This window comes from Streptomyces sp. IBSNAI002 (assembly GCF_052244475.1).
Classification (GTDB): domain Bacteria; phylum Actinomycetota; class Actinomycetes; order Streptomycetales; family Streptomycetaceae; genus Streptomyces.
Genome location: NZ_JBQPXG010000002.1, coordinates 1629081 through 1686751, shown reverse-complemented (window position 1 = coordinate 1686751; position 57671 = coordinate 1629081). Strand labels below are relative to the sequence as shown.

Genomic DNA, 57671 nt, shown 5'->3' with positions numbered 1-57671 from the left:
CAACGTACTGGTCGGCGCCCTCGACACGGACGTGACCAGCGCGCAGATCGCGGCCGAGGTCAAGCTGGAGGTGCTGATCAGCCGGGGCCGGCTGGCGGACGCCCAGCTCGCCGCCGAGCAGGCCCGGTACCGGACCGTGCAGTACGCGGAGACGCTGCGGCGCACGCTGGACGCGACCCGCCGCAACGTGCGCGCGGTGGACTGGCTCCAGTCCGTCCCCGACATGATCGAGGAGGCCCTCGACCACGTCGCCGACCGCTACCGCCACGAGAACGCGATCCTGACCAACATCCGCAAGGCGCGCGACGAGGCCGAGGAGCCCGAGAGCAAGCGGCGGGCCGCCGAGCTCGTCGACATCGTCAAGGACTGCATCCGCCGCCACACCCAGCTCCAGTCCCGGCTGCTGGACGCCGGGCCGCTCTTCCGCGCCGAACAGGACCGCCAGGCCTTCGCCGCCCCCGCGCCGAGCTCCGGCATCGACCTGTACGGGCAGCTGGTGGCCCCGCTGCTGCCGCTCCCGCTGGAACGGGCCCACCGGGTCACGGACGCGTTCTTCGCCTCCGGCGCGGGACTGCGCACCCCGGTCTCGGTACGGGTGGGGGACCTGGTCGAGATCCTGCTCACCCCGCCCGTGGAGCGGGAGCACCTCGGTGCGGAGATGCCCGAACCGGACCTCATCGCGACTCCGGACGACAGCCGTTTCAGCGAGGAGCAGCTCGCCACGGCCATGGTCCTCCTGGACCTGCCGCACGACGCCCCGCGCCGGCTGTCGGGCCTGCTGGCCGAGGCCCGCCGCACCGACCCGGCCCTGCCGTACCTGGTCGCCCTGCTGGCCGTGCACGCGGCGAGCCCGGCCGTCGGCACGGCCTACCGCCAGGGCGAGCAGCGGCTGCTCTTCGCGGTGGACGACGGCACCCAGCTCGAGGACCCCGAGTTCGGCGGAGCCGACCTCATCGTCGGCACCGCACTGCTCGACGCCGCGGGCATGGCCGCCGACCGCGCGGAGGCCTCATGACCACGCTCTCCCGGCCGGTCCGCGGCCCGGTTCAGCCGCCCCCGGCAGCGGGGCGCCCGGCAGCGCGGCGCCGCCGGCCCGCCACCGAGTCCGGTCGGCCCGGTCTGCCCGGTCGGCCCGGGCCCGCCGCGGCACGGTCCGGCCGCATGTCAGGCCCGGCCGGTCGCCGGGCCGAGGCCACCGCACCCCACGCGGACCCCACCCGCACTGCCTGCACCACCCGTACCGCCCGTACTGCCGAGGAGACGCACCCGTGAGCGACCGCCACGCCGAGCCCACCGCGTGGAGCGAGCCCGCGCAGACGGTCCCGGCCGCGCCGGCGCCGGCCGCCGCCCCCGTGACCCCGGCGGACGCCGCCGACGCGGCCCGGCTCGTCGCGTTCGGACTACAGCCGAAACTGCTCCCCGCCCGTGACGCCGAATACGCCGAACTGCTGCGCCGCTACCGCGAGGACCCGGCCTTCGGCCGCCTCGCCGACGCCGTCGCCACCGGACTGGGCCTCGTCGTCCTCGAAGTGTCCCCGCGCGCCGGCATGGCCGTGGCCGCCGGCGAGGACTCCGTCTTCGCCGTCCGCATGGGCGACTACGCCCGCCGCACCGCCGCCGACTCCGCCGACCGCTTCCTGCACGGCCTCGCCCACCTCGCCGTCGCGGCCCTCGCCTTCCCCCGGCCCGAGGACCTCGCCGACGACGGGTACATCGGCCGCGTCACCGTCAACGGCGTCGAGGCGTTCGTCCGCCAGGCCTGCCGCCGCCTCGAAGAGCGTGCCGAGGAGCTCGGCGAGAACACCGACCCCGCCTCCGGCGCCCCCGGGCTGGAGGCCGCCTGGCGCGTCTACTCCCGGCGCAGCGCGACCGGCGCCACCAAGGACGCCCGCCGCCTCGCCGGCTCCACCACCGGCATCATCGGCAAGGCAGCCGCCTTCCTCACCGAGTCCGGCTTCCTCCAGCGCACCGGGGACGATGCCGGAGGCACGTACCGCACCACCCCCCGCTACCAGCTCCAGGTCCGCGACATGGCGGGCAGCGCGGCCATGGCCGAACTGCTGGAACTGGGCGTGGTCCCCGTCAGCGACGGCTCCGCCACCCTGCTGCCTCCCCCCGAGGGCGACGACCTGGAGCTCGCGGCCGACGCCGGCCTGCCGTTCCACGCCTGAGCCACCCGCCCCACGTACCGAGAACGCACCGGGAACACCGGTACACCCAGTACGCCTGGTACACCGAGAAACAACGAGAGTCCGCCGCCATGTACGAGCTGTCCCGGATCCGCCTCTACTCCATCGGGCCCGCCGGTGCGCGCTACGCCGACACCGTGCTCGACCTGCGCGGAGTCGGCGAGCCGGTGCCCCACCCGGCGCCCGCCCAGGCGGAGTTCTTCGAGGACGAGCCCACCGGCCCGCCGCGCCGCCCGGCGCCCGCGGGCGTGCTCTTCCTGGAGAACGGCGGAGGCAAGTCCGTCCTCCTCAAGCTGATCTTCTCGGTCATGCTCCCCGGCCACCGCAACACCCTCGGCGGCGCCAGCTCCGGCGTACTGCGCAAGTTCCTCCTCGCCGACGACTGCGGCCACGTCGCCCTGGAGTGGCAGCACACCCAGACCGGGGAGTGCGTGGTCGTCGGCAAGGTCAGCGAATGGCGCGGCCGCCAGGTGTCCAACGACCCGCGCAAGTTCGCCGAAGCCTGGTACTCCTTCCGCCCCGGCCCCGGCCTGAGCCTCGACAGCCTGCCCGTCGCCGAGGCCACCGCCGTGCGCCCGCCCGTCGAAGGCGCCTCCGGCGCCCAGGGCCGCCGCCGCACGATGAAGGGCTTCCGCGACGCCCTCACCGAGGCGGGCAAGGCCTACCCGCACCTCGAGGTCTCCTTCGAGGAGATCCACGACCGGTGGAACGAACACCTCACCGACCTCGGCCTCGACCCCGAACTCTTCCGCTACCAGCGCGAGATGAACGCCGACGAGGGCGAGGCCGCCGGCCTCTTCGCGGTGAAGAAGGACTCCGACTTCACCGACCTGCTGCTGCGCGCCGTCACCGACACCCGCGACACCGACGGCCTCGCCGACCTCGTCCACGGCTTCGGCAACAAGCTCGGCCGCCGCGGCGAGCTGATGGCCGAACGGGACTTCACCGCGGGCTCGGTGGACCTCCTGGGACGCATCGTCGAAGCCGCCGGCACCCGCTCCCGGCTGCGCGACGTCCACGCGGGCGCCGAACGCCGCACCCGCACCCTCGCCCGCCGCCTGTCCGCCCGTGCCACCGAGGAGCGCGGCCGCGCCGCCGACCTCGCCCAGCGCGTCACCGGCGCCGCCCACGAGGTCACCGCCGCCGAAACGGCCCGCGCCCGCAGCGCGGCCGTCTCCGCCGAACTCGCCTACCGGCACGCCTCGCTGGCCCTGACCGTCGCCGACAAGGCCGCCACCGCCCAGCGCCGCGAACTCCTCGAAGCCCGCACCCTGCACTCCGCGTGGCAGGCCGCCGAGACCGTCCTGCGCCACCGCGCCGCCGCCGACCGCTCCGCCCGGGTCGCCGCCGCGATCCTGGAGGCCGAGCGTGACGCCGCCCCGGCGCTCGCCGCCCGCGCCACCGCCGCCGCCGATCTCGTACGGGCCCTGCACACCGCCGCCGAGCACGGCGAGCGGGTGGCCAACGAGGAGGAGGAGCGCTCCGCGGTCCTCCAGGCCACCGGCGAGTCCGCGCACCGCGACGCCACCGCCGCCGCGACGGCCGCCCAGCGCGCCCGCAGCGAGGCCGAACACCTCCGTTCGCGCCTAGGCGAGGTCCAGCAGGAGACCGCGGAAGCCGTCCGAGCCGGCTGGCTCGACGACTCCGCACCCGACGCCGACCCGGCCCGGGCCGCCCTGGCCGCCACCGACGCAGAGAAGACCGCCGTCGCCGCCTGGGACGAGTCCCGCGAGGCCGCGCGCACCGCCGCCGAAGCCGCCCGCGAGGGCGCCGCCGCGGAATCCCGCGCCGAACTCACCGCCGCCCGCGCCGCGGACGCCGCCGACGGCGCCGAGGCCGCCTACGAGGCCGAACACCGCGCCGCCGCCTCCCTCGCCGGATCCCCGCGCCTGGCCGCCCTCCTGGGCCTCCCCTCGACCGGCTCCGACACCCCTGCGCACGACCAGGGCGGTACGGACGACGCCGGGCCCGGCACCGCCGGACGGCTCACGGCGGAGGACCTCGACCGCAACGCCGAGGACCTCCACGAACTGCTCACCGACGGAGTCGCCGCGGCCGAACGGCAGTTGTTCGAACTGCGCACCGCCGCCGCCGACGACGCCCGCATCCTCGGCGCCCTCGGCGACGGCGGACTGCTGCCACCCGGCCCCGACGTCCTGGCCACCGTCGAGTACCTCGGCGAACACGGCATCCCGGCCCTCCCCGGCTGGCGCTACCTCGCCCAGTCCGTGGACCCCGCCGACCACGCGGCCGTGCTCGCGGCCCGCCCCGAACTGGTCGACGGCGTCGTCATCACCGACCCCGACACCCACGGCCGAGCCCGCGAGGTCCTCTCCGGCGCGGCCCTGCTGCCCCGCTCCACCGTCGCCGTCGGCACCGCGGCCGCCCTGCTGGCCCCGGTGGCCCCCGTGGACGCCGGCTCGGCGGCGGCCGGCATCTTCATCGTGTCGCCGAACCCGGCCATGCACGACGAGCTCGCCGCCGACGAGGAGCGCCAGGCGCTGCGCACCCGCACCACCGCCCGCGACACCGAGATCCGCGAGCTGGCCGGCCGCCTCGCCGGGGACCGCGAACTCGCCGCCCGCCTCGCATCCTGGCGCACCGGCTGCCCGCGCGGCCGCCTCGCCGAGCTCGCGCAGCAGGCCGCGGCCGCCCGTGCCTTCGCCGAGGAGGCCGACGCGGAGCTCGCGGAGACACGTACCGTACGCGCGGAGGCCGACGAGGCCGCCGCCGACGCGGCCCGGGTGCGCGACGAGCGCCAGGACACCGCCCAGCGGGCCCGACGCGTCGCGGACGCCCTGGCCGGCCTCGCCTTCCGGCTGCGCGAACGCGCCGGCTGGCAGGCCAGGCTCCGCGAACTCGCCGACGAGGCCGCCGAGTCCGAGGCCCGCGCCGAGGTCTGCCTGGACCGGGCCCGCGCGGCCGACGAGGACCGGCGCGCCGCCCAGCGCGCCGCCGACGACGCCCGCCGCACCGCTCGCGCCCTGCGCGCCGAGCGCGCCGACATCGCCGGGGCCCCCGAGCCGCTCCCCGAGGACGACGGCGCGCCCAAGGCGCCGCTGCCCGACCTCCGCGAGGCCTACCGCGCCGCGTCCCAGCTGTACGAGAAGGTAGGCGTCGGCGCCGACCTGCGCGCCGAACAGGCCCGCGCCGAGAGCGACGAGAGCGCCGCCCTCGCCGAGCTGGACCGCCTCACCAACAAGGTCCGCACCCGCGCAGCCCAGCTCCTGGAGAGCCCCGACGGCGCCGACGGCCCCTCGCGGCAGGCGGCCGCCGCCCGCGCCGAATCCCTCGTCCAGATGCTGGAGACGCGCGCCTCGACCGCGAGCGAGCAGCTCGGCCGGCTGCGCGGAGAGGCCGAACGCCACGCCCCCGCCGAGGGCGGCGAAGCGCACACCGAACTCCCCGAGGAACTGGTCCCCGGGGACGTGGAGCACGCACAGGCCCTGCTGCGGACGGCCACCGCCCAACTCGCCGCCCACAGCGCCGCCGTCGAGAGCGCCCGCGCCGCCCACGCGGACCTGCTGCGCGCCCACCGGACCGCCGAGGACGGCGCCGGCGGCTTCGACGAGACCGCCGCCCTGCTGCGCGACCTCCTGCGCGACCACACCCACGCCGAGGACGATCAGCCGCCCGCGCCCCACGCGGGGACCCTGGAGGAGGCCCGCCAGTCGGCCACCGAGGCCCGTCGCGCGCTGCGCGGTTGCGCGGCCGACCTGTCGGCCGCCGAAGCCGCGGTGCGGGAGGCGAGCGACGTCCTGGTGCGGCACGCCAACGCCACCCGCTACGAGCAGGTACGCACCCCCGCGCGCCAGCAGATCCGGGAACTGCCCGCCTCCGCCCTGCCCGAGCACGCGGCGGCCTGGGCGGCCGCCTTCGCCCCGCGCCTGCGGGTCCTGACCGACGAGCTGGCGCAGCTGGAGCGCAACCGCGACAGCATCGTCGACCGGCTGCGCGGCCTCGTGGAGTCGGCGCTGGCCACGCTCCGCTCGGCCCAGCGCCTCTCCCAGCTGCCGGAGGGCCTGGGGGAGTGGTCGGGCCAGGAGTTCCTGCGGATCCGCTTCGACGAGCCGGACCAGACCACGCTCACCGAGCGGCTCGGCGAGGTCATCGACGAGGCCACCCGGGCGGCGGTGAAGAAGAACAGCACCGCCTCCTTCGGCGAGGGACGCCGCGACGGCATGTCCCTGCTGCTGCGGGGCGTGCAGGCGGCGCTGGAACCCAAGGGCATCTCCGTGGAGATCCTGAAGCCGGACGCGGTGCTGCGCGCCGAGCGGGTGCCGGTCGGACAGATGGGCGACGTGTTCTCCGGCGGGCAGCTGCTGACCGCCGCGATCGCCCTGTACTGCACGATGGCGGCGCTGCGCAGCAACGACCGCGGCCGTGACAAGCACCGCCACGCGGGCACGCTCTTCCTCGACAACCCGATCGGCCGCGCGAACGCCACCTACCTGCTGGAGCTCCAGCGGGCCGTGTCCGACGCGCTCGGCGTCCAGCTGCTCTACACGACGGGCCTGTTCGACACCACGGCCCTCGCCGAGTTCCCGCTGGTCATCCGGCTGCGCAACGACGCGGACCTGCGCGCGGGTCTGAAGTACATCAGCGTCGAGGAACACCTGCGGCCGGGCCTGCCGCAGCAGTCCCCGGAGCAGGAGACGATCCACGGGGAGATCACGGCGACCCGGATGTTCCGCCGGAGCTGAGCCGGCAGCCTCCCGGCGGCCTCCCCTTGCCAGCGGCCTCCCCCGGCGGTCTCCCCTCCCGGCGCGGTGAACCCCCTCAGCGGCGGCCGAAGGCGGCGAGGGGCCCGTCCTCGCGGGTTATTCGGGCGGGGCCCGCCTTCCGCTCCGCACGGGCGGCCTCGGCGGCCCGGCGCTCCTCGCGGCGTCGGTCGCGCGCCGTGCTGCTCGGCTCCGACACCACCCCGTACCGCTGGTTCCACATCTGCCGGGTGATCCACACGTCCAGCACGCCCCATGTGGCCACGACGGTCGCCGCGATCGCGCCCAGGACCATCGGGAAGGCCAGCCAGGACCCGGTGATCGTGAGGAAGAAGCCGACGGTCGCCTGTATGAGGGTCAAGGACACGATCAGCACCGCCCGCACCGCGGACGCCCGCACCGGATCGGGCATCCGGCGCCGCCGGGCCGGTTCCTCCACCCACAGCCCGCGCCGGCTCCCGCCCTCGCCGCGCCCGCCCGCGCCGTCCTCGTACCTGCTCATGGTCCGCTCACTCCCCACCGCGCGGTCCGCACTGCCTACTCCACACGTCTACCCCGACGTGCCCCCGTGAAGAGAAGACGTACGGCGCCGTCCGGAGATTCCCGCATCGCGGAACGGTCCGCCCGCCCGGTGATCGCGGAACGAATACTTCCAGCCATCCATCCAGGTAAGGGAACTGACGCCCCATCAAGTGTCATGTGCCACATATCGGGCCGCTCCTGACCGGAATTATCGGACAACTCGTGATCTTCGTCCAGAGGCCCGGCCGAAAACGTCCGGACACGCCTTCGAACCCGCTGCGCGGCAGTAGTAGGCTCACGCCGGTTTAAACGACGAACCGCCAACCAACACCGAACAACACCGACGGAACACCGACCCCCCGACATCGGGGATGAGCTGGGGGAGGCTGGGGAGGCCATGCGCTTTCGCGGAAAGTCCATCCGCCGGAAGATCGTCGCGTTGCTCCTTGTGCCGCTCGTATCCCTGACCGCGCTGTGGTCCTTCGCGACGGTCATCACGGGGCGGGAGGCGGTCCAACTCCTCGACGTGGCCTACGTCATCGACAAGGTCGGCTACCCCATCGAGGACGTCGTCCGCGTCATCCAGAAGGAACGGCGCCAGACCCTCGTCGTCGTCGGCGACCCCCGCGCCTCCGCGGCCACCGCCGAACTCGCCAAGCGCCGCGCCGCCACCGACGAAGCCGTCGAGCAGATCACCGCGAACGCCCGCGACCCCGAGGTCATCGACCAGCTGAGCCCCGAGAACGCCCAGCGCCTGCGCTCCATCCTCGGCGCCTTCCACGGAATCAGCGCCCTGCGCCGCTCGGTCGACCAGAACGCCCTCGACCCCAGCCAGGCACTGGACCTGTACAGCCGGCTCGTCGACCCCTGCTACGAGTTCCTGATGAACCTCCACGCGCTGGAGAACGTCGAGATGGACAAGCAGGGCCGCGCCCTCGTCGGCATCACCCGCGCCCGGGAGACCCTCTCCCGCGAGGACGCCGTCATCGCCTCCGCCCTCGCCGCCCGCAACGTCAGTGCCGCCGACATCCGGCACGTCTCCGACTTCGTGGCCAACCGAGGCCTGCTCTACGAGTTCAACCTGGCGATCCTCCCGGACGCCGACCGCCAGCGGTTCGAGCAGTACTGGGGCGGCCCCGACAGCAAGATGCTGCGCGACGCGGAGGAACGGTTCCTCAGCGGCGGCCCGGGCAAGAACCCCCGTGTCACCGCCGCCCAGTGGGACGAGGCCGCGGGCAAGGTCCTCGACGAACTCGCCGTCATGGGCACCGACGCCGGCGACCGCTACCAGAAGCGGGTCGAGCCCGTCGCCATGGAGGTGCTGGTCCAGGCAGCCGTCGCCGGCGTCCTCGGCTTCATCGCCCTCGTCGTCTCCCTGATCCTCTCCGTGCGCATCGGCCGCGACCTGATCCGCGACCTCTCCCGGCTCCGCAAGGAGGCCCACGAGGTCTCCGGCGTCCGCCTCCCCAGCGTGATGCGCCGCCTCGCCGCGGGCGAGCACGTGGACGTGGAGACCGAGGCGCCCCGCCTGGAGTACGAGAAGGACGAGGTCGGCCAGGTCGGCCTGGCCCTCAACACCCTCCAGCGCGCCGCCGTCGAAGCCGCCGTGAAGCAGGCCGAACTCCGCCGCGGCGTCTCCGAGGTCTTCGTCAACCTGGCCCGCCGCAACCAGGTCCTCCTGCACCGCCAGTTGACCCTCCTCGACACCATGGAGCGCCGCACCGAGGACACCGAGGAGCTCGCCGACCTCTTCCGCCTCGACCACATGACCACCCGCATGCGCCGGCACGCCGAAGGCCTGGTGATCCTCTCCGGCGCCGCCCCCTCCCGACAGTGGCGCAAGCCCGTCCAGCTGATGGACGTCGTACGGGCCGCCGTCGCCGAGGTCGAGGACTACGAGCGCATCGAGGTGCGCCGGCTGCCGCGGCTGGGCATCGCCGGCCCCGCCGTCGCCGACATCACCCACCTCGTCGCCGAACTCCTCGAGAACGCCACCGTGTTCTCGCCGCCGCACACCGCGGTCCAGGTGCACGGCGAACGCGTCGCCAACGGCTTCACCCTGGAGATCCACGACCGGGGCCTCGGCATGAACCCGGAGGCGCTCCTCGACGCGAACCTCCGCCTCGCCGAGACCCCCGAGTTCGAACTCTCCGACACCGACCGCCTCGGCCTGTTCGTCGTCAGCCGCCTCGCGCAGCGCCACAGCGTCAAGGTCGTCCTCCAGCCCAGCCCGTACGGAGGCACCACCGCGGTCGTCTTCATCCCGGTGGCCCTGCTGACCGAGGCCCCCGAAACCAGCGGCACGGGCATCCGGCTGGACGACGGCCCGGCGTCCAGGACCGGCGGGCGGACCGCCGCGATCCCCTCCGCCCGGTCCGCGACCGCCGTCGAGCGGGCGGCCCCCGCCGGCACCGGCCGCTCGCTGCCCGTCGCCGAACTGCGCGGCCCGGTCGAGCTGGAGCCCCCGGTCGACGTCCTCGGCCTGGACGCGGTGGACGGACTCGACGCGGACCCGGCCGTCCTGGACGGCGTCGGCGCCCGGCCCGTCATGGCCACGCTCGACGACGAGACCCCGCCGGGCGGCACCCCCCGCAGCGCCCTGCTGGGCCTGCGCCCGGCGGACAAGCCGCACACCGAGCGCCACCGGGACCGCGACCGGCCCACAGGCCCGGTCCGGCTCGACACCCAGCGGGTGGAGGCCCCCCGTCCCGACGGCCCCCGCTCCCCGGGAGCCGTACCGCTGCCGCGCCGGCGCCCCGCCCCGACCCTGGTCGCCGACCACGGCCGCCGCGTCGAGCCCCGCCCGGTGTCCGTCGTCCCGCAGCCCGGCCCCACCCGCGCACCCTCGACCGCCGCCGCACCCGCCGCCGCACCCGCACCCGGTTCGGGAGAGGCGCCGACCGGGGCCGTGCTGCCCCGCCGGGTCCGCCAGGCCAGCCTCGCACCGCAGCTCAAGAGCAACGCTGCCGCGGCCCCCGACAACGCCGCCACCGCCCCCCTTCGGGACCGCGACGCGGAGGACGTACGCACGCGGATGTCCGCACTCCAGCGCGGCTGGACGGCGGGCCGCAACCAGCACGCCCAGCAGCAGTCCGAGACCGCGGCAGGCACCCCCGCCGCCACCGGTCCCGCGAACGAGAACGAAGGGGACGGTCGATGACCGCACCGCAGACCGGCAACGACACCAGGGGCCGCGGCTCCGGCCCGCTCAACTGGCTCCTCGACGAGCTCGTCGACAAGGTCGGCTCCATCCGCAAGGCCGTGGTCCTCTCGGGCGACGGCCTGCCCACCGGCAGCTCCAAAGACCTGACGCGCGAGGACAGCGAGCACCTGGCGGCGGTCGCCTCCGGATTCCACAGCCTCGCCAAGGGAGTCGGCCGCCACTTCGATTCCGGCCGGGTCCGCCAGACCGTCGTCGAGCTCGACGAGGCCTTCCTGTTCGTGATGGCCGCCGGCGACGGCAGCTGCCTGGCCGTGCTCGCCGACGCCGAATCCGACGTCGGCCAGGTCGCGTACGAGATGACCCTGATGGTCAAGCGGGTGGGCGACCACCTGGCCACCGCCCCGCGCACCGGGCTGCCAGCCGGAGGGTGAGACGTACGGCATGAGCGATCCAGGCCAGGACCATCCCGCCCGCACCCCGGCCGGGGAGCCCGACCCGACCACCGACCACGCGCACTGGTTCGACGACGACGCGGGTCCGGTCGTGCGTCCGTACGCGATGACCCGCGGCCGGACCAGCCACGCGGGCCAGCACCGGCTGGACCTGATCGCGCTCGTGGTCGCCGAACCGGCCGCCGAAGACCCGGTCTGGGACATGACCCTGTCACCCGAGCACGCCCACATTCTGGGCATGTGCCGGGACCGGCCGCAGTCGGTCGCCGAACTCGCGGCGGACCTGGACCTCGCGGTCGGCGTCGTCCGCGTCCTGATCGGGGACCTGGCCGACGACCAACTGGTCCACGTGACCCGGCCGGTGCCACCGGCCGAACTGCCCGACGAATCCATTCTGCGTGAGGTGATCGATGGCCTTCGGGCGCTCTAGCCGCACCGGTGCCATGCACGCCGTGTCACCGGTCGAGCCGCTGACCCTGAAGATCCTGGTCGCGGGCGGCTTCGGGGTGGGCAAGACCACCCTGGTCAGTGCGGTAAGCGAGATCAAACCCCTGCGGACCGAGGAACTGCTCTCGGAGCCGGGGGCCCGGATCGACGACACCGGGGGAGTGGAGGGGAAGAGCACCACGACCGTGGCCATGGACTTCGGGCGCATCACCCTGCGCGAGGACCTGGTCCTGTACCTGTTCGGCACCCCCGGCCAGGACCGGTTCTGGTTCCTGTGGGACGAGCTGGCCCAGGGATCGCTCGGCGCGGTGGTCCTCGCGGACACCCGCCGCCTCGCCGACTGCTTCGCCGCCGTCGACTACTTCGAACGCCGCGAGCTCCCCTTCGTCGTCGCCGTCAACTGCTTCGACGGCGCGGACCGGCACCCCGTGGTGACCGTACGGGAGGCCCTCGACCTCGATCCCGGGGTGCCGGTGCTGCTGTGCGACGCGCGGGACCGGGAGTCCGTGAAGGACGTCCTCGTCGGGGTCGTGGAGCATGCCATGTCCGTGGCCCGGGCCCGGCGCCGGAGCCTGACAGCCGGGTCCTGACAGGGAGGCGGCCCGTACCCCCGCCGACTGGGGTACGGGCCGCAGCTCTCATGGGGGGATCCGGAAACCCGGGTGCCGCACGGGACTGTGGAGCGAGTGTGAACCCGCCACAGGGGGCCGTCAAGCGTTCCGACAACACCCGGCTTCCGCGGGCCGTTCAGCGCACCGCGACCACGGCCGATCCGTGGCCGAACAGCCCCTGGTTCGCGGTGATCCCGGCCCTTGCCCCCGGCACCTGCCGCTCCCCGGCCGTCCCGCGCAACTGCCAGGTCAGCTCGCACACCTGGGCGATGGCCTGGGCCGGCACCGCCTCCCCGAACGAGGCCAGCCCGCCGCTGGCGTTGACGGGAATCCGCCCGCCGAGCGACGTGGCCCCCTCCCGCACGAGCTTGGCGCCCTCACCCGCCGCACAGAGCCCGATGTCCTCGTACCACTCCAGCTCCAGGGCCGTTGACAGGTCGTACACCTCGGCCAGCGAGAGGTCGTCCGGGCCGAGCCCCGCCTCCTCGTACGCGGCCCGCGCGATCGAGGCGCGGAAGGAGCCGTCCGCGGGCCGCACGGCCACCGCCGAATCGGTGGCGATGTCCGGCAGGTCCAGCACCGTCCGCGGATAGGTCGGGGTCACCGTCGAGACCGCCCGGATCCGCACCGGGTCGGTGATCCCGCGCGAGCGAGCGAAGTCCATGCTGGTGAGCACCAGGGCCGCGCCTCCGTCGGAAGTGGCGCAGATGTCGAGCAGCCGGAGCGGATCGGCGACGACCGCCGAGGCGGCCACCTCCTCGGCGGAGACGGCCTTGCGGTAGCGGGCGTTCGGGTTGAGCGTCCCGGCCGCCGCGTTCTTCACCTTGACCTGGGCGAAGTCCTCCGGGGTGTCCCCGTACACGGCCATCCGGCGGCGGGCGTACAGGGCGAAGTACGCCGGGTTCGTGGCGCCCAGCACGCGGAAGCGCAGCCAGTCCGGATCGTCGGGCCGGTCACCCCCCGCCGGGGCGAAGAACCCCTTGGGCGCGGCGTCCGCGCCCACCACGAGCACCACGTCGGCCAGCCCGGCCAGGATCTGCGCCCGGGCCGTGCCGATCGCCTGCGCGCCGGACGCACAGGCCGCGTACACGCTGGTCACCCGGGCTCCCTGCCAGCCGAGGGCCCGGGCGAAGGTCGCACCGGCCACGTAGCCGGGATATCCGGAGCGCACGGTGTCGGCGCCGACGATCGACCCCACGTCCGGCCAGTCCAGCCCGGCGTCCGCCAGCGCGGCCCGGGCGGCGGCCCGTCCGTACTCGACGAAGCTGCGGCCCCATTTGCCCCAGGGGTGCATTCCGGCCCCGAGCACGGCGATGTCGGCGCTGTCGGCGCTCACGCGTTCCCTCCCACCGGCTTGAACTGCCAGGTGGTCCAGGCGGTTTCGGTCTCGGCGTCCTCGTTGAGCACGCCGCCCACCACCTCGACCTCCATCCCGACCGCGAGGTCGCCCACCCCCACGCCCGGCACCGCCTGCCCGAGCACCACCATGCCCTCGGCCTCCAGCTCCACCGCGACCAGGGTGTACGGCTCCCAGGGCTCGGCCGGGTCGGACACGTACGGCGCGGGCGGCCGGTAGCGCCCGTCGGTGTAGGACCAGACCCGCCCGCGCGGGGACAGCGGCACCTCGGTGAGCTCCCCGCCGCCCGGGCACCGCGGATTGCGGCAGTACGCGTCCTCGCGCGGGAAGAACACCGCGGTGCAGGCCGAGCAGCGGGTGCCGAGCAGCCGGAAGCCGCCGTCCGCCGCGGATTCGGTGAACCACCCGCTCACGACGGGTGTACGTGTGAGTGCCAAGACCCCTCCCATGCAGAAACCTGACGCATCGTCAGGAGTGTGTCACGGGTGGCGGGCCGGGTCACCGGTTCTCGGCGAGCCACTTCCCGGCGATCTCGGCCAGCTCGGCGTCCCGCCCGGCCAGCATCATCCGGATCATCTGCGCGTCCCCGCGCAGGGACCAGGCGGGATGACCGAAGGTGGCCGGGTTGTTCCCCTCGACCAGGAAGTGCGCCGGCCACGCGGCCCCGTACCCGATCAGCGGCAGCGCGGCGAGGTACCGCTTCCGGCCGCGCGCCACCCCGTAGGCGGTCACGGCCAGACCGGTGAGCGTCCCGGCGAGATGGATCCAGCGGGTGGCGGCGCGGGAGTGCATGGCGACGTAGTACGGCCAGAACTCCTCGTACGAACGGAAGGTCATGCCGGGCACGGTACCCACGCCCGCCCGGAGACGACAGCCACCGGCACCCCCAACGCCCTTTGCCCGAGATGCTCTTGGCGCCTGCTTGGCGACTGTCTGGCATACCATCGCGCCATGTCGGCACAGCTGAGGGACTCGCACTGCTCCACCTGCGGAGCCCCGTACACCACCCGGACCTGGCCCCGCACCTGCGCCGCCTGCGGGGCGGTCGCCTACCGCAACCCGCTCCCGGTGGCCGTCGCCCTCCTCCCGGTCGAGGACGCGGACGGCACCGGCCTCGTGGTCATCACCCGCACCATCGAACCGGCCCTCGGCGGCACCGCCCTGCCCGGCGGCTTCATCGACTTCGGCGAGGACTGGCGCGAGGCGGTCGTCCGCGAACTCCGCGAGGAGACCGGCATCACCGCCGCCGCGTCGGAGGTCACCCTGGCCGACGCCCTGAGCTCCCCGGGGGGCCACCTCCTGCTCTTCGGCCTCCTCCCCCTCCGCCCGGCCGCCTCCCTCCCCGCCTCGGTCCCGACGGACGAAACCACGGGCTGGCACATCCTCCGCGCCTCCACCGAGCTGGCCTTCCCCCTCCACACCCAGGCGGCCGACTCCTGGTTCACGGGCCGCTACACCCGACCCGACGCCCCCGCCGGCCCCTGAACCCGCGCCCACGGACGGGTCCCGCCCACGGACGGGTCCCGGCCACGGACGGGTCCCGGCCACGGACGGGTCCCGGCCACGGACGGGTCCCGGCCACGGAGAGGTCCCGGCCGCCTACCGGCCGCCCACCCACCGGCCGCGCCCACCCACTGGCCGCGCCCACCCACTGGCCGCGCCCACCCACTGGCCGCGCCCACCCACTGGTCCCGCCCACCGAACCGCCTAGATCCCCCGTACGACCACGCCCTCCACCGCATCCCCACCCTCATCCACCACCACGACCTCATCCCCGGCCCACCGCGAGGTGTACCGCTCGACCGTGCCCGCCTCGAACCCCGGCCCCGGGTCCCGGATCACCACCCCGCCGCCCGTACGCCCCCGCGCCGGCGCCCAGACCTCCAGCCGCACGCCCCCGCCGGAGGCGAAGCCGGCGTCCCGGACCGGAATCACCGCCCCCGCCCGCGCCAGCACCGGGATCCGCCCCCGCGGGGCGTCCAGCAGGATCTGCCCCGGCCCCTCATAGGCCACGCCCGAGGCGGTGTCGTACCACCGCCCCCGCGGCAACCGCACCGCCCGCCGGTCCGCCCCGCACTCCAGCACCGGCGCGACCAGCAGCGCGTCGCCCAGCAGGAACGTGTCCTCGCAGTCCCGCAGCCGCCGCTCCTCCGGCGTCCCCCACCACACCGGCCGTACGTACGGCGCCCCGGTCCGCCGCGCCAGGTGCGCCAGCGTCACGAAGTACGGCCGCAGCCGCTCCCGCTCCGCCATGACCTCCCGCGCGTGCGCCTCCACCTCGGCCCCGAACTCCCACGGCTCCCGCCGCCCCGCCCAGATCGCCGAGTGCGTCCGGAACAGCGGCAGGTACGCCCCCAGTTGCAGCCACCGCAGGTACAACTCCGGCGACGGGGACCCGCCGAAGCCCCCGACGTCCGGCCCCGAGTACGGAACCCCGCACAGCCCCAGCCCCAGCACCAGCGCCAGCGAGGCCCGCAGCCCCTCCCAGCTGGTCTCCACGTCCCCCGACCACGTGCCCCCGTACCTCTGCATCCCCGCCCACCCCGACCGGGAGAACAGGAACGGCCGCTCCTCGGGCCGCAGCCGGACCAGTCCCTCCCAGCCGGCCCGCGCCATCCCCAGCGCGTACACGTTGTGCCCGGCCCGGTGGTCCCCGCCCGCGCCGTCCATGCAGTGCCGCGCCGAGCGCGGCAGCGTCATATCGCCGAACGGGGCGAAGGCCACCGGCTCGTTCATGTCGTGCCAGAAACCGGCGAAGCCCTGCGCCAGCCGCTCCTCGTACAGCCCGCCCCACCACTCCCGCACCGCCGGATCCGTGAAGTCCGGGTACGCGCACTCACCCGGCCACACCTCGCCCCGCACCTCCGCACCCTCCGCATCCCGCACGAACGCACCCCGCGCCCCCACCGCGAGCCCGGCCGTGTGCACGGGATCGCCCGCCTTCACCGCCGGATCGACGATCGAGACCAGCCGCACCCCCTGCTGGCCCAACTCCCGCGCCATTCCCGGCAGATCCGGGAACCGCCCGCGGTCCACGGTGAACACCCGGTGCCCGTCGTAGTGGTCGATGTCCAGATGTACGGCCGACAGCGCGAACCCGCGCTCCGCATAGCCCCCGACCACCCGGCGCACCTCCTCCGCGCTCCCGAACCCCCACCGCGCGTGCTGGTACCCCAGCGCCCACTCCGGCGGCACCGCCGCCGCGCCCGTCAGCCCCGACCAGCCCTGGAGCACCCGCGCCGGCGTCCCCACCAGCACCCAGCACCGCAGCGGCCCGCCCTCCATGCGCAGTTCGCTCACCCCCGGCCGGTCCACCCCCGAGCCCGCACCCTCCTCGCCCTCCCGCAACACCACCCGGCCGTCCCACGAGTTGTCGTGGAACACCAGGTGCGTCCCGGCGTCCGCCACCACCAGCTGCACCGGCATCGTCAGGTACAGCGGATCGTCACCGGGACCGAAGCCGCCCTTCGGGTCGGTGTTCCACAATCGGTACGACCCGTCCCGCAGCCGCGGCCCCGCCGCACGTCCGCCCAGCCCGAAGAACCGTGCGTCCGCCGCCACTTCGCTCCGCTGGAACCACCGGGCCCCGCCCCCCGGCACGCCCCCGTCCGGGTCCCCGTCCCGCTCCCCGGCGGACACCGGCTCCCACCAGCGCGGCGGCAGCTCCCGCCGCAGCACCGTCCCGCCCGGCGTGCGCACCTCCACCGCCCCGTGCCGGGACACCGCCACCGTCACCCGCTCCGACACCACCCGCCAGCCGCCCCCGGTGTCCGGCTCCAGCGCTGCCCGCGGATCCGGCTCCGGCCCCGTGCCGACCACCGCGTACGACGGCCCCGGCCCGGCCCCGTCCCATCCCCAGAACACCGCCCCGCCCACGGTGACCCGCACCAGCAGCTCCGAACGGGCGAACCGCAGCACGCCCCCGCCCGGCCGCGGCTCCGTACCCGTCAGCAGCCCCGGCACCCGGGCCCGCTCCGTACCCCGCCGCGGCAGCCCCACCGCGTCCGCCCGCCGGTGACGCCACGCCGAGAGCCAGGCGCGCCGTCCGCGCTCCGTACCGATGTCCTTGACCGCACGCACCAGATCACGACCGTTCATGGAGATCACCTTGCCACCGGCCCCCGAGCGAAAGTGCTGCGTTCAACTTCCGTTCACCCATGGGTGACCACCGGCGCACGGCCACCGCGCGACCGCGGCCGGCCGGCGGCCGCCCACATGCCGCCGCCCCCGTGAGCGGTGATGACGACTCTGGTGCGGATGTCGATCACATGGCATCGTCCCTGTGAGCCGTCGCGCACCCACCCCCCGCGCGGTGGCACCGTACGCACACGAAGCGCGAGCCGCAGACTTGACCGGGAGCCGACCCATGACCTCAGCCACGCAGCCGGAACCCCTCTGGGCCCCCGGCCCCGACCGGATCGCCGCGGCCCGGATCACCGCCTTCCAGGCCTGGGCGGCCGAGCGCTTCGGAGCCCCGGCCGACGGCGGCTACCCCGCCCTGCACAGCTGGTCCGTCGACGAGCTCGACACCTTCTGGCAGGCCGTCGCCGCATGGTTCGACGTCCGCTTCACCACCCCGTACACGTCCGTGCTCGCCGACCGCTCCATGCCCGGCGCGAGCTGGTTCACCGGAGCCACCCTCAACTACGCCGAGCACGCCCTTCGCGCCGCGGAGGACCCGGCCCGCGCCGACGACCCCGCCCTGCTGTACGTCGACGAGACCCACGAACCCACCCCCGTCACCTGGTCGGCCCTCCGCCGCCAGGTCGGCTCCCTCGCCGCCGAGCTGCGCGCCCTCGGCGTACGCCCCGGCGACCGGGTCAGCGGATACCTCCCCAACATCCCCGAGGCCGTCGTCGCCCTCCTCGCCACCGCCGCCGTCGGCGGCGTCTGGACCTCCTGCGCCCCCGACTTCGGCGCCCGCAGCGTCCTCGACCGCTTCCAGCAGGTCGAACCGGTCGTCCTGTTCACCGTCGACGGCTACCGCTACGGCGGCAAGGAGCACGACCGCCGCGACACCGTCGCCGAGCTCCGCGCCGAGCTGCCCTCCCTGCGGGCCGTCGTCCACATCCCGCTCCTCGGCACCCCGGCCCCTGACGGCACCCTCACCTGGTCGGATCTGACGTCCGCCGACACCGAGCCGGCCTTCGAGGCGGTCCCCTTCGACCACCCCCTGTGGGTCCTGTACTCCTCCGGTACGACCGGCCTGCCCAAGGCCATCGTCCAGTCCCAGGGCGGCATCCTCCTCGAGCACCTGAAGCAGCTCGGCCTGCACTGCGACCTCGGCCCCGAGGACCGGTTCTTCTGGTACACCTCGACCGGCTGGATGATGTGGAACTTCCTCGTCTCCGGCCTGCTCACCGGCACCACCGTCGTCCTCTACGACGGCAGCCCCGGCCACCCCGACACGGGCGCGCAGTGGCGGATCGCCGAGCGGACGAAGGCCACCCTCTACGGCACCTCCGCCGCGTACGTCATGGCCTGCCGCAAGGCCGAGGTACACCCCTCGCGCGACTTCGACCTCTCCACCGTGAAGTGCGTGGCGACCACCGGCTCCCCGCTCCCGCCCGACGGCTTCCGCTGGCTGCACGACGAGGTGGCCGAGGACCTCTGGATCGCCTCCGTCAGCGGCGGCACCGACGTGTGCAGCTGCTTCGCCGGCGCCGTCCCCACCCTCCCCGTCCACATCGGCGAGCTCCAGGCCGCCTGCCTCGGCACGGACCTCCAGGCATGGGACCCGTCCGGCAAGGCCGTCACCGGCGAGGTCGGCGAGCTCGTCGTCACCAACCCGATGCCGTCCATGCCGGTCCGCTTCTGGAACGACCCCGACGGCAGCCGCTACCACGAGAGCTACTTCGAGATGTTCCCGGGCGTCTGGCGCCACGGTGACTGGATCACGATCACCGACCACGGCTCGGTCGTCATCCACGGCCGCTCCGACTCCACCCTGAACCGCCAGGGCGTCCGGATGGGCTCCGCGGACATCTACGAGGCCGTCGAGCGCCTCCCCGAGATCAAGGAATCCCTGGTCATCGGCCTGGAGGAGCCGAACGGCGGCTACTGGATGCCGCTCTTCGTCCACCTCGTCCCCGGCGCCGTCCTCGACGACGACCTCCGCGCCCGCATCAAGGCGACGATCCGCGAGGAACTCTCCCCGCGCCACGTCCCCGACGAGGTCATCGAGGTCCCGGGCATCCCGCACACCCTCACCGGCAAGCGCATCGAGGTCCCCGTCAAGCGGCTCCTCCAGGGCGCGCCCCTGGCCAAGGCCGTGAACCCGGGCTCCGTCGACAACCTCGACCTCCTCCACTTCTACGAGGAGCTGGCCCGCACCCGCGGCTGAGCCCACTGTCAGTGGCCGTGATTACTCTGAGTGAGCAAATGATCGCGCCACGCAGGGGGAGTCATGCCACCGAGGAACAGCACCGCCAGTAGCACCGCCAACAGCGCAGGCAACAGCGCAGGTACCGGCAGGACGAAGGCCGGACCGAGCGCTGCCACGACCGCGCGGACCGCCGGCACCGGCCGGCGCCGCAGGCTGCGCCGCGAGGTCCCCAGCACCGTCGGGCTCCTGACCGACGCCGGGGACTTCGCGGCCATGCGCGACTACCGCAGCTTCGTCTTCGACCACCACGACGAATACCCCGACTACCTCCACCACGTGGACGCCCTGCTCCGCTCCCTCGCGGCCCAGGGCATCCACACCACGGTCGCCCTCTTCGACCCCGAGGCGTACGCCGAGTTCTGCGCGGAGAACGACCTCGACCCCGACACCGCCGAGACCCGCACCCGCTTCACCGCGGAGCTCGCGGGCAACGGCGCCGGCCTGCCCTACGCGGGCCAGCCCATCGAGGAACTCGTCCCGCTGCTCGTGGGCGAAGCCGTCCGCCAGGCCACCTGGGAGTACGCGACCGTCGTCCTCGCCGAAGCCGGCACCTGCGCCGACTGCGGAGAGGACATCGGCCACGCCTCCTTCGAACGCGCCGCCGCCGCGCTCCGACGGCTGATGGCGGGAGCCGGCCCCGGCCGGCACCACCTCGTCTGCAGCGTCCCGACCGAGGCGGAGCAACTCGTCGCCGTCCTGCACGCCGAGACCGGCACCGACCCCGAGGCTCCGCCGCGGATCGAGGGCCGCGACGGCCTCGACTTCGTGACCGTCCTCGCGGCCGGACTCGCCCTCGGCGGATCCGGCGGACTGGTCCTGAGGACCACCACCGAGGACCACCGGGACCGGGTCCACGGCTGGCGGCTCGACCGCGGGCGCCTCAGCGTGCTGTCGGCCGCGGCCGTGTTCAACGCCTACTGCACGGACGCCGACACCGGAGAGCCCGTCGCCCCCGAACCGGGCGTCGAGTACTGCCCCGGCTACGAGGTGGACGGACCCGGCCCGCACCGCTGAGGAACCGGAGCGGCGTAGAAGGGGGGAGCGGACCAACGGCCGAGGGGCCCTCGCCAACCGGCGAAGGCCCCTCGATCCCACGATCTCCCGATCGCACACACCGGCTACTCGCCGGACAGCACCGCCTGGGCGGCCACACGGGCCTCCTCGGCGCTGTCGCACGCACGCGCCGCGGCAGCGGCCCGCTCGCACTGGGCGAGGGTGTACTTGGCGAGCGTCGCCCGCACATAGGGAATGGAGGCGGCGCCCATCGACAGAGAGGTGACGCCCAGACCCGTGAGCACACAGGCGAGCAGCGGGTCGGAGGCGGCCTCGCCACAGACACCACAGCTCTTGCCCTCGGCCTTCGCGGCCTCCGCCGACATGGCGATCAGGTCGAGCAGCGCCGGCTGCCACGGGTCCTGGAGCCGCGACACCGCACCGACCTGACGGTCGGCGGCGAAGGCGTACTGCGCCAGGTCATTGGTCCCCAGCGACAGGAACTCGACCTCCTGGAGGATCGAGCGGGCGCGCAGCGCGGCGGACGGGATCTCCACCATCGCGCCGAACTTCGCCTGGAGACCCGCCTCGCGGCACGCGTCCGCGAACGCCTTGGCGTCGGTGCGGTCGGCCACCATCGGGGCCATGACCTCGAGGTAGACCGGCAGCCCCTGGGCCGCCTTGGCCAGCGCGGTCAGCTGCGTGCGCAGCACGTCCGGGTGGTCCAGCAGCGAACGCAGACCGCGGACACCCAGCGCCGGGTTCGGCTCGTCGGCCGGGGTCAGGAAGTCCAGCGGCTTGTCGGCACCGGCATCGAGCACGCGTACGACGACGCGGCCTTCGGGGAAGGCCTCGAGCACCTTGCGGTACGACTCGATCTGCTTCTCCTCGGACGGAGCGTGCTTGCTGTCGTCCAGGAACAGGAACTCGGTGCGGAAGAGGCCCACACCCTCGGCCCCGGCCTCGACGGCGGCCGGCACGTCCGCCGGCCCGCCGACGTTCGCCAGCAGCGGCACCTTGTGACCGTCGGAGGTCGCACCCGGACCGGAGGAAGCGGCCAGTGCCGCCTTCCGCTCGGCGGCCGCGGCCTCCAGCTCGGACCGCTTCTCGTCGCTCGGCTCGACGAACAGGTCGCCGGTGCTGCCGTCGACGGCGATGACCGTGCCCTCGGCGATCTCACCGGCGCCGGGCAGTGCCACGATCGCCGGTACGCCCAGGGCCCGCGCGAGGATCGCGCTGTGGCTGGTCGGGCCGCCTTCCTCGGTGACGAAGCCGAGGACGAGCGCCGGGTCGAGGAGAGCGGTGTCGGCGGGAGCGAGGTCCCGCGCGATCAGTACGTACGGCTCGTCGCTGTCCGGCACACCGGGCATCGGCACACCGAGCAGGCGCGCCACGATGCGGTTGCGTACGTCGTCCAGGTCGGCCACCCGGCCGGCCATGTACTCGCCGGCCCCCGCGAGCAGGTCGCGGTAGGCGGCGAACGCGTCGTAGATGCCGCGCTCGGCGGTGCTGCCGACGGCGATCCGCCGGTCGACGTCCGCCATCAGCTCGGGGTCCGTGGCGATCATCGCCTGGGCCTCGAGCACGTGCTGAGCCTCGCCACCGGCCAGCTGGCCGCGCGCGATCAGGTCGGCCGACACGGCTTCCACGGCCTTGCGGGCGCGCCCCTGTTCGCGCTCCGCCTCAGCCGCGGTGATCTGCTTGGCCGGCGGCTCGAGAACCGCCGTGCCCATGTGCCGGACCTCGCCGATCGCCACACCGTGGCTCACGCCGACGCCTCGCAGCGTTGTCTCCATTTCACCCGTCTCCGATTGAGCGGCGGGCCCAGCCGCCGCGGTGGATGTCCGACTCGCCTGTGAAGGCGGACAAGGTCACTTCCAGCTGAAGAGGACCTCTTCGGCCTTCACGTCCCCGGACTCGACGACATCGGAGAGGGACTCCGCGGACGCCTCCAGTGCCACGATGGGGCAGACCGGCGACTTGCCGGCTTCCTCGACGGCCTGCGGGTTCCAGCGGATGACGGCCTGGCCGCGGCTCACGGTGTCGCCCTTGTTGACGAGGAGCTCGAAGCCCTCGCCGTTGAGCTGAACGGTGTCGATCCCCAGGTGCGTGAGCACACCGTGGCCTTCGCCGTCGACTACGACGTACGCGTGCGGGTGCAGGGAGACGACCACACCGTCTACGGGGGACACCGCCTCCGAGGGCTCGCGCACGGGATCAATAGCGGTGCCCGGTCCCACCATCGCGCCGGAGAACACCGGATCGGGCACTGCCGCGAGTCCGATGGCGCGCCCGGCAAGTGGGGACGTCACGCTGGTCATGGGGGCCTCCCAGGGGTGGAGCTTCTCAGTGTCGCCGTCACTACCTGTCGCGAACGGCGTACTCTTCAGAAGGATAAGTCACGAGATGTTCGGGTTCGCCCGAAGTTAGTCCCGATCCGGACTGGTCCTTCGGCACGGAGACTAGTGGACTAGACCGGTGGACTAGACCATACGCCTGAATCGATTTGCTTGGGCACCACACGGCCTGTACTGTCGTGACTCCCGCCACGGCGCTTCGTGTGAACTTTTCGCGAACGTCAGATGGACGGGATTCCTCCACTTCCAGCGTCGATCTTGAACTCGATTACTTCCCGCATGCCCTTATGGCAAAACGGCGAGTGGTCAGAGGGACGGGAAAACGCTGATAGTGTCGGAATCGCCGGAAAGGGAAAGCGCGAAAGCGCAGGACCTGGAAAGCGCCGAGGAAGTCGGGCCCGAAAGAGTCTGATAGAGTCGGAAACGCAAGAACGACAGAACGAAAGCCCGGAGGAAAGCCCCAGTAAGTGTTACTGAGGGTGAGTACAAAGGAAGCGTCCGTTCCTTGAGAACTCAACAGCGTGCCAAAAATCAACGCCAGAAGTTGATACCCCGTTCCACTTCGGTGGATCGAGGTTCCTTTGAAAAAGACCTGTGAGGCTTCCTTGTGGAGTGCTTGCAGGCAATTACACAGCGAGGACGCAGTGGACGGTCGGTCTTATTCCGACATGATCGTCCCGCTCTACGTGATGTGTGCACCCGATTACGGGTAAACATTCATGGAGAGTTTGATCCTGGCTCAGGACGAACGCTGGCGGCGTGCTTAACACATGCAAGTCGAACGATGAAGCCCTTCGGGGTGGATTAGTGGCGAACGGGTGAGTAACACGTGGGCAATCTGCCCTTCACTCTGGGACAAGCCCTGGAAACGGGGTCTAATACCGGATACCACTCCTGCCTGCATGGGCGGGGGTTGAAAGCTCCGGCGGTGAAGGATGAGCCCGCGGCCTATCAGCTTGTTGGTGGGGTAATGGCCCACCAAGGCGACGACGGGTAGCCGGCCTGAGAGGGCGACCGGCCACACTGGGACTGAGACACGGCCCAGACTCCTACGGGAGGCAGCAGTGGGGAATATTGCACAATGGGCGAAAGCCTGATGCAGCGACGCCGCGTGAGGGATGACGGCCTTCGGGTTGTAAACCTCTTTCAGCAGGGAAGAAGCGAAAGTGACGGTACCTGCAGAAGAAGCGCCGGCTAACTACGTGCCAGCAGCCGCGGTAATACGTAGGGCGCAAGCGTTGTCCGGAATTATTGGGCGTAAAGAGCTCGTAGGCGGCTTGTCACGTCGGATGTGAAAGCCCGAGGCTTAACCTCGGGTCTGCATTCGATACGGGCTAGCTAGAGTGTGGTAGGGGAGATCGGAATTCCTGGTGTAGCGGTGAAATGCGCAGATATCAGGAGGAACACCGGTGGCGAAGGCGGATCTCTGGGCCATTACTGACGCTGAGGAGCGAAAGCGTGGGGAGCGAACAGGATTAGATACCCTGGTAGTCCACGCCGTAAACGTTGGGAACTAGGTGTTGGCGACATTCCACGTCGTCGGTGCCGCAGCTAACGCATTAAGTTCCCCGCCTGGGGAGTACGGCCGCAAGGCTAAAACTCAAAGGAATTGACGGGGGCCCGCACAAGCAGCGGAGCATGTGGCTTAATTCGACGCAACGCGAAGAACCTTACCAAGGCTTGACATATACCGGAAAGCATTAGAGATAGTGCCCCCCTTGTGGTCGGTATACAGGTGGTGCATGGCTGTCGTCAGCTCGTGTCGTGAGATGTTGGGTTAAGTCCCGCAACGAGCGCAACCCTTGTCCTGTGTTGCCAGCATGCCCTTCGGGGTGATGGGGACTCACAGGAGACCGCCGGGGTCAACTCGGAGGAAGGTGGGGACGACGTCAAGTCATCATGCCCCTTATGTCTTGGGCTGCACACGTGCTACAATGGCCGGTACAATGAGCTGCGATACCGCAAGGTGGAGCGAATCTCAAAAAGCCGGTCTCAGTTCGGATTGGGGTCTGCAACTCGACCCCATGAAGTCGGAGTTGCTAGTAATCGCAGATCAGCATTGCTGCGGTGAATACGTTCCCGGGCCTTGTACACACCGCCCGTCACGTCACGAAAGTCGGTAACACCCGAAGCCGGTGGCCCAACCCGTAAGGGAGGGAGCTGTCGAAGGTGGGACTGGCGATTGGGACGAAGTCGTAACAAGGTAGCCGTACCGGAAGGTGCGGCTGGATCACCTCCTTTCTAAGGAGCACAGTACCGATTGCAGGCAAATGTTCTGCACGGTCAGCTCATGGGTGGAACGTTGATTAGTTGGCACGGTTTCCCAGATGGATCACGAGTACTGCTTCGGCGTGGAAAGTGACTCACTGACGGGGGATCGTGCTTGGCACGTTGTTGGGTCCTGAAGGTACGGCCGTATGGTCATGTCTTCAGTGCCGGCCCCAGTGAACTTGTTCTCTTCGGAGTGCAGGGTGATGGGTGGCTGGTCGTTGTTTGAGAACTACACAGTGGACGCGAGCATCTGTGGCCAAGTTTTTAAGGGCGCACGGTGGATGCCTTGGCACCAGGAACCGATGAAGGACGTGAGAGGCCGCGATAGGCCCCGGGGAGCTGCCAACTGAGCTTTGATCCGGGGGTGTCCGAATGGGGAAACCCGGCAGTCGTCATGGGCTGTCACCCACTGCTGAACACATAGGCAGTGTGGAGGGAACGAGGGGAAGTGAAACATCTCAGTACCCTCAGGAAGAGAAAACAACCGTGATTCCGGGAGTAGTGGCGAGCGAAACCGGATGAGGCCAAACCGTATGCGTGTGATACCCGGCAGGGGTTGCGCATGCGGGGTTGTGGGAATTCTTTTGATCGGTCTGCCGGCCGGTCGGCGAGTCAGAAACCGTTGATGTAGTCGAAGGACATGCGAAAGGTCCGGCGTAGAGGGTAAGACCCCCGTAGACGAAACATCAGCGGCTTGCTTAAGAATCTCCCAAGTAGCACGGGGCCCGAGAAATCCCGTGTGAATCTGGCGGGACCACCCGCTAAGCCTAAATATTCCCTGGTGACCGATAGCGGATAGTACCGTGAGGGAATGGTGAAAAGTACCGCGGGAGCGGAGTGAAATAGTACCTGAAACCGTGTGCCTACAAGCCGTGGGAGCGTCGCGTTGCATGCTTGCATGCAACGTCGTGACTGCGTGCCTTTTGAAGAATGAGCCTGCGAGTTAGCGGTGTGTAGCGAGGTTAACCCGTGTGGGGAAGCCGTAGCGAAAGCGAGTCCGAATAGGGCGATTGAGTTGCACGCTCTAGACCCGAAGCGGAGTGATCTAGCCATGGGCAGGTTGAAGCGGAGGTAAGACTTCGTGGAGGACCGAACCCACCAGGGTTGAAAACCTGGGGGATGACCTGTGGTTAGGGGTGAAAGGCCAATCAAACTCCGTGATAGCTGGTTCTCCCCGAAATGCATTTAGGTGCAGCGTCGTGTGTTTCTTGCCGGAGGTAGAGCACTGGATAGGCGATGGGCCCTACCGGGTTACTGACCTTAGCCAAACTCCGAATGCCGGTAAGTGAGAGCACGGCAGTGAGACTGTGGGGGATAAGCTCCATGGTCGAGAGGGAAACAGCCCAGAGCATCGACTAAGGCCCCTAAGCGTACGCTAAGTGGGAAAGGATGTGGAGTCGCAGAGACAACCAGGAGGTTGGCTTAGAAGCAGCCACCCTTGAAAGAGTGCGTAATAGCTCACTGGTCAAGTGATTCCGCGCCGACAATGTAGCGGGGCTCAAGCGTACCGCCGAAGTCGTGTCATTGCAGCAATAGGGCCAACGCCTGCTGTGATGGGTAGGGGAGCGTCGTGTGCCGGGTGAAGCAGCAGCGGAAGCTAGTTGTGGACGGTTCACGAGTGAGAATGCAGGCATGAGTAGCGATACACACGTGAGAAACGTGTGCGCCGATTGACTAAGGGTTCCTGGGTCAAGCTGATCTGCCCAGGGTAAGTCGGGACCTAAGGCGAGGCCGACAGGCGTAGTCGATGGACAACCGGTTGATATTCCGGTACCCGCTTTGAAACGCCCAATATCGAATCAGGCGATGCTAAGTCCGTGAAGCCGTTCCGGACCCTTCGGGGAAAGGAAAGTGGTGGAGCCGACGAACCAGACTTGTAGTAGGTAAGCGATGGGGTGACGCAGGAAGGTAGTCCAGCCCGGGCGGTGGTTGTCCCGGGGTAAGGGTGTAGGCCGAGGGGTAGGCAAATCCGTCCCTCATATAAGGCTGAGACCTGATGCCGAGCCGATTGTGGTGAAGTGGATGATCCTATGCTGTCGAGAAAAGCCTCTAGCGAGTTTCATGGCGGCCCGTACCCTAAACCGACTCAGGTGGTCAGGTAGAGAATACCGAGGCGTTCGGGTGAACTATGGTTAAGGAACTCGGCAAAATGCCCCCGTAACTTCGGGAGAAGGGGGGCCATCACTGGTGATCGGACTTGCTCCGTGAGCTGGGGGTGGCCGCAGAGACCAGCGAGAAGCGACTGTTTACTAAAAACACAGGTCCGTGCGAAGCCGTAAGGCGATGTATACGGACTGACGCCTGCCCGGTGCTGGAACGTTAAGGGGACCGGTTAGTGCGCTTTCGGGCGTGCGAAGCTGAGAACTTAAGCGCCAGTAAACGGCGGTGGTAACTATAACCATCCTAAGGTAGCGAAATTCCTTGTCGGGTAAGTTCCGACCTGCACGAATGGCGTAACGACTTCTCGACTGTCTCAACCATAGGCCCGGTGAAATTGCACTACGAGTAAAGATGCTCGTTTCGCGCAGCAGGACGGAAAGACCCCGGGACCTTTACTACAGTTTGATATTGGTGTTCGGTTCGGCTTGTGTAGGATAGGTGGGAGACTTTGAAGCAGCCACGCCAGTGGTTGTGGAGTCGCCGTTGAAATACCACTCTGGTCGTGCTGGATGTCTAACCTCGGTCCGTGATCCGGATCAGGGACAGTGTCTGATGGGTAGTTTAACTGGGGCGGTTGCCTCCCAAAGGGTAACGGAGGCGCCCAAAGGTTCCCTCAGCCTGGTTGGCAATCAGGTGTTGAGTGTAAGTGCACAAGGGAGCTTGACTGTGAGACCGACGGGTCGAGCAGGGACGAAAGTCGGGACTAGTGATCCGGCGGTGGCTTGTGGAAGCGCCGTCGCTCAACGGATAAAAGGTACCCCGGGGATAACAGGCTGATCTTCCCCAAGAGTCCATATCGACGGGATGGTTTGGCACCTCGATGTCGGCTCGTCGCATCCTGGGGCTGGAGTCGGTCCCAAGGGTTGGGCTGTTCGCCCATTAAAGCGGTACGCGAGCTGGGTTTAGAACGTCGTGAGACAGTTCGGTCCCTATCCGCTGTGCGCGTAGGAATATTGAGAAGGGCTGTCCCTAGTACGAGAGGACCGGGACGGACGAACCTCTGGTGTGCCAGTTGTCCTGCCAAGGGCATGGCTGGTTGGCTACGTTCGGGAGGGATAACCGCTGAAAGCATCTAAGCGGGAAGCCTGCTTCAAGATGAGTATTCCCACCTCCTTGAGAGGGTAAGGCTCCCAGTAGACGACTGGGTTGATAGGCCAGATGTGGAAGCCCGGTAACGGGTGAAGCTGACTGGTACTAATAGGCCGAGGGCTTGTCCTCAGTTGCTCGCGTCCACTGTGTTAGTTCTGAAATAACGAACAGCTGTGTTCATGCCAGCGTTCAAATTTCATAGTGTTTCGGTGGTCATAGCGTTAGGGAAACGCCCGGTTACATTCCGAACCCGGAAGCTAAGCCTTTCAGCGCCGATGGTACTGCAGGGGGGACCCTGTGGGAGAGTAGGACGCCGCCGAACAATCATTGCGGAAGCCCCGCACCAGGTATCTGGTGCGGGGCTTTTCTGCGTTCAGGACACGTGTGCGGTCTCCTGTAGGGTCAGGGGGCATCGAACGACCAGATTTCTATCGTCACAGTGGAGGCCCCCGGGTGGAGGTCCAGGAGACTCGGGTTCAGACCGACCGAATTTTCACCATTCCGAACGTCCTGAGCATGGCTCGCCTCGCCGGCGTGCCCCTGTTCCTGTGGCTGATCCTCGCCGAGCACGACGGGTGGGCCCTGGCCGTCCTCATGCTCAGCGGGATCAGTGACTACCTCGACGGGAAGCTCGCCCGGCGCTGGAATCAGATCAGCAAGCTCGGCCGGCTGCTGGATCCCGCCGCGGACCGGCTCTACATCCTGTCGACGCTCTTCGGTCTGACCTATCGCGAGATTCTGCCGCTGTGGCTCACGGGCGCCCTGCTCGCACGCGAGCTGATGTTGCTGGTCATGGTGTGGATCCTGCGCCGTCACGGCTATCCGCCGCCGCAGGTCAACTTCCTCGGCAAGGCCGCGACCTTCAACCTGATGTACGCGTTCCCCTTGCTGCTGCTCAGTGACGGGACGGGTTGGTTGGCCTGGACGGGGTCAGTTTTCGGATGGGCGTTCGCCGGATGGGGTACAACCCTCTATTGGTGGGCAGGAATCCTTTACGTGGTTCAAGTCCGCCGTCTCGTCAAGGCGGACGCCACGGCCGATTGAGCTCGTCAGGCGCCGGATGACGCGGAGGAGTTGCGGAGTCACCGTCCGAGACGGGTGAGGTCGGCACGACCGTCATCTCTCTAGGAGGACTCTTCCGACATGAAGGCCGTCGTGATGGCCGGTGGCGAGGGAACCCGCCTTCGCCCTATGACCTCGAGCATGCCCAAGCCGCTCCTGCCGGTGGCGAACCGGCCGATCATGGAGCACGTGCTGAGGCTGCTCAAGCGGCATGGGCTCAGCGAGACCGTGGTCACCGTGCAGTTCCTGGCGTCGCTCGTCAAGAACTACTTCGGGGATGGCGAGGAGCTCGGAATGGAGCTCACCTATGCCAACGAGGAGAAGCCACTCGGCACCGCCGGCAGTGTGAAGAACGCCGAGGAAGCCCTGAAGGATGACGCCTTCGTCGTCATTTCCGGCGATGCGCTCACCGACTTCGACCTCACCGACCTGATCCGCTTCCACAAGGAGAAGGGCGCACTCGTCACGGTGTGCCTCACCCGGGTGCCGAACCCGCTGGAATTCGGCATCACCATCGTGGACGAGGAGGGCAAGGTCGAGCGGTTCCTGGAGAAGCCGACGTGGGGCCAGGTCTTCTCCGACACGGTCAACACCGGCATCTACGTCATGGAGCCCGAGGTCTTCGACTACGTGGACCCCGACGTCTCGGTGGACTGGTCCGGCGACGTGTTCCCGCAGCTCATGAAGGAAGGCCGGCCGATCTACGGCTACGTGGCCGAGGGCTACTGGGAGGACGTCGGCACGCACGAGAGCTACGTCAAGGCACAGGCCGACGTGCTCGAGGGCAAGGTCCAGATCGACATGGACGGCTTCGAGATCTCGCCCGGGGTGTGGATCGCCGAAGGCGCCGAGGTGAGCCCCGACGCCGTGCTGCGCGGGCCCCTGTACATCGGGGACTACGCCAAGGTCGAGGCCGGGGTCGAGATCCGCGAGCACACCGTCATCGGGTCGAACGTCGTCGTGAAGAGCGGCGCCTTCCTGCACAGAGCCGTCGTGCACGACAACGTGTACATCGGGCCCCACAGCAATCTCCGCGGCTGTGTCATCGGCAAGAACACCGACATCATGCGTGCCGCGCGGATCGAGGACGGCGCCGTCATCGGGGACGAGTGCCTCGTCGGCGAGGAATCGATCGTCCAGGGCAATGTGCGGGTCTACCCGTTCAAGACCATCGAGGCCGGCGCCTTCGTCAACACGTCCGTCATCTGGGAGTCGCGCGGACAGGCACATCTGTTCGGTGCGCGCGGGGTTTCCGGCATTCTGAACGTGGAGATCACCCCCGAACTGGTGGTGCGGCTCGCCGGCGCCTACGCGACGACCCTGAAGAAGGGCGCGACGGTCACCACTGCCCGTGACCACTCCCGAGGCGCGCGAGCCCTCAAGCGGGCGGTGATCTCGGCGCTCCAGGCCAGCGCGATCAACGTGCGCGACCTGGAGAACGTACCGCTGCCCGTGGCGCGGCAGCAGACCGCGCGCGGCAGCGCGGGCGGGATCGTCCTGCGGACCTCGCCGGGCGTGCCGGATTCCGTCGACATCATGTTCCTGGACGAGCGCGGGGCGGACCTCTCGCTCCAGCAGCAGCGCAAGCTCGACCGGGTGTACGCGCGCCAGGAGTACCGGCGGGCGTTCCCCGGGGAGATCGGTGACCTCCAGTTCCCGGGCAGCGTCTTCGACGCCTACACGGGTTCGCTGCTGCGCAGGGTCGACACCAGCGGGATCGGCGACGCCGGGCTCAAGGTGGTCGTGGACGCCTCCAACGGCAGCGCGGGGCTCGTTCTGCCCAGCCTGCTGGGCCGGCTCGGCGTGGACGCGCTGACGATCAATCCCGGGCTCGACGAGTCCCGGCCGACGGAGACCGCCGAGTCCCGGCGGGCCGGGCTGGTACGGCTCGGGGAGATCGTGGCCTCGGCGCGGGCGGCCTTCGGCGTGCGCTTCGACCCGGTCGGCGAGCGGATCTCACTGGTGGACGAGCGCGGGCGGATCATCGAGGACGACCGGGCGCTGTTGGTGATGCTCGACCTGGTGGCCGCGGCCAAGCGCAGCGGCAAGGTCGCGCTGCCGGTGACCACCACGCGCGTCGCCGAGCAGGTGGCGGCGTACCACGGCACGCAGGTGGAGTGGACGACGACCTCGCCCGACGATCTGACCCGGGTGGGCCGTGCGGAGAACACGATCTTCGGCGGGGACGGCCGTGGCGGGTTCATCGTTCCGGAGTTCGGCAGTGTCTTCGACGGGGCCGCGGCCTTCGTGCAGCTCCTCGGGCTGGTGGCGCGCACCCAGCTCACCCTGAGCCAGATCGACGCGCGGATCCCGCGGGCGCACGTGCTCAAGCGGGACGTGCCGACGCCGTGGGCGGTGAAGGGGCTCGTGATGCGCCGGGTCGTGGAGGCGGCCGGCGACCGGCAGGTGGACACCACCGACGGGGTGCGGGTCGTGGAGACGGACGGGCGCTGGGCGCTGGTCCTGCCGGATCCGGCCGAGGCGGTCACCCATCTGTGGGCCGAAGGTCCCGACGACGCTTCGGCGCAGGCCCTGCTCGACGAGTGGGCGGGCGTGGTGGACGGCGCCGGGCACTGAGTGCCGTGTGAGGACTGAAGTCCCGCGGGCCGGGCGGGGAGGTGTTCCCCGTCCGGCCCTCGGGACGGGCGCATTGGGTGTGTGCGCCGCCGACATGCGACGATGTGCGGCATGTCGCAGCCGTCCCACAACCGGAGTTCGACGTCTCCTGCGCCCGCGCGCCCGGACGCCTCCATGTCGCTGCTGACGCACGTGATGGACCACAGTCTCGACGAGGGCTATGCGGAGGCCGCGGCCCGGCGCGAGGCGGAGGGTACGGCGGGCCTCCCGCGGACCCTGAAGGCCAAGCTGGCGCTCGGCGCCGGACTCGTGCTCGCAGCCATGGTCGTCACGCTGGGTGCCGCCGAGGCGCGGATAGCGGCGCCGGTACTGGCCAAGGAACGGCACGAACTCATCGACCGCGTGGAGCTGGCCGATGCGCGTGCCGACGGCCTGGAAAGGGACATCGAGCGGCTTCGGACGGATGTCGCCGACCGCCAGCGGGCCGCGCTGAAGCAGCCCGGCGGTGGTCAGGGCGAGCTGGTCGCGCTGCTGTCCGGTGCGACGGAGGTGCGCGGCCCGGGGATCAAGCTGGTCGTGGACGACGCGAAGGGCGCTTCGTCGGGCGGCGGGGACGGTCCGCGGGAGAACAGCGGCTTCTCGGACGACAGCCGGGTCCGGGACCGGGACATGCAGAAGATCGTCAACGGGCTGTGGCAGTCGGGGGCGGAGGCCGTCTCCATCAACGGGCAGCGGCTGACCGCGCTGTCGGCGATCAGGGCCGCCGGTGACGCGATACTGGTCGACAACAGGCCGCTGGTGCCGCCGTACGAAGTGCTCGCGGTGGGGGACAAGAAGCGGCTCGGCACCGCGTTCCAGGATTCGGCGGACGGCCAGTACCTGCACGTGCTGCAGGAGAGCTACGGGATCCGCTACAGCCTGTCCGCCGTCGACGAGGTGCGGTTGCCGGCCGCGTCGAGCCTGACCGTACGTACAGCTACAGCAGCAGAGCAGCAGAAGGGTGCATCGTGATCGCGGTACTGGGCCTCGTGGCCGGAGTGGTGGTCGGACTGCTGGTCCGGCCCGAAGTGCCGGCCGTGGTGGAGCCTTATCTGCCGATCGCCGTGGTGGCGGCGCTGGACGCGGTGTTCGGGGGCTTGCGCGCGATGCTGGACGGCATCTTCGTGGACAAGGTCTTCGTGGTGTCGTTCCTGTCGAACGTGGTCGTGGCCGCGCTGATCGTCTTCCTCGGCGACAAACTGGGCGTCGGCTCGCAGCTGTCCACGGGTGTGGTCGTGGTCCTCGGCATCCGCATCTTCTCCAATGCCGCGGCCATCCGCCGGCACGTGTTCCGGGCGTGAGGCCGATGAGTACGAATGACACTCCGCCCGAGGAACCGAACGTCCCCGAGCAGCCTCTCAACAAGGGGACGGCGCCGGTGACGGAGGTGCCCGAGCAGACGGGCCGGCAGCGGCTCGCGGCGGGCCTGTGGCCGCCGCGGGTGAGCCGGGCCCAATTGATCGTCGCTCTGCTGCTGTTCGTCCTGGGGCTCGGGCTGGCCATCCAGGTGCGCTCGACCAGTGACTCCAGTGCGCTGCGCGGGGCCCGTCAGGAGGACCTCGTACGGATCCTCGACGAGCTGGACGGGCGGACCAAGCGCCTGGAGGAGGAGAAGCAGCGGCTGGAGGATCAGCGCAAGGAGCTGGAGAGCAGTTCCAACCAGGCGGAGGAGGCCCGGAGGCAGACCGTGGAGAAGGAGCGCCAACTCGGCATCCTGGCCGGTACGGTGGCAGCCCAGGGGCCCGGTATCACGCTGAAGATCACCGATCCCAAGGGCCTGGTGCGGTCCGACCAGTTGCTGGACACGCTTCAGGAGCTGCGGGCGGCCGGGGCCGAGGCGATCCAGATCAACGGGGTGCGCGTGGTGGCGGGCTCGTACTTCTCGGACGAGAACGGCGGGGTCGGGATCGACGGTAGGAAGATCACACAGCCCTACGAGTTCAGGGTGATCGGGAAGCCGCAGGATCTGGAGCCGGCGCTCAACATCCCCGGCGGTGTCGTCCAGACGCTGGAGAAGGAACAGGCCAACGTCGTCGTCACACGGCCGGCGAAGATCGTTGTGGATGCCTTGCGGGCTGCGGAGCAGCCTGACTACGCTCGGTCGTCATCGTGAGGATGCGGAGCGGAGAGTGGACCGGCTCACGCGGGCGGATGCCTGCGGGGGGTCGGCGCACCGAAGTCGCGGTGCGTGGTGGAAACTGTCTGGTGGTTACGGACGTTGTGAGAATGTCCGGGTCGGCAGGTGTGTGCATTCGGAGTTCGTCCTGCCCCACGGGCGGGTCTGTTTCGGTCAAGGGGAATCGCCCGTGAAGTTGTTTGAGAAGTTGTTCGGCAAGAAGAACCGCGAGGAAGGCGGAGCGGCACGTCACCGTGCCGGGCACGGCGACGCGGAGGGGCAGGGCGACCGGCCGCTCTTCCGTGACGAGGTCGCGGGCGGGGGTGACAATTCGGGCGGCCACGGCGCGTCGTCTGTTGACCCCGCTGGTACCGGACGCATAGGTTTCGGTGAACCATCAACCTCAAGTGCGGGTGGAGGGTTTGCCCCCGACCCGTATGCCACCAATGCCTCCGCGGGTCAGCCGCGGCGCGAGGAGCCGTCCATGTCGGCCGAGCAGGTTTGCAGCAGGTGCGGACACCGCAGCGATGCGGCCAGCCGGTTCTGCTCCAACTGCGGTGCGCCGCTGCGGGCGGGCCTGACGCCGGAGCGTGCCTCGGAGACCACGTCCACCATCTCGATCTCGGGCCTCGAGGCCTACGAGGCCGAGGTGTCGGGACAACAGCACGTGTCGTCCTCGCTGTCCCCCGAGGCCCAGGCCGCGGTGGAGGCGCTGCCGCCCGGTTCCGCCCTGCTGATCGTGCGGCGCGGCCCCAACTCCGGTAGCCGCTTCCTGCTGGACGGAGAGCTGACCACCGCGGGCCGGCACCCGCAGAGCGACATCTTCCTGGACGACGTCACCGTCTCCCGGCGGCATGTCGAGTTCCGCAGGAGTCAGGACGGCGGATTCACCGTCTCCGACGTCGGCAGCCTCAACGGCACGTACGTGAACCGTGAGCCGATCGACTCCGTCGCGCTGCACAACGGCGACGAGGTGCAGATCGGCAAGTACCGGCTGGTCTTCTACGCGAGCCTGCGGGGCGTCTGACCCTCCCCCCGGACTCCGTCCGGAGGGACCCCCAGAGGGAAGGTCCCATGCTGCGCACCCCGACAGGCGGTGCCGGAAACGGCGCCGCCGGCTCGGCCGGGCGGCTGGTGAGCATCGGCACGGTGCTCACCACGCTGCGTGACGAGTTCCCCGAAGTCACCATCTCGAAGATCCGTTTCCTGGAGGCGGAGGGGCTCGTCGAGCCCAGTCGCACGCCGTCGGGATACCGCAAGTTCAGCACCGAGGACGTCGAGCGGCTCGCCCGCATCCTGCGGTTGCAGCGCGATCACTACCTGCCGTTGAAGGTCATCCGCGAGCAGCTCGACGCGCTGGCCCGCGGTGAGCAGATCCGGATTCCGGCGCCCACGGCGCACGGGGAGACCGTCGATCCCACGGGCCCCGCGGCCGTCTACGGGGAAGTGGGCCGGGAACGGCCCACGGTCGCCCGGGTGGGCCGGGAGGAGCTGATCGCTGCCGCCGGCGTGGACGAGGTCCAGCTGGTCGAGTGGGAGTCGTACGGGCTGCTCACGGAGGCGCCGGGCGGCGGATTCGACGCCGAGGCGGTCACCGTGGCCCGGCTGGTGGCAGACCTGGGGCGATTCGGCCTGGAACCGCGGCACCTGCGGGCGATGAAGGCGGCCGCGGACCGGGAGGCGGGCCTGGTGGAGCAGGTGGTGGCACCCCTGCGACGGCACCGCAACCCCCAGACCAGGGCGCATGCGGAGGCCACGATGAAGGAGCTCGCGGGGCTCTCCGTACGGCTCCACGAAGCCCTGGTGCAGACCGCCCTCGGGGTCCGGCTGCCGTGAGGCAGGGGCCCCGACTACCCAAACCTGCCGGGCAGGTCCTAGGGTTACTGTGTGAACGAGCTCGACGTTGTGGGTGTCCGGGTGGAAATGCCCTCCAACCAACCGATCGTGCTCCTGCGTGAAGTGGGAGGCGACCGGTACCTCCCCATCTGGATCGGTCCTGGGGAGGCGACCGCCATTGCCTTCGCGCAGCAGGGGATGGCCCCTGCCCGGCCGCTGACGCACGACCTGTTCAAGGACGTGCTGGAGGCGGTCGGCGAGGAGCTCACCGAGGTCCGGATCACGGATCTGCGGGAGGGCGTCTTCTACGCGGAGCTCGTCTTCGCCAGCGGGGTCGAGGTGAGCGCGCGCCCTTCCGACGCCATAGCGCTGGCCCTGCGCACCGGGACGCCGATCTACGGCAGTGACGGTGTGCTCGACGACGCGGGGATCGCGATTCCGGACGAGCAGGAGGACGAGGTGGAGAAGTTCCGCGAGTTCCTCGACCAGATCTCGCCCGAGGACTTCGGTACCGGTCCGCAGTGAGACGGTGGCCGGGTCGGCCGCGTCGTCCACCGGGAACTGTCAGCCCATTCGGTTAGCCTTTCCCCGCAAAGGGATACGGGAAACCACTCTCAGGGTGATTATCACTCGGCGTGCCGAGTGTGGCGATCGTTGACGCACCCCTGGTGACTGCCTACCTTCAAGGTGGGCAGGTCAAGGACGGAGGGTCGGCGTGAGGATCACGGGCGACGGTACGACCGGGGGCATCCCCGCACGGAGTGACGGTGGGCCGTACCCGCTGCACGGCAGTGCGGTCGGGTCCGCGCGCCGTCAGCCGGAGTCGACGCCGGTCGGACCGGTGGGCGGCGACCCGGCGCCCGAGCAGATCGGCTACCGCGGGCCGACCGCGTGCGCCGCGGCCGGGATCACCTACCGGCAGCTCGACTACTGGGCCAGGACGGGGCTGGTGGAGCCGAGCGTACGCCCCGCCTACGGCTCGGGGACGCAGCGGCTGTACAGCTTCCGCGACGTCGTGGTCCTCAAGATCGTCAAACGTTTCCTGGACACCGGGGTGGCGCTCCAGAACATCCGCACGGCCGTGCAGCACCTGCGCGACCGGGGCTTCTCGGACCTCGAGCGGATGACGCTGATGAGCGACGGCGCGACCGTGTACGAGTGCACCTCGCCGGACCAGGTCGTGAGCCTGCTCCAGGGCGGTCAGGGCGTCTTCGGCATCGCCGTGGGCGTCGTGTGGGGCGACGTCGAGAGCGCTCTGTCCCAGCTGCACGGCGAGCGGGTGGACACGGGCGAGACCCTGGTCGGGCACAACCCGACGGACGAGCTGGCGGCCCGCCGCAACCGGGCCGGCTGAACGGCGCCCGGGGAATGTCAGTCCCGTAGGGCAGCATCGGTCATGTGAGAGCCGCGCCGACCATCCTGCACCTGGACATGGATGCCTTCTACGCGTCCGTGGAGCAGGCGTCGAAGCCGAGCCTGCGGGGCAAGGCCGTCATCGTGGGCGGCCTCGGGCCGCGCGGGGTCGTCGCGACCGCCTCGTACGAGGCGCGGCGGTTCGGCGTGCATTCGGCGATGCCGATGGCCCAGGCGCGGCGGCTCTGCCCGAACGGCGCCTACCTGATCCCGCGCTTCACCCTGTACCGGCAGGTCAGCGATGTGGTGATGGCCCTGCTGAGGGAACTGTCGCCGCTGGTGGAGCCGCTCTCCCTGGACGAGGCCTTCGTGGACCTCGAGGCGGGCGGGACCGCCTTCGACTCGGCGGGCGCCCGGGCCACCGGGGAGCGGCTGCGGGCGGACATCAGGGCGGCGACGGGGCTCAGCGGATCGGTGGGGCTGGCCGGTTCGAAGATGCTGGCCAAGGTGGCGTCCGAGGAGGCCAAGCCGGCGGGCCTGCTGCTGATCGAGCCCGGTACGGAGCGGGAGCTCCTCGCGCCGATGTCGGTACGGACCCTGCCCGGCGTCGGGCCGGCCACCGGCGAGCACCTGCGGCGCGCCGGGATCACCACGGTGGGGGACTTGGCGGAGGCCGGGGAGGACGAGCTGGTGCGCATGCTCGGGCGCTCGCACGGGGTGGGGCTGTACCGGATGGCGCTGGGGATCGACGACCGCCCGGTGGTCGCGGAGCGGGACGCGAAATCGGTGTCGGTGGAGGACACCTTCGACGTGGACCTGCACGACCGGGTGCGGATCAGGACCGAGGTGCAGCGTCTCGCGGACCGGTGCGTGCAGCGGCTGCGCGGATCCGGGCACTCGGGGCGGACGATCGTCCTGAAGGTGCGCAGGTACGACTTCTCGACGCTGACGCGGTCCGAGACGCTGCGGGGGCCCACGGACGATCCCGCGGTCGTGCGCGAGGCCGCGGCGCGGCTGCTGGAGGGGGTGGACACCACGGGCGGGGTGCGGCTGCTGGGCGTGGGCGTGACCGGACTGGCGGACTACACGCAGGAGGACCTGTTCGCGCAGTCGCTGGCCGCCGAGCCGCAGGAGGGGACGGGGGAGGCTCCGGCGACCGACGGGGCCGCCGAGCCCGGTGGGGCCGCTGCGGGGGACGTGGAAGGCGTGCAGGGCGTGCAGGGCGCTGAGCCGTCAGCGGACCCGTCGGGGCCGTCGGGGCCGTCCGGGGAGCCGGAGGCGGCCGCGGAGCGGCGGTGGACGGCCGGGAGCGACGTACGGCACGCGGTGTACGGGCCCGGCTGGGTGCAGGGCAGCGGGGTCGGGCGGGTGACCGTACGGTTCGAGCGGCCGGGATCGGAGCCCGGCCGGGTGCGGACCTTCCGGGTGGACGACCCCGAGCTGGAGCCGTCCGATCCGCTGCCGCTGGTGGGGGACGACCCGCCGGCCCCGGCCTCCCGGGCCTCCCAGGCCCCCTCGCCCTCCTAGTCCTCCGGGCTCCTTGCCCTCGTCGGCCCTGGGCGGTCCCCGTCAGCCCTCGTCGCCCGCCAGGCGGCCGAAGTCGCGCTGGAAGTCGCTCGGCAGGGTCAGGTCCAGGCCGTAGTGGTGGTAGAGCTGCAGCTCCTGTTCGGGGGAGAGGTGGCGGCCGACCCCGAAATCGGGTGCGTCCTTGATCAGGGAACGGTCGAAGGGCACCCGCAGGGTGTCGCCGACCATCTCGCTCGGCTCCAGCGGGACGAACGCGTCCCGGCTGAACAGGCCGGTCCGCACGGCTGCCCATTCCGGGACTCCCGTGGCATCGTCGAGGTAGACCTCGTCGATGGTGCCGATCTTGGTGCCGTTGCGGTCGAACGCCTTGCGGCCGATCAGGCTGCGCGGATCGATGTCGGTCTGCACGGTCCCTCCAAATGGTCGCAACTCCTCCGTAATGACTACAGAAGTGCATATCGGGAAAGGAGGCCACTCGGGGAGTGCCCAGATCCTCGCTGGTAGGCTGGGTGATGGCTGTCGACCCTGTGCGGGAGAGTCCTCCGAGTGAACGTGACGGAGGCGCCGAAGGAGCAAATCCTCCCCGGAATCTCTCAGGCATACGTACCGCACGGACGAGGCCACTCTGGAAAGCAGGAGCGGGTACCGGGCGCGCAGTGCCGGTCCCTCTCCTCACCGACGGTGAAAGCCGGACCTCGCGGGCGACCCCTGCGGATCCGGTGAAGCTCTCAGGTTGAGATGACAGAGGGGGAGGCCGTCCGGGTGCCCGCGCCGTGGTGCCCCTCGCAGGTCGTACGACCAGGAGGCCTCCGTACATGACCGCCAACCGCATTCCGCTCTCCCAGCTGGAGCGAGGCATCCCCTTCGAGCAGCGCCACATCGGCCCGGATGCCGAGGCGCAGGCGAAGATGCTCGCCCAGGTGGGCTACGGCTCCCTGGACGAACTGACCGCCGCCGCGGTGCCGGATGTCATCAAGACCGCCGAAGCGCTCAACCTGCCCGAGGCGCGGACCGAGGCGGAGGTGCTCGCCGAGCTGCGCTCGCTCGCCGACCGCAACCAGGTCCTCTCCCCGATGATCGGCCTCGGCTACTACGGCACCTTCACGCCGCCGGTGATCCTGCGCAACGTCATGGAGAACCCGGCCTGGTACACGGCGTACACGCCCTACCAGCCGGAGATCTCGCAGGGCCGCCTCGAGGCGCTGCTGAACTTCCAGACGGTCGTCGCCGACCTCACCGGGCTGCCGACCTCCGGCGCCTCGCTGCTCGACGAGGGCACCGCGGCCGCCGAGGCCATGTCGCTCGCCCGCCGGGTGGGCAAGGTCAAGGGCGGCGTCTTCCTGATCGACGCGGACGCGCTGCCGCAGACCATCGCCGTGATCGAGACCCGCGCCGAGCCCACGGGCGTCGAGGTCGTCGTCGCGGACCTCTCGGACGGCATCCCGGCCGAGATCGCCGAGCGCGGCGTCTTCGGCGTGCTGCTCCAGTACCCGGGCGCCTCCGGTGCCGTACGGGAGATCAAGCCGCTGATCGACCAGGCGCACGAGCTCGGTGCCGTCGTCACCGTCTCGGCCGACCTGCTCGCGCTGACCCTGCTGACCTCCCCGGGCGAGCTGGGCGCCGACATCGCCGTCGGCACCACGCAGCGCTTCGGCGTCCCGATGGGCTTCGGCGGACCGCACGCCGGCTACATGGCCGTCCAGGCCAAGCACGCTCGCTCGCTGCCCGGCCGCCTCGTCGGCGTCTCCGTGGACGCGGACGGCAACAAGGCGTACCGCCTGGCGCTGCAGACCCGTGAGCAGCACATCCGTCGTGAGAAGGCCACCAGCAACATCTGCACCGCGCAGGTCCTGCTGGCCGTCATGGCCGCCATGTACGCCGTCTACCACGGTCCGGACGGCCTGCGGACGATCGCCCGCCGCACCCACCGCTACGCGGCCCTGCTCGCCGCGGGCCTGAAGTCCGGCGGGGTCGAGATCCTGCACGGCGCGTACTTCGACACGATCACGGCCCGGGTCCCGGGCCGCGCGGCGGAGGTCGTCGCCGCCGCCCGCGAGGGCGGGGCCAACCTGTACCGCGCCGACGCCGACCACGTCTCCGTCGCCTGCGACGAGACCACCCTGCGCGCCGACATCGAGGCCGTCTGGTCCGCCTTCGGGGTGTCCGCGGACATCGAGGCGCTCGACGCGACCACCGAGGACACGCTGCCCGAGGGCCTGCTGCGCTCGGACGACTACCTGACCCACCCGGTCTTCCACCAGCACCGTTCCGAGACCGCGATGCTGCGCTACCTGCGCAAGCTCTCGGACAAGGACTACGCGCTGGACCGCGGCATGATCCCGCTGGGCTCCTGCACCATGAAGCTCAACGCGACCACCGAGATGGAGCCGGTGACCTGGCCGGAGTTCGGCCAGCTGCACCCGTTCGCCCCGGTGGAGCAGGCCGAGGGCTACCTCACGCTCATCAACGAGCTGGAGGAACGTCTCTGCGAGGTCACGGGCTACGACAAGGTCTCCATCCAGCCGAACGCCGGCTCCCAGGGCGAGCTGGCCGGGCTGCTCGCCGTCCGCGCCTACCACCGCGCGAACGGCGACGAGCAGCGCACCATCTGCCTGATCCCGTCCTCCGCGCACGGCACCAACGCCGCCAGCGCCGTGATGGCGGGCATGAAGGTCGTCGTCGTCAAGACCGCCGACGACGGCGAGGTGGACGCGGCCGACCTGCGCGCGAAGATCGAGCAGTACCGCGACGAGCTCGCCGTGCTGATGATCACCTACCCCTCCACGCACGGTGTGTTCGAGGAGCACGTCGCCGACATCTGCGCCCAGGTGCACGAGGCGGGCGGCCAGGTCTACGTGGACGGCGCCAACCTCAACGCCCTGGTGGGCCTGGCCAAGCCGGGTCACTTCGGCGGCGACGTCTCGCACCTGAACCTGCACAAGACCTTCTGCATCCCGCACGGCGGCGGCGGTCCGGGCGTCGGCCCGGTCGGTGTCCGGGCGCACCTGGCCCCGTACCTGCCGAACCACCCGCTCCAGCCGAGCGCCGGCCCGGAGACGGGCGTCGGCCCGATCTCGGCGGCCCCGTGGGGTTCGGCGGGCATCCTGCCGATCTCCTGGTCGTACGTGCGCCTCATGGGCGGCGAGGGCCTCAAGCGGGCCACGCAGGTGGCGGTGCTCGGCGCCAACTACATCGCCAAGCGCCTGGAGCCGCACTACCCGGTGCTGTACACCGGCCCGGGAAACCTGGTCGCGCACGAGTGCATCATCGACCTGCGTCCGCTGTCGAAGGCGACGGGCGTGAGCGTGGACGACATCGCCAAGCGCCTGATCGACTACGGCTTCCACGCGCCGACCATGTCCTTCCCGGTGGCCGGCACGCTGATGATCGAGCCGACGGAGTCCGAGGACCTCGCCGAGATCGACCGCTTCTGCGACGCGATGATCGCCATCCGCGGCGAGATCGAGCGGGTCGCGGCCGGCGAGTGGCCGGTGGACGACAACCCGCTGGCCAACTCCCCGCACACCGCGGCGGCGCTGGGCGGTGAGTGGAACCACCCGTACACCCGTGACGAGGCCGTCTTCCCGGGCGGGGTCACGGCCGCGGAGAAGTACTGGCCGCCGGTGCGCCGCATCGACGGTGCGTTCGGCGACCGGAACCTGGTGTGCTCCTGCCCGCCGCTGGACGAGTACGACAACTGAGCATGAGCAAGGGGCCGGTCCGGGAGTTCTCCCGGACCGGCCCCTTCGTCGTTGTCGCGGCCGGCCTGCCGTTCTCGGCCGGTCAGGCGGCCTTCATCACCTGGGCCGCCGCGAGCGGGCGGTGCGGGGCGATGATCTGGCCGTCCGGCAGCAGCTCACCGGTGTCCTCGAAGAGCAGGACGCCGTTGCACAGCAGGCTCCAGCCCTGTTCCGGGTGGTTGGCCACGGGGAGCGCGGCCTCCCGGTCGGCGGATTCGGCTGACGGGCAGGCTGGCTGGTGCTGGCACATGGATGCGTTCTTTCGCTGCGGTGTGGTCTGCGTGCTACGGCTCGATGCGTCGTTCATGGCCGTCCCCCTGGGTCATCCCCGCACCCGCGGGGAGCTTGTCATCAGTCTTCCCCCACGACAGCCGCTTCGCAGGTATTTCCCGCCAGCTGTCCTCATAGATTGATGACGCATCACTCGTGCGGGCGGTTCAGGCCAACTCCCCTGTCATTTCGGATGGTTCGCCGGTGGCCCGAGCGGGCTAGGCCGAATGGGTCACTCGGGCCACCGGTCCGCTCATGCCGCGGGCGCGGCCACCGAGGGCGGGGCGGGCGCCGTCGCGGGGGTCAGCCGGTGGGTCATGACGGGCAGCAGCTCGGAGACCGGATGCGGCCGGTACGCGGCGATGCCGGGCGGGGCGGGCGCGAGCGGGACCAGCAGGTCCTCGCCCGCGGGCAGGCCGGCGGACGCGTCGGCGCCCACCGCCCCGTGCAGCCACAGGGTCAGCATGTACAGCTCCGGTACGGACAGCAGTCTCGGCTGGTACGCCGTCGAGAGCGACTCGGCCTGGCGCAGGGCGCGTTCGGTGGCCGCTACGTACGGACCCTCGAAGAAGTGGGAGAAGGCCCACCCGTCCGGCGTGAGCCGGGTGTCGGCGGCCGCGACGTAGCGCTCCCCGCCGCGGATGAGGAACCGCCAGCCGGTGAGGCGGGTGCGGGGAGGCCTGCCGCCGGACGTCAGGTCCGAGATGTTCAACCGGTCGAGGACGTGGACCGGAAGGGCGAGTTCGGCGGTCACCGGCCCCTGGAGGGCGCGCAGGGCGGGAGTGTGTGCCTCGTGGACGGCGGTGGGGGAACCGAGAGCCGCGAGGACGCTGCGCAGGGCGGCTGCGGGGGCCGGGGGGACGTGCAGCGGCATAGTGGGTCGCCTCTCACTTGGGAGACCTGGAACGGGGGCAGGTGCGGACGGCGCTGTCGCATTCTGGGGCCAGAGGGGGGCTGAGGGGCAATGGCCGCGCGCCAACTCTCTGCCTCGTTTGCGGAGTTTATACGACATGTGTTCACGCAGTGTTTCGGCTAGCTGTCCCGCCCATTGCCGACAAGGCGCTTACCGGTCCCGCTGACATGGCATTCATGCCGGATAGGCGCGAACATGCCGCGCTGACCTCGGAGGTTACCGGAAAGGGGCTCGGCTGGAAAGCGCCGGTTATCGGGAACAGGCAAAGTCGACGCGGAATTTGCATGAATCGACTTGCCAAGTGAATGTGCCAAACCGCCCGTCGGCCAAACCGGCGCGCGCTCCTCGCCACGCACGCCCCCGCCGCGTTATGGATCACGCTGCCGGGGCATCATCGACCGTACACGCGCGCCTGGGCGCCACCGGGCCAGGCCCACTCGAGGAGGGACGCTTCGATGGGGGAGAAGGTCGTGGCAGGCGGATTCGACCTGTCCGATCGGCAGCGGTATCGAAGGAAGCTTCACGAGTGTCTGGAGGGGCTGGAGCGACTTCTGGCGGAGAAGAGGTTCGATCGTCCGAAGAACATGATGGGACTGGAGATCGAGCTGAATCTCGCGGGCGCCGACGGTTTGCCGAGAATGGTGAATGCCCAGGTGCTGGAGCGGATTGCGAGCCCCGATTTCCAGACCGAACTGGGAATGTTCAACCTGGAGGTGAACGTCCTTCCGCACCGCCTCGGCGGCCGGGTATTCGATCAGCTCGCGGAGGAACTCAGCGCGGGTCTCGGCTATGCCCACCGGCAGGCCGCCGAGATCGACGCGGGAGTGGTGATGATCGGCATTCTGCCGACGATCACCCGAGAGGACCTGGTCACCGCCAACCTCTCGGCGGTCGACCGCTACTCGCTGCTCAACGAGCAGATCCTGATGATGCGCGGCGAGGACTTCACGCTCGACATCGACGGCGTCGAGCGGCTGGTGTGGAACACCGGGTCGATCGTGCCGGAGGCCGCCTGCACCTCCGTACAGCTGCACCTCCAGGTGACCCCGGCACGGTTCGCGGACGTGTGGAACGCGGCCCAGGCGGTCGTCGCCGCGCAGATAGCCGTCGGTGCGAACTCGCCGTTCCTGTTCGGGCGAGAGCTGTGGCGCGAATCCCGGCCTCCGCTGTTCACCCAGGCCACCGACACCCGGCCGCCCGAGCTCCAGGCGCAGGGGGTGCGCCCGCGCACCTGGTTCGGGGAGCGCTGGGTGGACTCGGCGTACGAGCTCTTCGCGGAGAACGTCCGCTACTTCCCGGCCCTGCTGCCGATCTGCGACGAGGAGGAGCCGCTGCGGGTGCTCGCCGAGGGCGGGGTGCCCGGGCTCCAGGAGCTGGTCCTGCACAACGGCACCGTCTACCGTTGGAACCGGCCCGTGTACGGGGTCGCCGACGGGGTGCCGCACCTGCGCGTCGAGAACCGGGTGCTGCCGGCCGGGCCCACGGTCGCCGACGTCGTCGCCAACGCCGCCTTCTACTACGGGCTCGTACGCACCCTCGCCGACGAGCCGCGCCCCGTGTGGACCCGGCTGCCCTTCGCCGAGGCGGAGGCCAACTTCGACGCGGCCTGCCGCTACGGGATCGACGCACGGCTGCGCTGGCCGCGCCGGGGGCGGTCCGGGGGCCTGGCCAGCGTGCCCGCGGTCCGGCTGGTCCTGGACGAGCTGCTGCCGATGGCGGCGGCCGGCCTCGACGCGTGGGGGATCGAGCCCGCGGACCGGGACCGCTACCTCGGCATCATCGAGGAGCGCTGCCGGCGGCGGGCGAACGGGGCGACCTGGCAGGTGGACACCTACCACCGGGCGCTCGCGTCCGGACTGGACCGCGACGCGGCGCTGGCGGCGACCACGCGGCGGTACACCGAGCTGATGCACAAGGGCGACCCCGTGCACACCTGGCCCGTGGGGCCGGGGGAGGAGGTGGCCGCCGGAGGCTGACCTCCCGATTCCCGTCGGCACGCACCCGCACGTACCCGCACGCGCCCGCATCCACCCGTACGCGCCCGTACGCGCCGTACCGCCCGACCGCTGTGCCGCCGGCGGTGGCCCCCGGGCCGCCCGCCGCTCCGCGAGGAGGCAGTATGGGGTGGTCGTATCGGGATGGCGGGACGGGAGTCGGGCGTGCGGGCGGAGCCGGAGCCGGTGGTCGTGGAACTGGATGCGGACGGGGCGCGGCGCGTCCTGCGCACCGAGACCCTGCTCGTCCTGGCGCTGTCGCTGGGCGCGAGCGGGGTCTCGGCGCTCATCAGCTTCATCGGCTCGCTCACCAAGCCGGGCGGGCTGGGGGACCAGGCCGCCACGCTCAACGGCTCGTACGCGCCCGGCCGCCCCTGGCTGGACCTGGCCTGGCAGCTGTTCGGCATCGCGAGCGCGCTGGTTCCCGTACTGCTGGTGGCGCACCTGCTCACCCGTGAGGGCGCGCCGGGCCTGCGGGCGCTGGGCTTCGACCGCACCCGCCCGCTGTGGGACCTCGGGCGGGGCGCTCTGGTCGCGGCCGGGATCGGGAGCGCCGGGCTGCTGTTCTACCTGGCGGCGCAGGCCACCGGTTTCAACCTCACGGTGGTGCCGGAGGCGCTGCCCGACGTGTGGTGGAAGTTCCCCGTACTGGTCCTCTCCGCGGTGCAGAACTCGGTGGTGGAGGAAGTCATCGTGCTGGCCTACCTGCTGCGGCGGCTGGACCAGCTCGGCTGGTCGCCGATGGCCACGCTGCTCGCCAGCTCCCTGCTGCGCGGCTCCTACCACCTCTACCAGGGCGTCGGCGGCTTCATCGGCAATGTGGTGATGGGCGTCGTGTTCGTCCTGGCCTACCGCCGCTGGGGCCGGGTCGGGCCCCTCGTCGTCGCGCACGCGCTGCTCGACATCGTGGCCTTCGGCGGGTACGCGCTGCTCGCGGGCAAGGTGGGTTGGCTGCCGACGCCGTAGCCGGCCCGGTCAGGGGGCGGTGAGGAGTTCCCCGTCCAGGACGGTCACCGCGTGGCCGGTCAGCAGGGTGCGCTCGCCCCGCAGACTCACCCGTACCAGCCCCTGGCGCGCGCCTCCCTGGAGGCCGGTCAGCTCGGTGCGGCCCAGGCGCTGTGCCCAGAACGGGGCGAGCGCGGTGTGGGCGCTGCCGGTGACCGGGTCCTCGTCGATCCCGAACGCGGGGAAGAAGCCGCGGGAGACGAAGTCGTACCCGCGCGCGGGATCCTCGGCCTGCGCGGTGACGATCACCCCGCGCCTGGCGAAGGCCCGCAGGGCGGCGTGGTCCGGCGCCAGCTCGCGGACCGTCCGCTCGTCGGCGAGCTCGATCAGCAGGTCCCCGATGTGGGCGGCGGTGTCGTGCACGGACAGGATCGGCGCGCCGCCGAGTGCGTGCTCGACGGCGGCCGGAGCCGGGGCCGGGGTGAGCGAGGACGTGGGGAAGTCCAGGGTGACGGTCCCGTCCGCGGCGGTCTCGGCCGTCAGGATGCCGCAGCGGGCCGTGAAGCGGACCAGCCCGTCGGCGAGTCCGCTCGTGGCGAGGACGTGCGCCGTCGCGAGGGTCGCGTGGCCGCACATGTCGACCTCGCCCGCCGGGGTGAACCAGCGCAGCGCCCAGTCGGCGCCCGAGCCGGGCGGCAGGGGGTGGGCGAAGGCGGTCTCGGACAGGTTCACCTCTGCGGCGACCTGCTGGAGCCAGGCGTCCGGGGGGAACGCGCCGTCGAGGAGCAGGACTCCGGCGGGGTTGCCGTGGAAGGGGCGGTCGGTGAAGGCGTCGACGATTCGGATGCGCATGGAATCGAAGGTAGGACGGCTTTCCGATCGCCGCCAAAGGCCAATCCCGGGTGACTGGACTGGTCCGGGGCTGTTCACTGAGAAAGTTTCCGATATATCGTTGACGCATCGCGATGGATCATCGATAGTAGAGACACCGGACAACCGATACGACGCGAAACCGACGTACGAGACGAAAGGAGCGCAGTCATGCGTTCACGCGGACAGCACGGACATGACCACGGACACGAGCACGGCCGGGGCCACGGCCACTGCGGGCCCGATCGTCGAGGGGAGTTCCAGGGGCGGCGCGCCGCCTTCGGGCCGTTCGGTCCCCCCTTCGGCGGCGGACCGTTCGGCGGGCGCGGCGGGCGCGGGGGACCTCGGGGCCGGGCCCGCCGCGGTGACGTGCGCGCCTCGATCCTGGCGCTGCTCGCCGACCGGCCCATGCACGGCTACGAGATGATCCAGGAGATCGGCGAGCGCAGCGGCGGGGCCTGGAAGCCCAGCCCCGGCTCGGTCTACCCGACCCTGCAGCTGCTCGAGGACGAGGGGCTCATCACCAGTGAGAGCGAGGGCGGCAAGAAGCTGTTCACGCTCACCGAAGCCGGCAGCACCGAGGCCGAGTCGGGCCCGGACGCCCCCTGGGCGGATGCCGGGCGCGGCTTCGACTTCGAGGCGATGCAGGAGGTCCGGACGGCCGGCATCGGCCTGATGGAGGCCTTCGGCCAGGTCTTCAAGACCGGCACCCCCGAGCAGCGGGAGAAGGCCGTCGCGGTCATCAACGACGCCCGCAAGAAGCTCTACCTGATCCTGGCCGACGAGCACTGACCGGACGGCCCGGGCGATCACGAAGGCGCGCCCCGCGAGTCACTCGCGGGGCGCGCCGTCGTACGTGCTGGGGGGTGGGGCTGAAGGGGTCAGGCGACCAGGCCGGCCAGCTTGCGCAGCGACTCGTTCAGCGCGGCGGTGGCCGAGTCCTTGAGCTTGCCCGCCATCAGGGAGACGGCCGCGCCGGTGAACTCGCCGTCGATGCGGACCGTGGTGGCCCCGCCGTCCGGGACCAGGGTGTACCGGGTGAGGACGGCCACGCCCATCGGGCCCTTGCCGGTGATGGCGAAGAGGCGCTCGTCCTCCAGCTCCGAGACGGTCCAGACGACCTCGGCCGGGAAGCCCATCATCTTCATGTTCTCGGCGAAGGTGGCGCCGACCGCGAGGGTCTCCGGGCCGCCCTTCGGGAAACTGGTGTGGGTCATGCTCCACTGGCCGTACGCGTCCCAGTCCGTCAGCTGGGACCAGACCTTCGCGGCGGGCGCCTCGATGCGTGATTCCGCGGTGACTTCGGCCATGCGACCACCCCTTCTCGTCGGGTACGTGCGGCGGAACGTAGCCCCGGTCGGCGGAACATTCAATACTGACGACCTGTCAGATATTGGAGGGGTGTACGAGCCCCGGTCTCGTCTCCGTCTCAACAGGTGTCACGCCCGTGAGGCTCCTGACGAGCGCCTGCCATGATGGCCCGATGCAAGCGTCAGGGAAAAACGCCGGACTGGGCCTCGCCCTCGTGTCGGCGGTCGCGTTCGGTGGTTCCGGGGTGGCGGCGAAGCCGCTGATCGAGGCGGGTCTGGACCCCCTCCACATGGTCTGGCTCAGGGTGGCCGGGGCCGCGCTCGTGCTGTCCCCGCTGGCCTGGCGCCACCGTGACCTCGTCCTGCGCAGGCCCGCGCTGCTCGCGGGCTTCGGGCTGGTGGCCGTCGCCGGGGTGCAGGCCTTCTACTTCGCCTCCCTGTCCCGGATCCCGGTCGGCGTGGCCCTGCTGCTGGAGTACCTCGGCCCGGCGCTGCTGCTCGGCTACATCCGCTTCGTCCAGCGCAAGCCCGTCACGCGGGGCGCCGCCGCCGGAGCGGCCGTGGCCGTCGTGGGGCTGGCCTGCGTGGTCGAGATCTGGGCCGGACTGCGGCTCGACGCGCTCGGTGTGCTCTTCGGCCTCTGCGCCGCGCTGTGCCAGGCCTTCTACTTCGTCTTCGCCGACCAGGGCGCGGACAAGGACGACGCCCCCGATCCGCTCGGGGTGATCGCCTACGGCATGATCATCGGCACCCTGGTGATGACGGTGATCGCCAGGCCGTGGGAGATGGACTGGCAGGTGCTCGGCGGGGAGGCCGCCCTGGGCGACCTGATGGTCCCCGCGCCGCTGCTGTACGGCTGGGTGGTGCTGATCGCGACCGTCTTCGCGTACCTGACCGGCGTGGTCTCCGTGCGCAGGCTCTCGCCGCAGATCGCGGGCGTGGTGGCCTTCCTCGAGGCGGTGGTCGCCACCGTGCTGGCCTGGATCCTGCTCGGCGAGCACCTCTCCACCTGGCAGATCGTCGGTGGCGGGCTCGTGCTCGGCGGCGCCTTCATCGCGCAGTCCTCGCGCCCCGCGCCGGCCACGGCCCCTGCCGCCGCCGCTGCGGCGGGCGCCGGTCCGGCCGCGGTGGACCGCGAGACCACCAGCGCCTAGGGTGGCGGTCATGCCTTCGACCGTGCTTCCCCCTCCCGCCTCCGCCTAGCGCGGGCGGCACTTCCTCGAACGAGTACCCCGGCCCGGGGAGTTCCCGGGCGGGTGAGCGCTGCCCGCGAAGCGATGACCTGCTCTTCTCATCCTTCACGCATGCGCGGAGAACCACGTGTCGAACCATTCGCCCGCTGCCGGGCGCAGTCTGCTGTACCTCGTCGTCGCCGGAGCCGCCTGGGGCACCGCCGGGGCGGCCGCCTCCCTCCTCTTCCTCGCCAGTGACCTCGGTCCGCTCTCCCTGTCGTTCTGGCGGTGCGCGGGCGGGCTCGTGGTGCTGCTCGGGGTGCTCGCCGTACGCCGGCGGACCCGCCCGGGATCCGGGTCCGGGCGGGTGCGGCCCTCGGCCGGCTCGCTGATCGTGACCGGACTGCTGTTCACCCTGTTCCAGGCCGCCTACTTCGCGGCCGTGCGCGAGACCGGCCTCGCCGTCGGCACCGTCGTCACGCTGGGCGCCGGGCCCGTGCTGATCGCGCTCGGGGCGCGGTACTGGATGGGTGAGCGCCTCGGCGGGGGCGGCGCCGCCGCCGTCACCGGGGCGCTGGCCGGGCTCGCCGTCCTGGTGCTGGGCGGCGGGGGCGGCGAGGTGCGCCCCGCCGGCGTCGGCTGGGCGCTGGTGTCGGCCGCCGGGTACGCGGGGATGACCCTGCGGGCCCGCTGGCTCGGGCGGCGCGGGGCGGGCGGGGATCCGCTGGTGACCACCGCCTGGTCGGTCGCGGTGGGCACGGTGTGCCTGCTGCCGCTCGCCGCCGCGGAGGGGCTGCTGCCGCACACCGCCGAACCGGGCCGGGTGCTCTGGCTGCTGGTGTACGTCGCCACCGTGCCGACGGCCCTGGCGTACGCGCTCTACTTCACCGGAGCGGCCGCCGTCCGGGCCGCCACCGTGTCCGTGATCATGCTGATCGAGCCGGTGAGCGCGGCTGTGATCGCCGTACTGCTGCTCGGCGAGCGGCTGACCGGCGCGGTGGTGCTGGGCACCGTACTGCTGCTGGCGGCGGTGGGTGCGCTGATCGTGGCCGAGGCGCGGCGGCCGGCGGACGGGCCGGCCGTGCGGCCCGTCCGTGTCCCCGAGGTGTCGGGTCAGAGCGCCGCGAGGTAGTCCGGGGTGGCGGTCCCGGGGGTCAGGTCGGCTGCCGGGACCGGTGTCCCGTACGCGGGAGCGACCGGGACCACGCCCGCCCAGTAGGGCAGCCCCATGTCCTGGGGGTCGTCGTTCGGCCCGCCGGTACGGATCTTCGCGGAGACCTCGGTCAGGTCCAGGCGGATCACCGCGGTGGCGGCGAGCTCCTTGGCGTTGGCCGGCCGGGAGTCGGCGGAGCGGCCCGGGACCACGTGGTCGACGAGGGCGTCCAGGGCCATCCGGCACTCCTCCTCGTCCGTGACCTGGTAGGCCGTGCCGTGTACGACCACCGAGCGGTAGTTGAGCGAGTGGTGGAAGGCCGAGCGGGCCAGCACCAGGCCGTCGACGTGCGTCACGGTCACGCAGACCGGCAGTCCCGGGTCGGCCTTGCCGGCCGCGAGCAGCGGGCGCGAACCCGTGGAGCCGTGGATGTAGAGCGCCTCGCCGACCCTGCCGAAGAGGGTCGGCAGCACCACCGGGGCGCCGTCGCGGACGAAGCCGAGGTGGCAGATGTAGGCCTGGTCGAGTATCGAGTGGACCGTCTCGCGGTCGTAGCGCGCCCGGTCGCGGGAGCGGGTGGGCAGCGTGCGGTCGGTGGGCTCGTACGCGTCGGACGCAGTGGTCGGCTCGGACGGCGCGGGTGCTTCCGTGGCGGGCGTGGCGGTCATGATGCGAACTCCGTTGTACTAGTGCATAATGGGGTTTGTGCTAGGAGACTATCGGATCGTTGGGCGCCGCGCATCGGATATCGCGGCCAGTGTCGAAGCGGGCGTGGGATCGGGCGCGCTCCCGCCGGGGGCGCTGCTGCCGCCGATGCGGGAGCTGGCGGCCGAGCTGGGGGTGAACCCCAACACCGTGGCGGCCGCGTACCGGACGCTGCGCGAGCGCGGGGTCATCGAGACCGACGGGCGGCGGGGCAGCCGGGTGCGCGCCCGTCCGTCCAGCGCGCCCCGCGACGCCCTGCGGATGGCGGTGCCGGCGGGCGTACGGGACATCACGGCCGGCAATCCGGACGTGGACCTGCTGCCCTCGCTGGACGGGCCGCTGGCGGCCGCCGCGCGGCGGTACGCACAGGCCCCGACGCTGTACGGCCAGGACCCGGTCGACCCGGAACTGGCGCGGCTGGCCCGGGCGGACCTCGACGCGGACGGGGTGCCGGCCGGGCCCGTCGCGCTGACCTCGGGCGCCCTGGACGGGATCGAACGGGTGCTGGCCGCGCACCTGCGCCCCGGGGACGCGGTCGCGGTGGAGGACCCGGGCTGGGGGAGCGTGCTGGACCTGGTCCCGGCGCTCGGGCTGCGGGTGCTGCCGGTGGCCGTGGACGACGAGGGGCCGCAGGTCCACGCGGTCGCGCGGGCGCTGGAGGCCGGGGCGCGGGCGCTGGTCGTGACCTCCCGCGCGCAGAACCCCACCGGGGCCGCGGTCAGCGCGGAGCGGGCCGGGGAGCTGCGGGCCCTGCTGGCGGCCCACCCCGGGGTGCTGGTGATCGACGACGACCACGGGCACGCGATCGTGGACCTGCCCCTGCATCCGCTGGGCGGGGTCACCCGGCACTGGGTGCTGGTGCGGTCGACGGCGAAGGCGTACGGGCCGGATCTGCGGCTGGCGGTGCTGACGGGTGACGCGGTGACGCTGGACCGGGTGCGCGGGAGGCAGCGGCTGGGTCCCGGCTGGGTGAGCCGGCTGCTGCAGTACGCGGTGGTGGAGCTGTGGACCTCGGGCGCGGTGGACCGGACCGCGGTCGCCCGCTCGTACGGGGAGCGGCGCGACGCGCTGGTCGCCGCGCTCGGCGAGCGGGGCGTACGGGCGCACGGGCGGACCGGGATGAACGTGTGGGTGCCGGTGGCCGACGAGACGGGTGTGGTGACGCGGCTGCTGGCCGCGGGCTGGGCGGTGACGGCCGGAGCCCGGTTCCGCGTCGAGTCGGAACCGGGCGTGCGGCTGACGGTGTCACAGGTGGCCGTCGCGGACGTGCCGGGGCTGGCGGACGCCGTGGCGGCCGCGGTCCGCCCGGGGGTGGTGGGGGTCCGCTACGTCTGACCGCGGGCCGCCGGCCCCGGGCCCGGAGGGCCCGGCGGGGCTCAGGCGGGCTTGCGGGGACCGGGGCGGGTCTGGGTGAGGGCGGCGCCCGCCAGGACGATCGCGGCGCCCACCGGCGTGTTCCAGTGGAGCTGTTCGCCGAGGACCACGACTCCCGCGGCGGTGGCGATGACCGGGATGAAGTAGGTGACCATCTGGGCCGTGGTCGGGCCGATCTCCGCGACCAGGCCGTACTGCATCTGGAGCGCCATGCCCGTGCCGAGCGCGCCCAGGGCGACCACCGACAGGGTCGGCCACAGCGGGAACGAGGTCGGGGCGGCCGTGAACAGGGTGCTGACCAGGGCGAGCTGGAGCGTGGAGACGATCAGCTGGCCGCCGGTCAGGGCCACCGGGGAGCCGGGGGTCCCGGCCAGCGTGCGACGGACGTAGATCCAGCCGACGGGGTAGCTGAGCGAGGCCAGCAGGGCGAACGCGGTGCCCTTCGCGTCGACCCCGGAGAAGCCCTGCCAGGCGCCGAGGACGGTCAGGACGCCGAGGAAGCCCAGGCCCAGCCCCGCCACGCGGCGGCGCGTCGGGCGGTCCTCGGACAGCGCGACCAGGGACAGGGCCATGCCCCACAGCGGCGACGTGGCGTTGCAGATCCCGGCCAGACCGGACGGGATGCTCAGTTCGGCGTAGGCGAACAACGAGAACGGAACCGTGTTGAGCAGCATCGCCGCCACGCCGAGGTGACCCCAGGTCCGCAGCCCCCGCGGCAGCGGCTCGCGGCGGACGAGCAGCACGGTGACGAGGGCGAGCGCACCGAACAGGACCCGGCCCAGGGCCACCTGGAAGGGTGCGTACGCCTCCGTGCCCACCTTGATCAGCAGGAAGCTGAAGCCCCAGACGACCGACAGGATCGCGAAGCGGACGCGCCAGTCCAGGAGGACGCCCCGCCGGGTGCCGGGGATGCCGGGGGTGCCCGCGGCGGCGGGCGGTGAGGTCGTGGAGAGGGTGGGGCGGGAGACGGTCGGTGCGCTCATGCCGCCTACTGTGCGCGTATCAACTTCGTAGAACAAGCGAGAGTTTCTCGGTCTGACGGCGTAGCATTGCTTACATGTTGAACCTGGAGCGCCTGCGCACCCTCGACGCCCTCGCCCGCCACGGCTCGGTCAGCGGCGCGGCCGACGGACTCCACGTCACCACCTCCGCCGTCTCCCAGCAGATGGCCAAACTCGAGCGCGAGGTCGGCCAGCCCCTGCTGGCCAGGAACGGGCGCGGGGTCCGGCTCACCGACGCCGGGCGGCTGCTCGCCGACCACGCGGCCCGGATCATCTCCCAGGTGGAGCGCGCCCAGGCCGACGTGGAGGCCCAGCGGGGCTGCGCGGTCGGCGAGCTGCGCATCGGCGCCTTCCCGACCGCCATGCGAGGCCTGCTGCCCCGGGCCCTGTGTGACCTGCGCGACGGCCAGCCCGACCTGCGGGCCCTGGTCCGCGAGCAGGAGCCCGAGGAGAGCATGGCGGCCGTCGTGCGCGGCGATCTCGACATGGCGCTCGCCATCGACTGGCACAACAAGCGGATGCCGGTGCCCGCCGAGCTGACCCGGGCGCACCTGCTCGACGACTCCGTCGACATCGCCGTGCCGTCCGGTCACCGGCTGGCCGGCCGGACGGAGGTCTCCCTCGCCGAGTTCGCCGCCGACGACTGGATCTCCTGGAACGAGGGGCAGTTCTGCCACGAGTGGCTGGTCTTCACCCTCCGCGGTACGGGAATCGAGCCGCGCATCGCCCACATCGCGGAGGAGCACCACACCCAGCTGGCCTTCGTGGAGGCCGGGCTCGGGGTGTGCGTGGCGCCGAAGCTGGGCCGCGGCCCGATACCGGCCGGGGTGCGGCTGCTGCCGGTCTGCGACTCCGTGCGCCGGCACGTGTACGCCGTCTGGCGCGCGGACGCCGACCGCCGCCCGTCCATCCGGGCGGCCGTCGACGCGCTGAAGCGGGCCGCCGCGGACACCCCCTAGAGCTTGCGGAAGTCCCAGGAGACGACCGACTCCGGGGTCAGGCGGATCCAGGCGTGGCGCCCGTCGTGCGGCATCTCCTCGATGCCGAAGTTCTTGACCGGGAAGATCCGCTCGGCCTCCGCCAGCTCCGGGCAGGGCTCACCGGTGCGCGGGGCCTCGCCCACGAAGACGGCGCTGCCGGACAGTTCCACGCCGCGCAGTTCGTCGTACGCCTCCCCGGAGTCCACGACCACCGAGATCCGCGGGTCCTTGCGCAGGTCGGACCAGCGCCGGCTGCGGGTGATCGAGTACAGCCACAGGGAGGTGCCGTCCCAGGCGAACCACAGGGCGCCCACGTGCGGGCGGCCGTCCGAGGAGACCGTGGCCACGCGGCAGGTGCGCTGCTCGCGGAGGAAGGCGTCCACCTCCTCGTCGGTCATCATGATCCGGCGGCCCCGCCGCTGTGTCCTTCCCGGGCCTGTCTCGTCCATCCGTCCCGCACCCCTTCACATCTGACTGTGTGTCAGGAATCATGCGGGCTCGTCGGCCGATACGCCAGGGGGAGCCATGCCGGATCTCGATCCCGCCACCACCGCGCTGCTCACCGTCGAGTGCCAGAACGGCGTCGTCGGCGAGGAGAGCGCACTGCCCGAGCTCGCGAAGGAGGCCCGGGAATCGGGGATGCTGGAGCGGGTGGCCGCGCTGGCCGACGCCGCGCGCGGGGCCGGCGTACAGGTGCTGCACGCCGTCGCCGAGCGGCGGCCGGACGGGCGCGGGGCCAACACCAACGCGCGGCTGTTCCGTGCCGCCGGGAAGCTGCCCGTGCGCCAGATCGCCGGCACCGAGGCCGTGCGGCTCGCCGCGCCGCTCGCCGTGGCAGAACAGGACCTGGTGGTCCGCCGGCTGCACGGGCTCTCGCCGATGTCCGGAACCGACCTGGACGCCCTGCTGCGCAACCTCGGCGTCCGGACCCTGGTCGTCACCGGGGTCTCCTCCAACATCGCCATCCCGAACACCGTCTTCGACGCGGTGAACCTCGGCTACCAGGTCGTGGTCCCCGCCGACGCCATCGCGGGGGTGCCCTCCTCCTGCACCGCCGAGGTGATCCGCAACTCCCTCGCACTGGTCGCGACCATCACCACGGCCGAAGCGCTCCTCACGCAGTGGGCTCCCGCGGGCTGACCCCCGTAACCTGGGCGGATGCTGTCCGAAGTGATCGCGACCCGTTACGTCACGCCCTTGCGTGAGGGCGGCTCGCTCCCGGGAATCGTCGAGGCCGACGACCTCGGTACCTACGTCATGAAGTCCCCGAGTCTAGGGCTCTGAGCTGGGCTTTCGCCTTCTCGTGTGCCGCTGACCTGCGGTGCGGCTTCTTTCTGGGTCTTTCAGGGTCTTTCCGCCTTACGTGGCTGGAACTCCCCAGGAACTCCCCGGCTGGCCTCGGAACTCCCCAGCCACTCCCCAGCAGGTCGGCTCGGGCTTGGCCCAGGCGATCGACAGAGGCTGGACGATACAAGGGCCGGAAGCGTACTGAGCGTGAGGTGGAGTCGGAGGGCTGCGGGCGAGCGGTACACGTCAGCCAGCAGCTGCACCCAACGGGGGATCGCGAGGTCCTTCTGATAGGGCGCCAACCTGACAGAGCCGGCTTCCGCACCAGGGTGAGACCCTGGTGCGGAAGCCGGCTCTTTTGTGCCTGCTGCACTCGGTGAAGTCCGACTCGGCCCCGGGCACAGCCTTCGGGTTGGCCGCTTACGGTGATGATCGGGAGTGGGCTCCGGGACATCCCGCCTGCCGGAAATAGATCTGGCTGACTGCGCGTTGCCGGTAGGTCAATGCGGAGGGGGAGGTGTCGGGCCTGAAGTTGTTCAACACGAAGAGCGGCGTGACTGAGGTCGCGCCGCGTCTGGCTGAGGTCGAGGCCGATGTGCAGGACCTCATCGAGGCGCACATGCAGACCATGCTCGGAGTCCGGTTCCTGGCGAGCGAGTACAGCACCGGACCGGTCCACGGCGGCCGGGTCGACTCGCTGGGCATCGACGAGAACGGTGGCCCGGTGATC

Annotated in this window: 45 protein-coding genes, 3 rRNA genes, 1 pseudogene and 1 riboswitch (2 of these 50 cut by a window edge); of the genes and pseudogenes, 34 read left to right on the top strand and 15 right to left on the bottom strand. The window is 71.1% G+C overall.

The window, feature by feature from the left end; all coding sequences use genetic code 11:
• From ACTVZO_RS08250 to ACTVZO_RS08240, 3 genes are all read left to right on the top strand, one after another.
• On the top strand, positions 1 to 1015 hold the 3' portion of the coding sequence (locus ACTVZO_RS08250) for a hypothetical protein (RefSeq protein WP_443297756.1). The gene continues 491 nt to the left of window position 1, outside the view; 1015 of the gene's 1506 nt are visible here — the last part of the coding sequence; its start codon lies off the left edge, out of view; the stop codon is at positions 1013 to 1015.
• Between the two features lie 253 nt (positions 1016 to 1268).
• Entirely contained in the window at positions 1269 to 2171 is a 903-nt protein-coding gene (locus ACTVZO_RS08245) for a hypothetical protein (protein ID WP_443297755.1), read from the top strand.
• An 89-nt stretch (positions 2172 to 2260) separates the two neighbouring features.
• On the top strand, positions 2261 to 6892 hold the full coding sequence (locus ACTVZO_RS08240; RefSeq protein ID WP_443297754.1) for a hypothetical protein: 4632 nt from the start codon (positions 2261 to 2263) through the stop codon (positions 6890 to 6892).
• A gap of 76 nt (positions 6893 to 6968) precedes the next feature.
• On the opposite strand, the gene ACTVZO_RS08235 is transcribed toward ACTVZO_RS08240, so the two are convergent.
• The gene (locus ACTVZO_RS08235; protein ID WP_443297753.1) at positions 6969 to 7412 is read right to left on the bottom strand and encodes a hypothetical protein; all 444 of its coding nucleotides are present in this window, start codon (positions 7410 to 7412) and stop codon (positions 6969 to 6971) included.
• A gap of 417 nt (positions 7413 to 7829) precedes the next feature.
• On the opposite strand from ACTVZO_RS08235, the gene ACTVZO_RS08230 reads away from it, so the two are divergent.
• Genes ACTVZO_RS08230 through ACTVZO_RS08215 form a run of 4 tightly spaced genes read left to right on the top strand, consistent with a single transcriptional unit; the run spans position 7830 to position 12084 of the window.
• Positions 7830 to 10592 (top strand): nitrate- and nitrite sensing domain-containing protein, encoded by a 2763-nt coding sequence (locus tag ACTVZO_RS08230; RefSeq protein WP_443297752.1) that lies wholly within the window; start codon positions 7830 to 7832, stop codon positions 10590 to 10592.
• Complete coding sequence (locus ACTVZO_RS08225) at positions 10589 to 11026, top strand: roadblock/LC7 domain-containing protein (RefSeq protein ID WP_384227328.1); 438 nt, start codon at positions 10589 to 10591, stop codon at positions 11024 to 11026. The genes ACTVZO_RS08230 and ACTVZO_RS08225 overlap by 4 nt, the downstream gene beginning before the upstream one ends.
• 10 nt (positions 11027 to 11036) lie before the next feature.
• Positions 11037 to 11477: a DUF742 domain-containing protein gene (locus ACTVZO_RS08220; protein ID WP_443297751.1), complete on the top strand. Its 441-nt coding sequence runs from the start codon at positions 11037 to 11039 to the stop codon at positions 11475 to 11477.
• On the top strand, positions 11458 to 12084 hold the full coding sequence (locus ACTVZO_RS08215) for a GTP-binding protein (RefSeq protein ID WP_443297750.1): 627 nt from the start codon (positions 11458 to 11460) through the stop codon (positions 12082 to 12084). Before ACTVZO_RS08220 ends, ACTVZO_RS08215 begins: the two co-directional genes overlap by 20 nt.
• A 157-nt stretch (positions 12085 to 12241) precedes the next feature.
• Here the strand turns inward: ACTVZO_RS08215 and ACTVZO_RS08210 are convergent, their stop codons facing one another.
• From ACTVZO_RS08210 to ACTVZO_RS08200, 3 genes are read right to left on the bottom strand one after another with little or no spacing between them, the layout of a single operon-like run.
• The gene (locus ACTVZO_RS08210) at positions 12242 to 13441 is read right to left on the bottom strand and encodes a lipid-transfer protein (protein ID WP_443297749.1); all 1200 of its coding nucleotides are present in this window, start codon (positions 13439 to 13441) and stop codon (positions 12242 to 12244) included.
• Positions 13438 to 13911: a Zn-ribbon domain-containing OB-fold protein gene (locus tag ACTVZO_RS08205; protein WP_443297748.1), complete on the bottom strand. Its 474-nt coding sequence runs from the start codon at positions 13909 to 13911 to the stop codon at positions 13438 to 13440. Before ACTVZO_RS08205 ends, ACTVZO_RS08210 begins: the two co-directional genes overlap by 4 nt.
• A 49-nt stretch (positions 13912 to 13960) precedes the next feature.
• Positions 13961 to 14299, bottom strand: coding sequence for an Mpo1-like protein (locus ACTVZO_RS08200; protein ID WP_443297747.1), 339 nt, complete (start codon positions 14297 to 14299; stop codon positions 13961 to 13963).
• A 114-nt stretch (positions 14300 to 14413) separates the two neighbouring features.
• Here ACTVZO_RS08200 and ACTVZO_RS08195 point away from each other — a divergent pair, with 114 nt between their 5' ends.
• Complete coding sequence (locus ACTVZO_RS08195; RefSeq protein ID WP_443297746.1) at positions 14414 to 14947, top strand: NUDIX domain-containing protein; 534 nt, start codon at positions 14414 to 14416, stop codon at positions 14945 to 14947.
• 222 nt (positions 14948 to 15169) lie between these two features.
• Here the strand turns inward: ACTVZO_RS08195 and ACTVZO_RS08190 are convergent, their stop codons facing one another.
• Positions 15170 to 17560: a glycoside hydrolase family 31 protein gene (locus ACTVZO_RS08190; protein WP_443297745.1), complete on the bottom strand. Its 2391-nt coding sequence runs from the start codon at positions 17558 to 17560 to the stop codon at positions 15170 to 15172.
• A gap of 268 nt (positions 17561 to 17828) precedes the next feature.
• Here ACTVZO_RS08190 and ACTVZO_RS08185 point away from each other — a divergent pair, with 268 nt between their 5' ends.
• Positions 17829 to 19805: an acetoacetate--CoA ligase gene (locus ACTVZO_RS08185; RefSeq protein WP_443297744.1), complete on the top strand. Its 1977-nt coding sequence runs from the start codon at positions 17829 to 17831 to the stop codon at positions 19803 to 19805.
• Positions 19806 to 19868: 63 nt separating this feature from the next.
• Positions 19869 to 20861: a hypothetical protein gene (locus tag ACTVZO_RS08180; RefSeq protein WP_443297743.1), complete on the top strand. Its 993-nt coding sequence runs from the start codon at positions 19869 to 19871 to the stop codon at positions 20859 to 20861.
• Between the two features lie 104 nt (positions 20862 to 20965).
• On the opposite strand, the gene ptsP is transcribed toward ACTVZO_RS08180, so the two are convergent.
• Both ptsP and ACTVZO_RS08170 read right to left on the bottom strand, forming a co-directional pair.
• Complete coding sequence (gene ptsP / locus ACTVZO_RS08175) at positions 20966 to 22636, bottom strand: phosphoenolpyruvate--protein phosphotransferase (RefSeq protein ID WP_443297742.1); 1671 nt, start codon at positions 22634 to 22636, stop codon at positions 20966 to 20968.
• Positions 22637 to 22711: 75 nt separating this feature from the next.
• Positions 22712 to 23161 (bottom strand): PTS sugar transporter subunit IIA, encoded by a 450-nt coding sequence (locus ACTVZO_RS08170; RefSeq protein WP_443297741.1) that lies wholly within the window; start codon positions 23159 to 23161, stop codon positions 22712 to 22714.
• Between the two features lie 752 nt (positions 23162 to 23913).
• Between ACTVZO_RS08170 and ACTVZO_RS08165 the strand changes: the two genes are divergently transcribed.
• The 13 genes from ACTVZO_RS08165 (at position 23914) to ACTVZO_RS08105 (ending at position 39227) form a co-directional block, all read left to right on the top strand.
• Positions 23914 to 25438 (top strand): 16S ribosomal RNA (locus tag ACTVZO_RS08165).
• Positions 25439 to 25722: 284 nt separating this feature from the next.
• Positions 25723 to 28846, top strand: a 23S ribosomal RNA gene (locus ACTVZO_RS08160).
• Positions 28847 to 28922: 76 nt separating this feature from the next.
• Positions 28923 to 29039, top strand: a 5S ribosomal RNA gene (rrf, locus tag ACTVZO_RS08155).
• Together the 16S, 23S and 5S rRNA genes form the textbook arrangement of a ribosomal RNA operon.
• A 131-nt stretch (positions 29040 to 29170) precedes the next feature.
• Positions 29171 to 29761, top strand: a complete 591-nt coding sequence (locus ACTVZO_RS08150) for a CDP-alcohol phosphatidyltransferase family protein (protein WP_384225797.1) — start codon at positions 29171 to 29173, stop codon at positions 29759 to 29761.
• Positions 29762 to 29860: 99 nt separating this feature from the next.
• Positions 29861 to 32356: a sugar phosphate nucleotidyltransferase gene (locus tag ACTVZO_RS08145; RefSeq protein ID WP_443297740.1), complete on the top strand. Its 2496-nt coding sequence runs from the start codon at positions 29861 to 29863 to the stop codon at positions 32354 to 32356.
• A gap of 102 nt (positions 32357 to 32458) precedes the next feature.
• Positions 32459 to 33367, top strand: a complete 909-nt coding sequence (locus ACTVZO_RS08140) for a DUF881 domain-containing protein (RefSeq protein ID WP_443303087.1) — start codon at positions 32459 to 32461, stop codon at positions 33365 to 33367.
• Positions 33364 to 33696 carry a small basic family protein gene (locus ACTVZO_RS08135; protein ID WP_030158423.1) on the top strand — a complete coding sequence of 111 codons (333 nt, stop codon included), beginning with the start codon at positions 33364 to 33366 and terminating at the stop codon, positions 33694 to 33696. The genes ACTVZO_RS08140 and ACTVZO_RS08135 overlap by 4 nt, the downstream gene beginning before the upstream one ends.
• A 5-nt stretch (positions 33697 to 33701) precedes the next feature.
• Positions 33702 to 34508, top strand: a complete 807-nt coding sequence (locus tag ACTVZO_RS08130) for a DUF881 domain-containing protein (RefSeq protein WP_443297739.1) — start codon at positions 33702 to 33704, stop codon at positions 34506 to 34508.
• 85 nt (positions 34509 to 34593) lie between these two features.
• Positions 34594 to 35538: an FHA domain-containing protein gene (locus tag ACTVZO_RS08125; RefSeq protein WP_443303086.1), complete on the top strand. Its 945-nt coding sequence runs from the start codon at positions 34594 to 34596 to the stop codon at positions 35536 to 35538.
• Between the two features lie 47 nt (positions 35539 to 35585).
• The gene (ftsR, locus tag ACTVZO_RS08120) at positions 35586 to 36347 is read left to right on the top strand and encodes a transcriptional regulator FtsR (protein ID WP_443297738.1); all 762 of its coding nucleotides are present in this window, start codon (positions 35586 to 35588) and stop codon (positions 36345 to 36347) included.
• Positions 36348 to 36398: 51 nt separating this feature from the next.
• Positions 36399 to 36872 (top strand): bifunctional nuclease family protein, encoded by a 474-nt coding sequence (locus ACTVZO_RS08115; RefSeq protein WP_007262890.1) that lies wholly within the window; start codon positions 36399 to 36401, stop codon positions 36870 to 36872.
• Positions 36873 to 37062: 190 nt separating this feature from the next.
• A complete protein-coding gene (locus ACTVZO_RS08110; protein WP_443297737.1) occupies positions 37063 to 37701 on the top strand; it encodes a MerR family transcriptional regulator in 639 nt (212 codons plus the stop codon).
• Positions 37702 to 37745: 44 nt separating this feature from the next.
• A complete protein-coding gene (locus ACTVZO_RS08105; protein ID WP_443297736.1) occupies positions 37746 to 39227 on the top strand; it encodes a DNA polymerase IV in 1482 nt (493 codons plus the stop codon).
• A 42-nt stretch (positions 39228 to 39269) separates the two neighbouring features.
• Here ACTVZO_RS08105 and ACTVZO_RS08100 read toward each other — a convergent pair whose 3' ends face one another.
• Complete coding sequence (locus ACTVZO_RS08100) at positions 39270 to 39635, bottom strand: PRC-barrel domain-containing protein (RefSeq protein WP_443297735.1); 366 nt, start codon at positions 39633 to 39635, stop codon at positions 39270 to 39272.
• A 112-nt stretch (positions 39636 to 39747) separates the two neighbouring features.
• Positions 39748 to 39846, top strand: a riboswitch (glycine riboswitch).
• 196 nt (positions 39847 to 40042) lie between these two features.
• Between ACTVZO_RS08100 and gcvP the strand changes: the two genes are divergently transcribed.
• Entirely contained in the window at positions 40043 to 42928 is a 2886-nt protein-coding gene (gene gcvP / locus ACTVZO_RS08095; RefSeq protein ID WP_443297734.1) for an aminomethyl-transferring glycine dehydrogenase, read from the top strand.
• Between the two features lie 82 nt (positions 42929 to 43010).
• Here the strand turns inward: gcvP and ACTVZO_RS08090 are convergent, their stop codons facing one another.
• A complete protein-coding gene (locus tag ACTVZO_RS08090; RefSeq protein WP_285444628.1) occupies positions 43011 to 43217 on the bottom strand; it encodes a DUF5999 family protein in 207 nt (68 codons plus the stop codon).
• A gap of 273 nt (positions 43218 to 43490) precedes the next feature.
• Positions 43491 to 44111, bottom strand: a complete 621-nt coding sequence (locus tag ACTVZO_RS08085) for a hypothetical protein (RefSeq protein ID WP_443297733.1) — start codon at positions 44109 to 44111, stop codon at positions 43491 to 43493.
• 494 nt (positions 44112 to 44605) lie between these two features.
• Between ACTVZO_RS08085 and ACTVZO_RS08080 the strand changes: the two genes are divergently transcribed.
• Positions 44606 to 46126: a glutamate-cysteine ligase family protein gene (locus ACTVZO_RS08080; protein ID WP_443297732.1), complete on the top strand. Its 1521-nt coding sequence runs from the start codon at positions 44606 to 44608 to the stop codon at positions 46124 to 46126.
• Between the two features lie 162 nt (positions 46127 to 46288).
• On the top strand, positions 46289 to 47110 hold the full coding sequence (locus tag ACTVZO_RS08075; RefSeq protein WP_443297731.1) for a CPBP family intramembrane glutamic endopeptidase: 822 nt from the start codon (positions 46289 to 46291) through the stop codon (positions 47108 to 47110).
• Between the two features lie 9 nt (positions 47111 to 47119).
• On the opposite strand, the gene ACTVZO_RS08070 is transcribed toward ACTVZO_RS08075, so the two are convergent.
• Positions 47120 to 47941, bottom strand: a complete 822-nt coding sequence (locus ACTVZO_RS08070; RefSeq protein ID WP_443297730.1) for a PhzF family phenazine biosynthesis protein — start codon at positions 47939 to 47941, stop codon at positions 47120 to 47122.
• 189 nt (positions 47942 to 48130) lie between these two features.
• On the opposite strand from ACTVZO_RS08070, the gene ACTVZO_RS08065 reads away from it, so the two are divergent.
• Complete coding sequence (locus ACTVZO_RS08065) at positions 48131 to 48751, top strand: PadR family transcriptional regulator (RefSeq protein WP_443297729.1); 621 nt, start codon at positions 48131 to 48133, stop codon at positions 48749 to 48751.
• Between the two features lie 89 nt (positions 48752 to 48840).
• Here the strand turns inward: ACTVZO_RS08065 and ACTVZO_RS08060 are convergent, their stop codons facing one another.
• Positions 48841 to 49269 (bottom strand): type II toxin-antitoxin system Rv0910 family toxin, encoded by a 429-nt coding sequence (locus ACTVZO_RS08060; RefSeq protein WP_443297728.1) that lies wholly within the window; start codon positions 49267 to 49269, stop codon positions 48841 to 48843.
• 173 nt (positions 49270 to 49442) lie between these two features.
• On the opposite strand from ACTVZO_RS08060, the gene ACTVZO_RS08055 reads away from it, so the two are divergent.
• Together ACTVZO_RS08055 and ACTVZO_RS08050 are read left to right on the top strand one after the other, a co-directional pair.
• Positions 49443 to 50423, top strand: coding sequence for an EamA family transporter (locus tag ACTVZO_RS08055; protein ID WP_443297727.1), 981 nt, complete (start codon positions 49443 to 49445; stop codon positions 50421 to 50423).
• Between the two features lie 166 nt (positions 50424 to 50589).
• On the top strand, positions 50590 to 51573 hold the full coding sequence (locus tag ACTVZO_RS08050; protein ID WP_443297726.1) for a DMT family transporter: 984 nt from the start codon (positions 50590 to 50592) through the stop codon (positions 51571 to 51573).
• On the opposite strand, the gene ACTVZO_RS08045 is transcribed toward ACTVZO_RS08050, so the two are convergent.
• On the bottom strand, positions 51555 to 52262 hold the full coding sequence (locus tag ACTVZO_RS08045; protein ID WP_443297725.1) for a pyridoxamine 5'-phosphate oxidase family protein: 708 nt from the start codon (positions 52260 to 52262) through the stop codon (positions 51555 to 51557). The genes ACTVZO_RS08050 and ACTVZO_RS08045 overlap by 19 nt on opposite strands.
• A gap of 37 nt (positions 52263 to 52299) precedes the next feature.
• Between ACTVZO_RS08045 and ACTVZO_RS08040 the strand changes: the two genes are divergently transcribed.
• A complete protein-coding gene (locus ACTVZO_RS08040; RefSeq protein WP_443297724.1) occupies positions 52300 to 53634 on the top strand; it encodes an aminotransferase class I/II-fold pyridoxal phosphate-dependent enzyme in 1335 nt (444 codons plus the stop codon).
• A 41-nt stretch (positions 53635 to 53675) separates the two neighbouring features.
• Here the strand turns inward: ACTVZO_RS08040 and ACTVZO_RS08035 are convergent, their stop codons facing one another.
• The gene (locus ACTVZO_RS08035) at positions 53676 to 54656 is read right to left on the bottom strand and encodes a DMT family transporter (protein WP_443297723.1); all 981 of its coding nucleotides are present in this window, start codon (positions 54654 to 54656) and stop codon (positions 53676 to 53678) included.
• Positions 54657 to 54730: 74 nt separating this feature from the next.
• On the opposite strand from ACTVZO_RS08035, the gene ACTVZO_RS08030 reads away from it, so the two are divergent.
• The gene (locus ACTVZO_RS08030; protein WP_443297722.1) at positions 54731 to 55633 is read left to right on the top strand and encodes a LysR family transcriptional regulator; all 903 of its coding nucleotides are present in this window, start codon (positions 54731 to 54733) and stop codon (positions 55631 to 55633) included.
• On the opposite strand, the gene ACTVZO_RS08025 is transcribed toward ACTVZO_RS08030, so the two are convergent.
• Positions 55630 to 56103: a pyridoxamine 5'-phosphate oxidase family protein gene (locus ACTVZO_RS08025; RefSeq protein ID WP_443297721.1), complete on the bottom strand. Its 474-nt coding sequence runs from the start codon at positions 56101 to 56103 to the stop codon at positions 55630 to 55632. The two genes, ACTVZO_RS08030 and ACTVZO_RS08025, sit on opposite strands and share 4 nt — an antisense overlap.
• A gap of 76 nt (positions 56104 to 56179) precedes the next feature.
• Here ACTVZO_RS08025 and ACTVZO_RS08020 point away from each other — a divergent pair, with 76 nt between their 5' ends.
• The 3 genes and pseudogenes from ACTVZO_RS08020 to ACTVZO_RS08010 form a co-directional block, all read left to right on the top strand.
• Positions 56180 to 56794, top strand: a complete 615-nt coding sequence (locus tag ACTVZO_RS08020; protein WP_443297720.1) for a cysteine hydrolase — start codon at positions 56180 to 56182, stop codon at positions 56792 to 56794.
• 18 nt (positions 56795 to 56812) lie between these two features.
• A pseudogene (locus ACTVZO_RS08015) lies at positions 56813 to 56932 on the top strand (HipA family kinase); the annotation flags it as partial.
• Positions 56933 to 57458: 526 nt separating this feature from the next.
• On the top strand, positions 57459 to 57671 hold the 5' portion of the coding sequence (locus tag ACTVZO_RS08010) for an endonuclease NucS domain-containing protein (RefSeq protein WP_443297719.1). Its footprint extends 681 nt past the window's final position; 213 of the gene's 894 nt are visible here — the first part of the coding sequence; its start codon is at positions 57459 to 57461; its stop codon lies off the right edge, out of view.

Coding starts and splice junctions, on each gene's coding strand:
- ACTVZO_RS08090 (WP_285444628.1), bottom strand. CDS start 43,217: ATGTGCCAGCACCAGCCAGCCTGCCCGTCAGCCGAATCCGCCGACCGG.
- ACTVZO_RS08225 (WP_384227328.1), top strand. CDS start 10,589: ATGACCGCACCGCAGACCGGCAACGACACCAGGGGCCGCGGCTCCGGC.
- gcvP (WP_443297734.1), top strand. CDS start 40,043: ATGACCGCCAACCGCATTCCGCTCTCCCAGCTGGAGCGAGGCATCCCC.
- ACTVZO_RS08075 (WP_443297731.1), top strand. CDS start 46,289: ATGGCGGGACGGGAGTCGGGCGTGCGGGCGGAGCCGGAGCCGGTGGTC.
- ACTVZO_RS08215 (WP_443297750.1), top strand. CDS start 11,458: ATGGCCTTCGGGCGCTCTAGCCGCACCGGTGCCATGCACGCCGTGTCA.
- ACTVZO_RS08080 (WP_443297732.1), top strand. CDS start 44,606: ATGGGGGAGAAGGTCGTGGCAGGCGGATTCGACCTGTCCGATCGGCAG.
- ACTVZO_RS08060 (WP_443297728.1), bottom strand. CDS start 49,269: ATGGCCGAAGTCACCGCGGAATCACGCATCGAGGCGCCCGCCGCGAAG.
- ftsR (WP_443297738.1), top strand. CDS start 35,586: ATGCTGCGCACCCCGACAGGCGGTGCCGGAAACGGCGCCGCCGGCTCG.
- ACTVZO_RS08190 (WP_443297745.1), bottom strand. CDS start 17,560: ATGAACGGTCGTGATCTGGTGCGTGCGGTCAAGGACATCGGTACGGAG.
- ACTVZO_RS08170 (WP_443297741.1), bottom strand. CDS start 23,161: ATGACCAGCGTGACGTCCCCACTTGCCGGGCGCGCCATCGGACTCGCG.
- ACTVZO_RS08130 (WP_443297739.1), top strand. CDS start 33,702: ATGAGTACGAATGACACTCCGCCCGAGGAACCGAACGTCCCCGAGCAG.
- ACTVZO_RS08235 (WP_443297753.1), bottom strand. CDS start 7,412: ATGAGCAGGTACGAGGACGGCGCGGGCGGGCGCGGCGAGGGCGGGAGC.
- ACTVZO_RS08055 (WP_443297727.1), top strand. CDS start 49,443: ATGCAAGCGTCAGGGAAAAACGCCGGACTGGGCCTCGCCCTCGTGTCG.
- ACTVZO_RS08140 (WP_443303087.1), top strand. CDS start 32,459: ATGTGCGGCATGTCGCAGCCGTCCCACAACCGGAGTTCGACGTCTCCT.
- ACTVZO_RS08185 (WP_443297744.1), top strand. CDS start 17,829: ATGACCTCAGCCACGCAGCCGGAACCCCTCTGGGCCCCCGGCCCCGAC.
- ACTVZO_RS08195 (WP_443297746.1), top strand. CDS start 14,414: ATGTCGGCACAGCTGAGGGACTCGCACTGCTCCACCTGCGGAGCCCCG.
- ACTVZO_RS08085 (WP_443297733.1), bottom strand. CDS start 44,111: ATGCCGCTGCACGTCCCCCCGGCCCCCGCAGCCGCCCTGCGCAGCGTC.
- ACTVZO_RS08145 (WP_443297740.1), top strand. CDS start 29,861: ATGAAGGCCGTCGTGATGGCCGGTGGCGAGGGAACCCGCCTTCGCCCT.
- ptsP (WP_443297742.1), bottom strand. CDS start 22,636: ATGGAGACAACGCTGCGAGGCGTCGGCGTGAGCCACGGTGTGGCGATC.
- ACTVZO_RS08070 (WP_443297730.1), bottom strand. CDS start 47,941: ATGCGCATCCGAATCGTCGACGCCTTCACCGACCGCCCCTTCCACGGC.
- ACTVZO_RS08020 (WP_443297720.1), top strand. CDS start 56,180: ATGCCGGATCTCGATCCCGCCACCACCGCGCTGCTCACCGTCGAGTGC.
- ACTVZO_RS08025 (WP_443297721.1), bottom strand. CDS start 56,103: ATGGACGAGACAGGCCCGGGAAGGACACAGCGGCGGGGCCGCCGGATC.
- ACTVZO_RS08220 (WP_443297751.1), top strand. CDS start 11,037: ATGAGCGATCCAGGCCAGGACCATCCCGCCCGCACCCCGGCCGGGGAG.
- ACTVZO_RS08240 (WP_443297754.1), top strand. CDS start 2,261: ATGTACGAGCTGTCCCGGATCCGCCTCTACTCCATCGGGCCCGCCGGT.
- ACTVZO_RS08035 (WP_443297723.1), bottom strand. CDS start 54,656: ATGAGCGCACCGACCGTCTCCCGCCCCACCCTCTCCACGACCTCACCG.
- ACTVZO_RS08030 (WP_443297722.1), top strand. CDS start 54,731: ATGTTGAACCTGGAGCGCCTGCGCACCCTCGACGCCCTCGCCCGCCAC.
- ACTVZO_RS08200 (WP_443297747.1), bottom strand. CDS start 14,299: ATGACCTTCCGTTCGTACGAGGAGTTCTGGCCGTACTACGTCGCCATG.
- ACTVZO_RS08065 (WP_443297729.1), top strand. CDS start 48,131: ATGCGTTCACGCGGACAGCACGGACATGACCACGGACACGAGCACGGC.
- ACTVZO_RS08205 (WP_443297748.1), bottom strand. CDS start 13,911: ATGGGAGGGGTCTTGGCACTCACACGTACACCCGTCGTGAGCGGGTGG.
- ACTVZO_RS08045 (WP_443297725.1), bottom strand. CDS start 52,262: ATGACCGCCACGCCCGCCACGGAAGCACCCGCGCCGTCCGAGCCGACC.
- ACTVZO_RS08230 (WP_443297752.1), top strand. CDS start 7,830: ATGCGCTTTCGCGGAAAGTCCATCCGCCGGAAGATCGTCGCGTTGCTC.
- ACTVZO_RS08180 (WP_443297743.1), top strand. CDS start 19,869: ATGCCACCGAGGAACAGCACCGCCAGTAGCACCGCCAACAGCGCAGGC.